Genomic DNA, 55,929 nt, shown 5'->3' with positions numbered 1-55,929 from the left:
CAGCCGCCGGCACACCTCCAGACCGTCGATGCCGGGCAGCATCAGGTCGAGGATGACGATGTCGGCGGGTCGTTCGCTCATCGCGCGCAGCGCCTGCTCGCCGTCCCCGGCCTCGACGACGTCGTGCGAGCCCGCGCGCAGGTAGGACGCCAGCACCTCGCGAACGGTGAGGTCGTCGTCGACCACGAGCACACGTGCCATGGGTCCTACTCCTCCTCGACGTTCGCCCGGGCGGGCTGTCGTGAGCGTAGTTCGCCGAGCGCGACGGCGACACCGGCGCACACGCACAGAGCCGCGAAGACCAGCAGCCCCTGGGTGTAGTCGCGGTCCAGCAGCGTCGGGTTGTCCGGCTTCGCGCCGAACCGGCCGAGGACCGGGATCGCCACCAGAACGGCCGGTCCGAGCAGCACCAGCACCGTCACCGCGCCGCGGGCGACGGCCCGCGGGAGCAGCCGGCCACCGACCCACCCGAGCCCGAGCACCACCGGCGCCAGGATCCCGTCGTGGATCACGACCGCCGCCGCCAGCCAGAGGACGACCTCGACGATCTGGCCGAGGTCCTGTGTGCTCACCAGCAGCCAGGCTCCGTACGCCATCCCGACCGCCCCGAGCAGGATCAGCCCTCCGCGCATGCCTCTCATCAGAGCACCTCGATCCGGGAGACCCACTTGGTCTGCATGACCCCGGGACGGTCGGGCGCGATCAGCCGGACCGGGTAGCCGTGGTCCATCGAGAGCGTCTCGCCGTCGAGCATGAGGGCCATCAGGGTCCGGTCGTCATCGGCGAAGTTCGGCGGAAGCACCGTGTCCGCCGACGCGCTGAACGTCTGGATCGACCGGACCCGGACCTCTCGTCCAGGCGGGGCGCCGACGAGGTCGAGCAGGTCGCGGAGACGTACGCCGCCCCACTCGCCCGAGGCGCTCCAGCCTTCGACGCAGGCGATCGGGAGAGTGTGGGTGCGCTGCTCCATGGCGACCAGGTCATCGCGGGTCAAGGACCGGGTCGTGGTGCCGTGGACGACCTCGAGCCGGTAGGCGGCGCTGCTCGCCTCGGCCACCACGCCGGCCGAGTGCGCGGTGCGGTTGATCGGGATGCCGTGCTCACGGGAACGTGGCGAGAGGGCGGCGATCCGACTGAGGCCGGGGACGGTGCCCGCCGCATAGAGCACGGCGGCGGCGACCGCGGACGTGCCGGCCAGGGCGAGCACGCCGCGTCGGCTGACCGGCCCGGGCCGGACCGCGTTCGGCCGGTCGTGGGAGGTGTCGTCGACGTCACCCTTCAGGGCGTCGCGTACGACCGGCAGCTTCACCGCGATGTGCACCAGCAGCGCACCGACGGCGACGAACGCGAGCGCGTAGTGGGTGCTGCGGAAACTGAAGCCCCAGGGGTACCACTGCGCGACGTTGAGCAGACCGGTGGTGAGCTGGACCAGCGAGGTGCTGACCAGGACGGCGATCGAGCCTCGCTCCAGTGCCGTCGGCAGTGCCTCCCGGACCTGACGCGGCATCGGCTGGAAGAGCTTGGGGAAGACGACCCACAGCTTGATCAGCAGGAGCGGGATCGCGGCGGTGCCGGCGACGACGTGCAGGCCCTGGGTGAGCTGGTAGAGCCGCGACGGGCTGGCCGGAAGCGGCACCGGTTGATGGTCGACCTGGGCGTAGTGGCTGATCAGGCCGGTCACGAGCGCGACCAGGAAGCAGACTCCGAGCCAGAGTCCGACTCGCGCGGCGACAGCGGCGCTGCGCAGGCGTGAGCTGAACGAGTCCTCCGAAGGGATTCTCATGCGGCGTCCTCGACGAGTACGGCGGCCCAGCGGTCGCCGGCGGGGGTGAACGGGGCCGGGACGGACCGGCGGGGCTGTGTCCGGCGATGCGGCAACGGCTCGAGCCGCCTCACCGCGAGACCGACCTCGGCGGCGATCGATCCGATCGCGTCGGCGCCGACGACCGCCCACGGGAACTGCGAGGAGCCGCCGCAGCCGCAGACCAGCTCCGCGAGCAGCCGGCCGCTCGGCGTCCCGGGCGGGTGCACCTCGGCCACCACTCGGCCGCCCGGCACGAGCAGCCGGCGTACGCGGGCGAGGAGGGCGAGCGGGTCCCCGCCGATCCCGACGTTGCCGTCGGCGAGAAGAGCGGTCGTCCACCAGCCCTCACCGGGCAACGGCTCGAAGAGGTCGCGACAGACCGCGCGGCCACCGCGGGCCTCGGTCTGGGCAACGGCCTCCGGGACGATGTCGACGCCGAGGGACGGCAGCCCGCGGGCGGCCAGCGCGGCGGTCATCCTCCCGGGGCCGCAGCCGAGATCGACCGTCGGTCCGGCGCAGTAGGAGAGCAGGGCGAGGTCCGCGGCGTCGGCGGTGCGGGTCCAGTCCTCGACCGGAAGTCGCGAGGCCATGCCATCGACGGTCACCACCCGGCACCGCTCGCTGGCGAAGGCGTGCGCGAACGCAGACTCGGCCGCCACCGCGGTCATCGGGCGACCCGCGCGATCTCGGCCGCGATCTTCGCGAACCGGGTGTGCGGGGCGGCTGCGGCGACCGGATCGACGTCGGCGAGGTGGTCGACGTCGCGCAGCCGCTCACCGGCGGCGACCCGGAGGCCGAGTCCTTCGAGCGCGGAGCGGGTGGCTGCGTACGTCTGAGGGGTGGACATGGGTACGTCGCGCAGCGCGGTGGCGGCCGACGGGTCGCGGAGCGCCAGGGCCCACCAGCCGCCGTCCTCGGCGGGAGCGAGCACGGCATCGGCCGCGTCCAGGCCGCCGGCCACGGCCAGCAGTTCGGCCGGGGTCACCTGCGGGGTGTCCATGCCGATCTGCACCACGGGACCGGAGACCTCGGCGTGGGCGTTCGCGAGCCGCTCCCCGAGTCCGCTCCCGCGTTGCGGGGCGATGGTCCACCCGGTGAGGGCGGCCCGGATCTCGTCGGCTCGGAGCGCGTCGGCGAGGTCGCCGGAGAGGGCGAGCCGGCGTCGGTCCGGCCCCACGGCCAGCGTGCACGCCTCGATCGTGTCGAGCAGAGCGGCCGCCGCGACGGCCGTGGCGGTCGCCTCCCCGACGCCGGCCGCGAGCCGGGTCTTCACCAGGCCGGGCACGGGCGCCTTGGCGACTAGAAGGAGCGTCGTCATGAGAGCACCCGCCAGAAGTCGTACGCCGCCCGCAGACTTCCCCGCACGGAGCCGGAGACCTTCGAGCGCCCGGCGGTCCGCGGGTGGTAGTCGACGTCGATCTCGTGGACCCGCCAGCCGGCGCGGGCCGCGCGATCGAGGAGCTCGACCGGGTAGCCCGAGCGCCGGTCCTCCACTCCGAGGCCGAGCAGCGCCTCCCGGCGGGCCGCCCGCAGCGGGGCGATGTCGCGCACCTGCAGACCGGTGCGACGCCGCAGCGCGGCCAGGACCAGCCGGTTGCCGACCCTGGCGTGCCACGGCTGTGCCCCCGGGGTCACCGGCCTGCGGCGGCCCAGCGCGAGGTCGGCCTCGTCACGCCTGATCGTCTCGACCAGGGGCAGCGCGGCAGCGGGATCGAAGGAGCCGTCGCCGTCCATCACCACGACATAGGGAGCGGTCGCGGCCATCAGCCCGGCGTGGACCGCCGCCCCATATCCCGGCCGCGACTCCGAGACCACCCGCGCCCCCTGCGCGCGGGCGACCTCGGCGGTGCCGTCTGTCGAGCCGTTGTCGACGACGATCACGGAGAGTCCCGCCGGCACGCGCGGCAGCAGCTCGCGCAGGGCGGCAGCTTCGTCGCGGCAGGGCAGCACAAGGTCTGTATCGGGGCTGGATTCGGCCATGCGAACGACTCTAGGAACGCGCCGCCGCCGATGGGGCCCGCAGATCTTACGGTCCGATGACGGGGCCCGTGCGTCGGCGACCATCGAGCTGTCGCGGACCTACGCTCGCAGTCGTGAACTCCTCAGCTCACCGCGCCGCCCTGATGGGGCTCGTCGTCACGGTCGCCCTCGTCGTGACGGCCGTCGTCGTGCCGCCCCTGCTCGACTGGCAGGTGTGGCCACGGGTGCACCTCGACGACGGCACGTTCCCTCCGCTCCACGGATACCCGCAGGTCAAGGCGGGAATCGGCACGCTCCCGGCGATCCTGCTCGCGCTCGCGTCGCTGCGCTGGGCGGACCCGATGGCACGGCGGCTGCCCTGGCGGCGCCTGCTCCTGGTCGCGTACGCCGCGGGCCTGGTGTGGCTGCTGGCGCTGGGGCTTGTGGACGGCCCCGACGGCATCTCGCGGGTGCTGGGTAACCCGACGGAGTACCTCGAGACGGCCAGGGCGGTCGACGACGTACCGGGGCTGCTGCGCGAGTACGTCTCCCGGATCCCCTACGACGCCCCGGAGGGGAACTGGCCGGTGCACATCGCCGGCCACCCGCCCGGGATGGTGCTCTTCTTCGCGCTCCTGGTGAAGGTCGGTCTCGGTGGAGATCTCGCCGCAGGCATGGTCGTCATCGCGCTCGCCGCGACCTTGCCGCCGGCGGTCATGACGACGGTCCGGGTCCTCGGCGCCGAGGACGCGGCACGGGCGGCGGCGCCTTACCTGGTGCTGTCTCCGAGCGCGGTGTTCCTGGCGGTATCGGCCGATGCGGTGATGGCGGTCGTGGTCGCCTGGGGGATGTGCTGCCTGGCGCTCGCCTGCCGGGCCGGGGCCGGTCGGGGTTGGCCGTGGGCGGTCGTCGCCGGCCTGCTCCTCGGCTACGTCGTGATGATGTCGTACGGCCTCCCGCTCACCGGCGTGCTCGCACTGGCGGTGCTCTGGCTCGGGAGAGGTTGGTGGGTGCTGCCGATCGCGGCGGCATCGGCGCTCGCGGTGGTGCTCACCTTCGCCGCTGGCGGTTTCGCCTGGTGGGAGGCGTATCCGGTGCTGGTCGAGCGCTACTGGGACGGGCTGGCCAGCCAGCGTCCGGGCGCGTACTGGACCTGGGGCAACCTGGCCGCGCTAGCGATCAGCGCCGGGCCGCTCGTCGGCGCCGGGCTCGGCGCCACCTGGGCCGCCCGCCGCGAACAGGCCGACCGGGTGATCGTCGTCCTGGTCGCGGCCGCGGTGATCATGGTCGCCCTCGCCGACGCCTCCCAGATGAGCCGGGCGGAGGTGGAACGGATCTGGCTGCCGTTCATGCCCTGGCTCACCCTCGGCTGCGCCCTCCTTCCCGAGCGCTGGCGACGACCCGGCCTGGCCCTGCAGCTCCTCACCGCGCTGCTCGTCCAGCACCTGCTCTACACGAGCTGGTGACTAGGTCCGCAGGGGCGCGGTGGCGAAGGCAGGCAGACCTACCTCCGGCAGCACCTCGGCACGGAAGCCGAGCTCCTTCTCCGCCAGCTCGGGAGAGGCGACGACATGGCGTACGTCCCCGATCCGGTAGCGCCCGGTGACCACCGGCGCCACGTCCATTCGGGTTCCGCGCGCGACCAGCGAGGCCACCTCGCTGATCGTGACCGGGTGCCCGGAGGCGACGTTGTAGGCCGCCAGCTCGCCGCGTGACCGCTCGGCGGTCGCCTCCAGTGCCGCCAGGTTGGCGCGGGCGACGTCGTCGACGTGGACGAAGTCGCGCTGCTGGCCGCCGTCCTCGAACACCTGCGGCGCCTCGCCCCGCTCCAGGGACGACCGGAAGATGGCGGCGACCCCGGAGTAGGGCGTGTCCGCGGGCATGTGCGGCCCGTAGACGTTGTGGTAGCGCAGCGCGATCGCCGTCGCGTCGGCCTGACGTGCCCAGGCGGAGGCGTAGTGCTCCTGGGCGACCTTGCTGGCTGCGTACGAGCTGCGCGGGTCTAGCCTGGCGGACTCGGCCACCGCGGCCCATGTCAGTGCGCCGCCGCAGAGGTCGCAGTGGTTCTCGAAGTCGCCGGAGTCGAGCGCGGCCCGCGAGCGCGGCGGCGGGACCCGGTCGCCGTGGGTCTCGCAGACGTAGCGGCCCTCGCCGTAGACGACCATCGAGGAGGCGAGCACCAGCCGGGAGACTCCGTGCGCGCTCATCGCGGCCAGGAGCGCGGCGGTGCCGAGGTCGTTGTGTGCGGCGTAGAGCGGGAGATCGGCCACGGTCACGCCGGCACCGACGACAGCCGCCTGGTGGCACACCGCGTCGATGCCGTCCAGCAGATCGCCCCAGCCCCCGGCGTCGCGTACGTCGAGGAGGTTCGTCCCGGTCGGCGCCTCGGCCGCCTCGCCGTGGGCCATCGGCAGCAGCACGTCGACGCGTACGACCTCGTGGCCGGCATCCTCCACCACCCGGCCGATCGCGGTGCCGATGAAGCCGGCGGACCCGGTCAGCAAGACCCTCATGGGATCTCGTAGGCGAGGTGCTTGCCCTCGGCCCAGGTCGAGCAGGAGCAGCCGGCCGGGTCGGGCAGGCCCTCGATCGTGTCGGCCAAGATGGTGCGCATCCGCTCCAGGTTGGCGGCGAAGAGCGCGTAGACGTCGTCCTCGTCGACGCCCTCGCCCTCGGCCGCACCCGCGTCCATGTCGGTGACCAGGCACAACGGCGCGTAACACATCCGCAGCTCGCGGGCGAGCGCCGCCTCCGGGGCGCCGGTCATCCCGACCAGCGTCCAGCCCTGGGCGGCATGGTGGAGCGACTCCGCGCGGGTCGAGAACCGCGGACCCTCGATCACGATGAGCGTGCCACCGACCTTCACGGACGGATCGGAGGCCGCGTACGCCTTGGCGATCCGCGCGCAGTAGGGATCGGCGAGCGGCACGTGCGTGGCGCCGCTCTCCACATAGCTCGGGATCCGGCGCCAGGTGCGGTCGACGAGCTGGTCGGGCGTGACCAGGTCACCAGTCGCGACGGCATCGGCGCGGAGACCGCCGACGGCGCTCGGGGAGAGCACCTGGGTCACGCCCAGCGACCTCAGCGCCCAGAGGTTGGCCCGGTAGGGGATGGCGTGCGGCGGGTACTCGTGCGAGCGGCCGTGGCGGGGCACGAAGGCCACCGACCGGCCCGCGACGGTGCCCACCGTGACCGGCGCGGACGGATCGCCGTAGGGGGTCTCGACCGCCACCTCCTCGGCATCGGTCAAGAACTCGTAGAGCCCGGTCCCGCCGATGACCCCGACCTCGGCGCGGGGTGCCTGTCCCATGTCCTGCCCAGTCATGCCTTCACTGTGCCAGCGCTGACCCCTCGGCGACAGGGTTCGGCACATCCGTCATCGTTCGGTAATACCTGCCGGGAGGCGGATCGATGTCGGTGGTCGCGGGCACAATGCGACGGCGTGGGGAGACGTACGTCGCTGGGAGTGCTGGTCGTCCTGCTGGCGGTCGCCGGCTGGGCGGTCTCGTTGTGGCTTCCCGAGGACGCGCCGGCGACACGGCGGACCCCGCCGGTGGCGACCGCGGAGCCTTCAGCGGGGCCGGTCGACGTGTCCGCGGCTCGCGGTGATCTCGCGGAGCTGGCGACGGTCGCGAGGCGACCCGACGGGCTGGTTGCCTACGCGCGCTCGTCGTTCGGCGGGGATTGGGTGGACCGCGACGGCAACGGGTGCAACCAGCGCGACGACGTGCTTCTGCGCGACGCCGTCGAGGTGCGGACCCGGCCGCAGGGGCGCTGCGACCACGACGTGCTCGCCGGGACGTGGGTCGACCCCTACACCGGCAGGCGCCTGGTCTTCACCGACCTGAAGCAGCCCCGACAGGCCCAGGCGATCCAGATCGACCACGTCGTGCCGCTCTCGGAGGCCTGGCGCTCCGGCGCGAGCGGCTGGTCCCCGGAGCGGCGCCGAGCCTTCGCCAACGACCTCGGCAACCTGCTCGCCGTCGACGGCCCGACCAACATGAGCAAGAGGGACGACGACCCGGCGGGCTGGCGTCCGCGGAAGGGGTTCCAGTGTGCGTACGCAGCCCGCTGGATCGAGACCAAGACCCGCTGGTCGCTCGCCGCCGACGGCAGCGAGCGGCGGGCGCTCGGGGAGATGCTCGCCTACTGCTGAGCAGCCTGAGGGTCAGACCGCCCGGCGATAGATTGCCATCGCGCGGTCGTAGGCCTCCCACGCCCGCCAGGACTCCAGCGCCCGTTCGCCCTGGGGCTTGAGGCCGTCGACCTTGTGATAGGACTCGCCGCTCTCGTACTGCGACTCCCGGCCCGTCACCAGCGAGAGCAGCATCGGCAGCACGCTCTCGTCGGTGACCGTGATCGTGCCGACCTGGAACGTCTGCCGTACCCATTCGACCCGCCGGTCCGAGCCCAGGACGAGCACGACGGGCAGCTGCGAGACCCGGGCGATCGTGTGGAGGATCGGCCCGAGGCCGTCCGGGACCCAGCGCTCACCGGGCGGCGGGGTGGGCGCTTTGGGGATGCTCATGGTCGAGTACGCCGGGACCTGGCCGGTCAGCGGGCCGGCGATCTTCTCGACGGTCGTCGCGGTCGCGTCCGGAGCGACGCCCGGAGCCACACTCGCGGCGATATCCGGGGTGATCTCGTCGGCCGGCTTCTCCGCTGCCCTCCGGCGCGGCCTGATCGCGGGGATCTTCGAGGTGAAGTTGAAGCTGCCGGTGCGGGTGGAGTCGATGTGCCGGCCGGCGGCCGGCTCGGGTGCCCGGCCGAGGGTCGAGGTCGGCGCGGGGGCCGTGGCGGTGGTGACCAGCTCGGCCGCGTGCTTGCCGTGCGTCCGGATCGAGCCGTCGGCCGCGAACTCGAAGAGCGCGACCCGGACCCTGTCGGCCCACTCGACCGCGTCCACGGTGTAACCCGCGCGGCTGAACAGCGCGACCGTCCGAGCGTCGTAGGCGTAGCCCGCGCCGCGTACGGCACAGACGCTGCGCGCCTCGGTCGGTGAGCGGGTGAGCACCACCTGCGCGACGACGACGTTGTCCGGTCGGCCGCCGATGATGTCGATGTCGGCGGCCGCGGTGCTGCCTGATGGGGCAGCGTCCGGCCAGCCGAGGGTATGCAGATGCTCCGCGGCGTACTTCTCGGCTTCTTCGCCCGTTCTGGGCTGCCTCGGGGGTGCCAACGTAGGGTCCTTCCTCGATCCTCCACTCGGGCCTCCCTGCCCGATCGAGATTGGGAGGGATGATAGGCCCGCTGCGTACGTCTTGTCCGACGGGGGCGCGAATCAGGTCGCGCTGTTCGCTCCTGGCGGATCCAGTCACGTTTGTCGGTGCTCGCCGCTAGCGTGATGTTCATGAGGCGCCCGCATGAGAACGTCGCTACGGTCCTGGTGGACCCGCGCGTTCTGGGCGACATCGAGATCGAGCTGATGTCGCTCGACATGCCGTTGTGGCGGGTGTGCGCGGCGCCGATCGTGAAGGACGGGCAGCGGCTCGCGTTCCAGGTCCGCCACCGGCTGCTGATGTCCAAACGCGGCGAGTGGGACTGCGCCAAGGACTGGGTCCCGGTCTGGATCGGCTTCGGCTCCAGCTGGGCGTTCCCCGGCGAGGCCATCCCGTGGCCGGCCCACAAGGCGCTCTGGACGCTCCTGGAGGGCTACTCCGACAACGTCCGCTACAACAAGCGACTCGGCGGCATCCCTAGGATTCCGCGGCTGCGGGAAGCCTGCTAGCCGCCGGATCGGGCCGCCGCTCGATCTGCTTCCAGGTCGGGTCGATCGCGGGGAACATCGTGACCACGAAGTACACAATCCCGAGAATGGCGAAGGCGCTGGTGAGGCCGATCGTGGAGATCAGGGTCCCGCCGAGCAGGCCGCCGAGCGGCATTAGGCCCCAGGCGCCCGCGGCGATGAGGGAGGTGACGCGTCCGACGAGGGGAGCCGGTATCCGCTCGAACTTGATCGCACCGATGATCGGGTTGAGGAACCCGCTGGACACACCTGCGATGGCGAAGACCGCGAAGATCGCCCACAGCGGTGCCCCGACGGCGATGACGGCGAACCGCGGCAGTCCGGTGATGAGAAAGGCGATGAGGTACGTCGGGTAGCGCCGTATCCGGTTGCCGATCATGGCTGCGATGGCCGAGCCGATGGCCGAGCAGCCACCCATGACGGCGAACAGCAGGCCGAGTGTCTGCGCACTGGCGTGGGTCTGTGCCCACAGTGGCATCAGGACGCTGCTCGCGGCAGCGTCGATGAGGTTCGTGAATGCGACCATGATGGCGATCCCGAGCAGCACGCGGTCACCGCGAAGGTACTTCCAGCCCTCGGCGAGCTGACCGAGATAGGGAGTCGGGTCCTTGACCTCGGCAGGGTTCGCAGGCCCGGCAGGGCGAGGGACACGTGCCGTTGTGGTGGCCAGCACCACCGCGCACAGGGCGAACGAGACGGCGTCGATAGCGATCGCGTTGGCTGCACCGACCACGCCGATGAGCACGCCGGCGGCGGCCGCTCCGAACATCGAGGCCGTGCGCTCGACCACCGAGTGCAGTCCGGTCACACGCTCGGTGGGTACGCCAGCGGAGGCGACCAGCTCTGGGATCATCGCGCTCTTCGCGTCGTCGCCCGGACCACGCAGGGCACCGGCGAGGGCCACGAGAACAAGTAGGGCGGCGAAGTGCAGCCACCCCGTGGCGTACAGAAGCGGGATGAGGCCGACCACGAGGGTGGAGGCCAGGTCGCAGGTGATCGACACGCGGCGCTTTCCGAGCCTGTCGATCAAGGGGCCGCCGAAGATCTTCATGGCCACGAGGGGTGCCAGCTCGAAGAGGGCGATCAATCCGGTCTTGGTGGGGCTGCCGGTGGTCTCGAGTACGAACCATGGCAGTGCCAGCATCGAGAGGCGGGTCCCGACGAAGGAGATGGCGTTGGAGGTCAACCAGCCGTAGAGGGGGAGTCGCATCGCTCAGTCCGCCTCCGGATCCCTGCCTAGATGGCCCGGCTGAGGGAAGGCGTTGAGCTGGAAGGTGAATGGCTCGCCGTCCGGATCGTCCTCGAGCTCGCTGAGCATGGCCATGATGCGATCTCGCACTTCGATCGCTCTTGCTGGCGTGAGACGTGGGATCCAGTCGCTGTAGGTCGTCGTCTCGCGCCACTCGTCGGGCAACATGACACGCTCTTCGATCGAACGCTGCAGCTTCTCCGCGTAGTTGGTCACCACGACCTGCAGGTAGGCGTCGAACGCCTCGCGTGCTTCCTCGTTGTCGGGGAGCAGGTCGCTATCGGTCTGGGTCATCCGGTGGGCCGCCTTCCACCAGCGCTCACGGCCGTTGCCGCGCTCCTGGTCGTCGACGATGAACCCGTGCTGGGCCAGATGTCTGAGGTGGTAGGAGGTTGCGCCGCTGTTGAGGCCGAGCCGGGCTGCCAACATCGTCGCCGTCGCAGGTCCGTCGACGCGCAGGATGCCGAGCATGCGCGTTCTGACGGGATGGGTGAGTGCCTTCAGCTGCTCCAGGCTCGGGACGATCGTCGGCTCTTTCATGCCTCCACGATAAACCGCAAAGGTTTGTTTGCAAATAGGTGTTTGCAATCTTCGGAATCCAAGTAACCTGCTGAACAAACCTCGAATAGCGCAGATAAGGTGTCGGGGTGACGACAGACGCCTTGCCGCCCGAACCGACCTCCACCCCGACGGTGGCGATCATCGGAGGAGGAGCCAGCGGCACGTTGACCGCGATCAACCTGCTCTTTCGCGGCGCGTCGGTGACGCTGTTCGAGTCGCGCGGAGAGGCGGGCTACGGGGTGGCCTACTCGACCACCGACGGCCGCCATCTCCTCAACGTCCGGGCCAACAACATGTCGGGCTTCCCCGACGACCGTGACGACCTGCTCGACTGGGCGGCCGAGGCCGGCATCGAGCTCGGCCCGATCGACTTCCTGCCCCGGCGCGACTACGCGCGCTACCTCCGCGACCGGCTCGCGCACGCGGCCCAGACCGGTCCCGGCACCCTGGAGACGGTCGGCGAGACGGTCATCGACGTGGAGCCGGCCGGTGCCGGTTTCCGGGTGCTGACCGGCGACGACGAAGGACATGTCGCGGACGCCGTCGTCCTCGCCTACGGCAATCCGCCGCCCCAGCCGCTGGCCGGGCTCCCCGAGGCGCCGTGGAACCTGTCTGACCCCTGGGACGTGGCCCGGATCAGCGCCCTGCCCGTCGATGCGACCGTACTCGTCGTCGGCACCGGCCTGACCGCCGTCGACACCACCGTCACGCTCCTCGACGACTCCCCGGAGCGCCGGGTGATCATGGTGAGCCGCCACGGCCTGGTCCCCAACCCCCACGTCGACGACCAGTTCACCTCCTGGGTGACCCCGGTTCCCGACGGCCCGCTGACCGCCGACGGCATCGCCGGCCTCGTACGCGACCAGATCGAGCACGCCGCCGGCCTCGGCGTCGACTGGCGTGCCGTCATCGACGGCCTCCGTGGCCCGACCCAGTCGATCTGGCGCCGCCTGCCCGAGCCGGAGCGCCGTCGCTTTCGCGAGGTCTACGCCCGCGAGTGGGAGGTACGCCGCCACCGCATGGCTCCGCGCATCGCCGCCCTCCTCGACGCCTACCGGGCCGCGGGACGCCTGGAGATCCTCGGTGGCGGAGTGCTCGGCTGCCGGGTCGATGCTGCCGACCAGCCGGTCGTCTCCCTGGCCGACGGTGACCGTGAGGTCACCGCGGTGATCAACTGCACCGGCCCCTCACCCGACATCACCCGCACCGACAATCCCCTCCTGCTCGCGCTCCAGAAGCGCGGCCTGATCGCCCCCGACCCCCTCCGCCTCGGCATCGACGTCACCGAGGACGGTCACGTCATCGGAGCAGACGGCAGCGTCGTACCCAATCTTCTGACCGTCGGCCCGCCCTGCAAGGGCGCGCTCTACGAGGCCACCGCCATCCCCGAGATCCGAGGCCAAGCAGCAGCCGTAGCCGCCCACCTGACGAGCTGACCGCCCGCTGGTCAGCCGAGGTGGAGCTGGCGGTCCGTACGCGCGAAGGTCTCGGCAGCGAGCTCGGGGTCGGCGCTCAGCTCGGGACCGGTGGCTGGGATCATCGTCTTGAGCTGAGGCTGCCAGCCGTCCCAGCGGTCGGGGAAGCAGCGGCGCAGGACGTTGAGCATGATCGCCGGGGCGGTCGAGGCACCGGGGGAGGCGCCGAGCAGGCCGGCGATGGTGCCGTCCTCGGCGGTGATGACCTCGGTGCCGAACTGGAGTACGCCGTCGGGGCGGATGACCTGCACCCGCTGGCCGGCGATGACCCGGTCCCAGTCCTTGCGGTCGGCGGCGGGGAAGAAGTCGAGGAGGTCGTCGAACTTCTTGCGCGGCGAGCGCAGCAGCTCCTTGACCAGGTAGACGGTGAGATCCATGTTGGTCAGCCCGGCCCGCAGCATCGGCAGCAGGTTGTGGGGCCGCACCGAGAGGAACAGGTCGGTGAGCGAGCCGGTCTTGAGGAAGCGCGGGCTCCACCCGGCGTACGGACCGAACATCAGGTGGGTCTTGCCCTCGACGTAGCGGGTGTCGAGGTGGGGAACCGACATCGGCGGAGCGCCGACCGCGGCCTTGCCGTAGGCCTTGGCGCGGTGCTCGGCGACGAGCTCCGGCTTGGACGTACGCAGGAACTCACCCGAGACGGGGAAGCCGCCGAAGCCGCGGATCTCCCGGATCGCGGCCTTCTGCAGCAGCGGCAGCGCGTAGCCGCCGGCGCCGACGAAGACGAAGCGGGAACGTAGGTGGTACTTCCCCGTCTCGTTGCGGCCGTAGATGTGCCAGAAGCCGTCCATGGTCTGGTGCAGGTCGGTGATCTCGGAGCCGGTCTCGAGGTCAGCGCCCTTGTCCACCAGGGTGCGGGTCAGGATCGAGGTGAGCGAGCCGAAGTCGACGTCGGTTCCGGCGTTGGTCCAGGTGGCCGCGATCGGTTCGTCGGCGAGCGACTTGGCCGAGCGGCCCTCGAGCAGCAGCGGCGCCCAGCCCTTGATGACCTCGGGGTCCTCGCTGAACTCCATCCCGCTGAAGAGCGGGTGGACCGAGAGCGCCTCGTAGCGCTTGCGCAGGTAGTCGACGTTCTCGGCGCCCCACACGAAGGACATGTGCGGCACGGTGTGGATGAACTTGTCCGGGTCAGGGATGCGGCCGTTCTCGACCAGGAAGGACCACAGCTGACGGGAGAGCTGGAACTGCTCGTTGACGTTGACGGCCTTGGAGATGTCGACCGAGCCGTCGGCGTTCTGCGGGCTGTAGTTGAGCTCGCACAGCGCGGAGTGACCGGTGCCGGCGTTGTTCCACGGGCCGGAGGACTCGGCGGCGGGTGAGTCGAGCCGCTCGATCAGCTTGATGGACCAGCTGGGCTCCAGCTCCTGGAGGAGCACGCCCAGGGTGGCGCTCATGATGCCGCCGCCGATCAGCACTACGTCAAGAGGTTCGTCCACAGGTCTTTTGTCTCGCTTTTGGGGCCGCAATGGTTAATCGGGGTCCTTAGATCGGTCTAACTTGTGGGCAACTTCACTGCCCGGACCCGATCGTGTTTCCGTCTGTCATTGTGGCTCACCGCACATGCCGGGGACAGATCAGGGTGGAGTTACGCTCGGCCGGTGCCCCGCCTCTCTGACTCCCATCGCGCCTGGATCGACGAAGCCGTACGCCGCGTCGAGGCCGACGCGCAGCGCTCGGCCGACACCCATCTGCACGCGGTGCCCCTGCCTGCTGCCGCCGGGATCGATCTCTACCTCAAGGACGAGTCAAGCCATCCCACCGGCTCGCTGAAGCACCGCCTGGCCCGGTCGCTGTTCCTCTACGCGGTCTGCAACGGCTGGCTCCACGAAGGCTCGACGGTCGTCGAGGCCTCCTCCGGATCCACTGCGGTCTCGGAGGCCTACTTCGCCGGCCTCCTCGGGCTGCCGTTCGTCGCGGTGATGCCGCGCTCGACCTCGGAGGAGAAGGTGCGCCTGATCGAGTGGCACGGCGGCCGCTGCCACTTCGTCGATCGTGCACCCGACATGTACGCAGAGGCCGAGCGCCTCGCCCGCGAGTGCGACGGGCACTACATGGACCAGTTCACCTACGCCGAGCGGGCCACCGACTGGCGAGGCAACAACAACATCGCCGAGTCGATCTTCGACCAGATGTCGCAGGAGCGACACCCGGTGCCGACCTGGATCGTCGTCTCGGCCGGCACCGGCGGCACATCGGCGACGATCGGCCGCTACCTCCACTACCGCCGCCACCCCACCAGGCTGATGGTCGCCGACCCGGAGAACTCCGCCTTCTACGGCGGCTGGGAGGCGGACACCTCCGACTACGCCACCGGCATGCCGTCGCGCATCGAGGGGATCGGCCGGCCGCGGGTCGAGCCGTCCTTCGTCGGCGGGGTCGTCGACGACATGGTCCAGGTCCCCGACGCGGCGTCGATCGCGACGATGCGCTGGCTCTCGGCACGGATGGGCCGCTCGGTCGGCCCCTCGACGGGCACCAACGTGTGGGCATCGCTGGGCGTCGTACGCGAGATGTCCGAGGCCGGCACCGAGGGCAGCGTCGTCTCGCTGCTGTGCGACTCCGGGGAGCGCTACCGCTCGTCCTACTACGACGACGGCTGGGTGAGCGAGAAGGGCATCGACCTGGCGCCGTACGCCTCGGCTCTCGCTGACTACGAGCGCACCGGCGTCCTCGTCGACCCGTCCTGACGGGCCCAGATCCGCAGTCCCAGCGTGATCAGCGCCCACACGCCCGCGACGATCAGGATCTCGTTGAGGACGTAGACCGGCCACGGCCCGAGCAGGTCGAGCATCGAGCCCGACTCCGGCTTGTAGCGCAGGTAGCCGTAGTTGGCGTCGAGGACGAGGTTGAGGACGTACGCCGCGGCGGCCCATGCCGCCGTGGTCGCGACCGTCCAGCCGTAGTCGCGCCACCGGGGTAGCAGTTTGAGCCCGAAGACCAGGTAGACCGCGGCGGTCACGATCATCAGATGCTGGCCCCAGAAGGTGAAGTAGCTGACGTCCGGGAAGTCCATCACGTCCGGGGTGAAGACGCCCTGCGTGGTCAGCGTGAGGCCCCAGAAGCAGGTCAGCGCGGTCGGGTAGGGATGGTGGGTCCACAGCGCCAACGCCGCCGCGACCCACGCCAGGTCGCACAGGTGGATCGGCAGATCGATGAAGAGATCGAAGTCGGTGACCCACTCGTGGGCCTGCAGCGGGATCGTCGTCAACGGGATCGCGAGCGCGAATCCTCGCGAGAATCTCGACGGCTTCGCGTCGGCCCGCTGCCGCCTACCCAGCCAGACGACCGCCACGATCCCCGCTGTGAGCAGGGACAACGGCACCAGGTGGGCCAGACCGTAAGCCTGCATGACGGAAGTCTGACGGGATTCTCGAAAAAATTCTTCCCAACCCGCGTCATGGGTCCGCGGGTGGCCCGTTTCATCGGCGTGAAGGTCGCCCACCGGTGGGGGGTGGACGAACTTCCAGGTGGCGGTCCCTCTGAATGCACACTGCGGGGGTGGTGTGCAATCAGAGGGACGCCTCGCTTTTGGGTGCAGGAATTCCCGGTTAACCGGGCCTCTACAAATTTCTCAGGCTGCAGCGATCCCGGTCACCGCGGTCGCGTAGAGGTCCTCGTCGTGATGGAGCTCCGCGACGAGCCCCTGCTCCCGCATCAGGCTCGCGGTGACGGGCGCCTGCTCCTGGCCGGCCTCGATGATGAGTACGCCGCCGGGGGCCAGATGCTTCGGAGCCTGCTCGATCACGCGGCGCTGGACGTCGAGCCCGTCCGCGCCGCCGTCGAGAGCCACGTGGTGTTCGTGGTCGCGCGCCTCGGGCGGCATGTTCCGGATCTGGTCGCTCGGCACATAGGGAGCGTTGGCCACGATCACGTTGAGCTCGAGGTCGTGGGGGAGCGGGTCGTAGAGATCGCCGAGGAGCACCCGGTTCGGCGGCAGATTCTCCCGAGCGCACTCGACCGCCTCAGGGTCGATGTCGGTGGCCCAGACCTCCGCGTCCGGGAGACGTGCCGCGATGGCGGCGCCCAGCGCTCCGGTCCCGCAGCCGAGATCGAGCACCTTCAGGGCCGCGCCCCGCCCGGCCGTCCGGAAGGCGAGCTCGACCATCAGCGCCGAGCGCTGCCGGGGCACGAACACCCCCGGTGCGACCCGGATCCGGAGCCCGCAGAACTCGGCCCAGCCCAGGATGAGCTCCAGCGGCTCGCCGGCCACGCGGCGTACGACCATCTCCTCCCGCTCCAGGGCGGAGACCGGGGCGGACTCGAGCAGTGCCGCCTCGTCCTCGGCGAAGACGCAGCCGGCGGCGCGGAGACGAGCGACGAGCCCCGGATCGGGAGAGGTGGAGGTCATTGGAGAAGATTGGCACGTGGACGCCGTGACCCTGATCGGATTTATCGTGGCCGGGTATGCCGCGTTCGTGACGATCGCGGCCGTGCTCGGCGTGGTGCTGAAGGCGCCCCGGCCGAAGTGGCTGGACCAGGTCGCGTGGATGCTGGAGATCCTGGCCGTCGTGCTCGCGATCGGTGCGCTGGCGGCCTGGTCGGGCGGACGCAAGCCGGAGTCACTGTCGACCTTCCTGGGCTACCTCGGCGCGCTGGTGTGCCTGATGCCGCTCGCTCTGCAGACGATGCGTGGGGACCGCTCGACCTGGTCCTCGGGCGTGATCGCGGCGGCTGCCCTGGCGACGGGTGTCGTGGCCGTACGCGTCATGATGGTCCGGTGACCGCGACCTCCCCTGCCAAGACTCGTTCCGGTCCGCACCTGGTGCTGCTGACCGTCTACGCGATCTTCGTGCTCGCCGCGGGAGCCCGGTCGCTGGTGCAGGTCTTCACCGATTTCGACGAGGCCCCGATCGCCTACTCGCTCTCGGTCGTCGCCGCGGCGACGTACGTCGCGGGCTGGTTCGCGATCCGCCGGGCCGCCGCCGGGTCGGCGGGCTTCGCGAAGATCATGCTGTGGATCGAGTTGGCCGGCGTCATCGTGGTCGGTGTCCTGTCCCTGGCCGTCCCGTCCTGGTTCCCGGATGACTCGGTATGGTCGAAGTTCGGGAGCGGATACGGTTTCGTTCCTGCCCTGTTGCCGATCCTGGGTCTGCTCTGGCTCTGGAAGGTCAACCCGAAGGAGACGGATGAGTCAGTCGACAGCCACCGCGATCTCGCCTGACTCGGGGGAGCACTGGTCCGCTCCGGGAGCGTGGACGGTCGCCGACGGCGTGCACCGGATCCCGCTGCCGCTGCCGATGGACGGGCTCAAGGCGGTCAACATCTACGTCCTCGAGGGCGACGACGGGCTCTCGCTGGTCGATGGTGGCTGGGCGATCACCGAGGGACGTACGGCGCTCGAGTCCGGGCTGAAGAAGCTCGGCTTCGAGTTCGGCGACATCAGGCGGTTCCTGGTCACCCACGTGCATCGCGACCACTACACGCTCGCCTCGGTGCTCGGTCAGGAGTTCGGCGCGGACGTGCTGCTCGGCGCCGGCGACCGGCCCACGCTCGAGCTCACCAACGGCGACCTCGACGGCTGGGTCTCGACCGACCGACTGCTCGCCCACGCCGGTGCGCACGAGTTGGCCGCGAAGTGGGCCGCCAACCCGCCGCCCGCGCCCGATCTCTCCCACTGGCGGATGCCCGACCGGTGGCTCGAGGGGGATGTACGCCTCGACGTGGCCGGCCGCGACCTCGATGCCGTGCACACCCCCGGGCACACCCAGGGCCACTACGTCTATGCGGACGTGGCCGGCTCGGTCCTGTTCGCCGGCGACCACGTGCTGCCCACGATCACGCCGTCCATCGGCTTCGAGCCGGTGCCCGTCATCGACCCGCTGGGCGACTTCATGGCCTCGCTGACCAAGGTCCGTACCCTGCCCGACCTGCGCCTTCTCCCCGCCCACGGCCCGGTCGCATCGTCGTCGCACGCCCGCGTCGACGAGCTCCTGGCCCATCACGAGTCGCGGTTGGCCCAGTCGCTGGCGTCGCTGAAGGCCGGTCGGCGCTCCGCGCTCGAGGTCGCCAACGACCTCGGTTGGACCCGCCACGAGCGCGCCTTCGCCGAGCTCGACTACTTCAACGCCGGCCTCGCGGTCATGGAGACCAAGGCCCACCTCGAGCTGTTGGCCGCCCGCGGTCAGGCCACCCGCGAGGAGACCGAGACCAGCGTCCTGTTCGCCCCAGTCAGCGCTTGAGCCGCATCGGGGTGTGCGGGATGCCGTCCTCGAGGAACTCCTCGCCGTCCTTCACGAACCCGAACTTGGCGTACCAGCCGGCAAGCGGCGACTGAGCGTCGAGGACGACGTCGCGGTCGGTGAGTGCTTCGACGGCGGCCTTCATGATCACGTCGGCCAAGCCCTTGCCGCGGTGGGTGGGGGCGAGGACGACGCGGCCGATCCGCCACACGTCGCCGTCGTCGAGGATGCGGGCGGTGCCGGCGAGCCGGTCGCCGTCGGTCAGCACCACGTGACGCGTCCCGGGCTCGAGGTCGCGACCGTCCAGATCGAGGTACGGGCAGTCCTGCTCGACGATGAAGACGTCCTGGCGCAGCCGCCACAGGGCGTACGCGGTCTTCGGGGAGAGGTCGTCGAAGGACGAGAGGGCGACGTCGGTCATGGGTTGATTCTGGCAAGCAGTAGTGTTGGCGGGAACAGACAGGGGAGGCCGGAAGGCCTGAGAGTGCGGCGAACAGCGCCGCAGACCCTCCGAACCTGCTCCGGTTGATACCGGCGAAGGGAGTCAGGAATGCGCATGCGTACGCCTGCCATCGCTGCCACTGCTATCTCGGCGCTGCTGCTGTCCGCGTGCGGGGGCAGCCCCGCCGAGCCTGACGCCGACCCGTCGAGCGGCGCCGACGACAAGTCGGTCGTGCTGCTGACCCACGACAGCTTCACGCTGCCGAAGGAGGTGCTGGCCGAGTTCACCGAGAAGACCGGCTACACCGCCGAGATCCGGCACGCGGGCGACGGGGGCGAGCTGACCACCAAGATCGCCATGGACACCGGCAACCCCGACGGTGACGCGGTCTTCGGCGTCGACAACACCTTCGCCAGCCGCGCGATCGACCAGGGGGCGCTGGAGGCCTACACGCCGGAGACCGTCCCGGCCGGGGTCGACGAGTTCAACCTCCCGGGGGACGAGAAGCACTTCCTCACCCCGGTCGACAACGGGAGCGTGTGCGTCAACATCGACACCGAGTGGTTCGCGGCGAAGAAGCTGACGCCGCCGGAGTCGCTCGACGACCTGGCCGAGCCTGCGTACAAGGATCTCTTCGTGACCCCCGGCGCGGCGACGTCGACGCCGGGGATGGCGTTCCTGCTGGCGACCGTCGCCGAGTACGGCGAGGACGGCTGGGCCGACTACTGGGGCAAGCTGATGGACAACGGCACCAAGGTCGTCGACGGCTGGGACCAGGCCTACTACTCCGACTTCACCCAGGGCGGCGGGAAGGGGACGCGGCCGATCGTCCTCTCCTACGACTCCTCGCCGGCCTTCACCGTCAAGGACGGCAAGACGACGACCAAGGCGCTGCTGGACACCTGCTTCCGGCAGGTCGAGTACGCCGGCGTGCTCGAGGGCGCCGACCACCCCGCGGGCGCCAAGGCGCTGATCGACTTCATGCTCTCCGACAGCGTGCAGGGGGCGCTGCCGGAGAGCATGTACGTGTTCCCCGTCTCCTCCGGCGTCGAACTGCCTGCCGACTGGGCGAAGTTCGCGCAGCAGCCGACCTCGCCGCTCTCGGTGGAGCCTGAGGAGATCGACGAGAACCGGGAAGCGTGGCTGGCGACCTGGAGTGACACGATCGCGCAGTGAGCTCCACCCGTCGTGCTGTGACCCGGCGAATCGGGACCCTGGTCGCGCTCGCCGCTCTCCCGGTGGCCGTGCTGGCGGTCTTCTTCGTCCTGCCGGTCATCGGGATGGTGCAGCGCGGCCTGTTCTTCGAGGGATCCTTCGATCCGTCGGTCGTGACCAGGATCCTGGGGCGCCCGGAGATCCAGCGGGCGCTCTGGTTCACGCTGTGGTCCTCGGGGCTGGCGACGGTGCTGAGCGTCGCGCTCGGGCTGCCGGCCGCGTTCGCGCTCTATCGGCTGAGCTTTCCGATGCAGCGGATCATCCGGGCGGGGCTGCTGGTGCCGTTCGTGCTCCCCACGGTCGTCGTCGGGGTCGCCTTCCGCGAGCTCATCGGCGAGGCCGGGCTGTTGGCCGGGTTGGGGCTCGACGGGACGCCGACCGCGATCATCCTCGGGCTGGTCTTCTTCAACGCCTCGGTGGTGATCCGCGCGGTCGGGGCGGCCTGGGAGTCGCTCGACCCGCGTCCCGGGGAGGCTGCTGCAGCGCTGGGCGCCTCGCCGGCGCGAGTCCTCCTGACGATCACGCTGCCGGCGCTGCGCCCCGCGATCGTCTCCGCGGCGTCGGTGGTCTTCCTCTTCTGCGCGACCGCTTTCGGGATCGTGCTCACCCTCGGCGGGGTGCGCTACAACAGCATCGAGACCGAGATCTACAAGCTGACCTTCACCCTGTTCGACCTCCCCGGTGCCGCGGTGCTGTCGGTGCTCCAGCTGGTGGTCGTCATCGGGCTGCTGGTCGTGGCCGGCCGGCTGCGCTCGGTGCCGGACCCGGCGCAGTCCCGGGTCGTCGTACGCCGCCGGCGGGTCTCGCTGCGGGACATCCCGGCCCTGTTGTCGACGTCGGTCCTGGTCCTGCTGGTCGCCGGGCCGCTGCTCGCCCTGCTGCTCGGGTCGCTGCGAGACGATGACCGGTGGAGTCTCGGGAACTACACGGCCCTGCAGACTCCCGGGTTCGACCCTCCGTTGCCGGTGCCGGCCACGACCGCGCTGATGACCTCGCTGGCGGTTGCGGTGCAGGCCACGTTGGTCGCGCTGACCCTCGGTCTGCTCGTCGCGTTCGCGGTGACGCGTCGGTCCCGTTCGGTGGCCGAGCGGCGGGTACGTTCCGTCCTGGACGGGCTGTTCATGGTGCCGCTCGGGGTCAGCGCCGTCACGCTGGGGCTAGGGCTCTACCTGACCCTCGGCTCGGCCCCGCTCGACTTCCGCGACGAGCCGTGGCTGGTGCCGCTCGCGCAGGCTCTGGTGGCGTTGCCCCTGGTGGTGAGGACGTTGGTGCCGGTCCTCGGCTCGGTCGACGACCGTCTCCGCCAGGCCGCTGCCGGGCTCGGGGCCGGGCCGTTGCGCGCGGTCATGACCGTGGACGTACCTGCCATCTGGAAGCCGCTGCTCGCCTCCTCCGGGTTCGCCTTCGCGGCGTCGCTGGGGGAGTTCGGCGCGACGTCCTTTCTCGTCCGCGAGGAGCGCCCCACCCTCCCCGTCGTCATCCTGCGGTTGCTGTCCCGCCCGGGGTCCGACAACTACGGCATGGCCCTCGCCGCCGCCTGCGTCCTCGCCGCCACCACCGCCGTCGTGATGCTCCTCGTCGAGCGTCTCCGCGTACCTTCGATCGGAGCACTGTGAACCAGGATCGAGGTTGCGATGCTGTCGCTGCGTGAGGTGTCGGTGGCGTACGACGGGAAGGCGGCCGTCTCGGACGTCAGCCTGGAGCTTGCGGACGGGGAGGTGCTGGCGCTGCTCGGGCCGTCGGGGTCGGGGAAGTCGACGCTGCTTCGGGCCGTGGCCGGGCTGGAGCCGGCAACGGGCGAGATCAGCTGGGACGGGCGCCCGCTGCGCGGGGTGCCGACGCACAAGCGCGGCTTCGCGCTGATGTTCCAGGACGGGCAGCTGTTCTCGCACCTCAGCGTCGCGAACAACGTCGCCTACGCGATGCGGTTGCGCCGGATCCCGGCGGCCGACCGTACGAGGAAGGTCGCCGACCTGCTGGAGCTCGTCGGCCTGGGCGGCTACCAGGACCGCCTCCCGGGCACGCTGAGCGGTGGCGAGCGGCAGCGGGTCGCGCTCGCGCGGGCTCTCGCCGTCGAACCGCGGCTGCTGCTCCTCGATGAGCCGCTCTCCGCGCTCGACGCCGGGCTGCGGGAACGGCTCGCGGGCGACCTGCGACGGATCCTGCACGAGGCGGGCACCACCGCGCTGATGGTCACCCACGACCAAGAGGAGGCCTTCGCGGTCGCCGACCGGATCGCGCTCCTGCGCGACGGTCACCTGGTGCAGGCGGGGACGCTGAGGGAGGTGTGGGCGAAGCCGACGGACACCTGGGCTGCCCTGTTCCTGGGCTACGCCCGCGTGCTCGAGGGGCCGGCGGCGTACACGGTCCTGAAGGCCGCCGGGATGGCACCGGCCGGCGCGGTCGCGCTCCGCCGCTCGGCCTTCGTCGCCGACCCGGCCGGCCCGCTCACCGGCACCGTGGTCTCGGCCAGGGCCACGCCGGAGCAGCACCGGCTCGTCGTACGTCTCGATGACGTCGGTGAGGTCGACGCCGTCGCCGACTCGGCGCCGGCGCCGGGGGAGTCGGTCACGCTGAGGGTCGAGCCGAATCGGCTGGCGATCCCCGCATCGGCCGATGGATCAGGCACCCAGGAATCGGCAGAGCAACCACCGGCCACTTAGAATTAGCGGCTATGTATCGCCGCGCTCAGATCTTCCTCGTCAGCAGCGCGCTGATCTTCGGCCTGATCGCAGTCGTGACCGCGCAGATCGTCGACAAGCGCATGCTCGACCCGGAGGGCTTCCTCGGACCGTCCTGGCTCCGCCTTCCCCTCCTCGTCGGAGCTGCGCTCCTCGTCGACCTCGTGCCACGAACGCTGTGGATGGCGAAGTTCAAGTGGAAGGACATGGGCCCGATCTTCAAGGAGCGGCTCCGCACCCACTGGACCCGTGAGCGGCTGACGCTCGTGGCGTTGGGCATCGTCTGCTTCTACCTGGTCTACGTCTGCTACCGGAACCTCAAGTCGTTCCTGCCGTTCGTGGTCCCGGAGACCTACGAGTTCGACCACGAGCTGCACCTGATCGACAAGGCGGTGCTCTTCGGCGCCGACCCGGCGATCGTGCTCCACGACCTCCTCGGCACCGGCTGGGCGGCCTGGTTCCTCTCCTACATCTACATGTGGTTCCTGCCGCTGGTGCCGTTCGCCGTCGCCGGCTGGCTGGTGTGGTCGCGCAACCTCGCCTACGGCTACTGGTTCGTGAGCTCGCAGTGCATCGCCTGGATCCTCGGCACGGTCTCGTACTACTGCCTGCCGACGGTCGGACCGGGCCTGCAGTACCCCTATCTCTACGCCGACCTGCCCGAGACGCCGGCGAGCACACTGATGGAATCGCTGGTCTTCACCCGGCAACATGTCCTCTTCGACGTCGACGCCAACGTGGTGCAGTCGGTCGGTGGCTTCGCCTCGCTGCACACCGGCATCACCCTGCTGGTGGCGCTGATGATCCAGGCCACGATCAACAACAAGATCGCCCGCTGGGCCGGCTGGATCAACTTCGGGATCACCGTCGTCGCGACCGTCTACTTCGGCTGGCACTACCTCGCCGACGACGTCGCGGGCGCGATGATCGCGCTCGTCGCCTACTACTTCGGCGGGCTCGCGGCCGGCCAGAAGTTCCAGCGCAAGGGCGTGCGGCGACTCGTCGCGGAGTCCGACGAGATCGCCGACCGCGAGTCGAAGGTCGCCCACGAGCTGACCTGATCCGGGCTTGATCGAGGCTTAAGGTGGCGGTGTGACCGCCATCGATGCAGCCTCATTGACCGCACTTCTCGACGGGCGATACGCGGGAGTCCGGGAGGACGTACGCAAGTCCCTGATCGAGCGCGCCGACTTCCTCGACGAGGTCGAGGAACTGGCCCGGCCGGAGTATCGCGAGCGCGTACGGGAGGTGCTCCTCGATGTCTCCGCGACCGGTCTGACCGGGCTCGGGTTCCCGAAGGAGTACGGCGGGGGCGGTGACGTCGGCGCCTCCATCGCCGCCTTCGAGGAGATGGCCGGCGGCGACCTGTCGCTGCTGGTGAAGTCGGGCGTGCAGTTCGGGCTCTTCGGCGGCGCGATCCTGCAGCTCGGCACGGCGCGTCACCACGATCGGTATCTCGCCGACATCGTCTCCGGGCGCCTGCTCGGCTGCTTCGCGATGACCGAGCACGGCCACGGGTCCAACGTGGCCGCGGTGGGGACCGTGGCCACCTACGACCCGGCTGCGCAGGAGTTCGTCATCGAGACGACCCGCGAGGATGCGTACAAGGACTACATCGGCAACGCCGCGGCACACGGTGAGCTCGCGGTCGTCTTCGCCCAGCTCGTGGTCGGAGGCGAGGAGCGTGGCGTCCATGCTCTGGTGGTGCCGATCCGGGTTGCCGGCGCGCCTGCTCCCGGGGTCCGGATCGAGGACGACGGACCCAAGATGGGGCTCAACGGCGTCGACAACGGACGACTGTGGTTCACGGGCGTGCGGGTGCCGCGTACGTCCCTCCTGAACCGCTTCGCGGACGTCACCGAGGCCGGCGAGTACGTCTCCGAGATCGAGTCGGCCGGACGGCGCTTCTTCACCATGCTCGGCACGCTCGTGCAGGGACGCGTCTCGGTCGGCGGGGCCGCGATCCGGGCATCGGAGGTCGCGCTGACGATCGCGGTCCGCTACGCGCTGCGGCGCCGGCAGTTCGAGGCGTCGTCGGACGCCGAGGAGTCGCTGCTCCTCGACTACGGCCAGCACCAGCGGCGGCTGCTGCCACTGGTCGCGCGGACCTATGCGCTGCGCTTCGCGCAGGAGGTCGTACGCGACGACCTGCACGACGTCTTCTCCGGCGTCGCGACCTCGGAACACGCCCGGCGCGAGCTCGAGTCGCGAGCGGCCGGCACCAAGGCCCTGGCGACCTGGCACGCGACCCGGACCATCCAGGAGTGCCGGGAGGCGTGCGGCGGGGCGGGCTACCTGGCCGCCAACCGGTTCGCGGCCCTGAAGGCCGACACCGACGTCTTCACGACCTTCGAGGGCGACAACACGGTGCTGTTGCAGCTGGTCGCCAAGGGGCTGCTCACCGGCTACTCCAGCGAGTTCGAGGAGATGGACCAGCTGGATCTCGTACGCTTCGTGGCCGGTCTCGCCGTCGAGACGGTCCTGGAGCGGACCGCCGTGCACAAGCTGCTCGAGCGGGTCCGCGACGTGGTCCCCGTGGCCGGGGAGCGGGAGCCGGACATCCTCGACTCCGACTACCACCTGGCGATGCTGCGCTTCCGCGAAGAGCACATGCTCGCCGGCGTCGCCCGCCGCCTGCAGTCGGGCGTCAAGGCCGGACGCGAGCCGGGCGCGGTCTTCTCGACCGTGCAGGACCACGTCATCGGGGTCGCTCATGCGCACGTCGAGCGGCTGATCCACGAGGCGTTCCGGGAGAAGGTCCGCGTGCTCCCCGAAGGTCCCGTACGCGACCTGATGGACATCCTCTGCGACCTCAACGCGCTCTCGGTCATCGAGGCCGACCGCGCCTGGTTCATGGAGCACGGCCGCCTCTCCTCCGAGCGCTCCAAGGCCATCACCGCCGAGGTCAACCGCCTCTGCCGCGAGCTGCGCCCCGACGCACGGCTGCTCGTCGATGGCTTCGGCGTGCCGGAAGAGCTGCTGCGGTCGGAGGACCTGATCGGCTGAGGTCGGGGTGAGCCCTTTTCCCGCCATGGCGGGAAAATGCGGGGTCGCTTGGGCTTGTTGCGCGGCAGGATCCCGCCATGGCGGGAAAGTGCCGCCTGGTGAGCCAGCCGCTCGGAGCGAGTTATCCACAGGGGGTGTGGATAACTTCTGCGAATGTTCTGCGGATTGCGCACGATTCCCGTATGACTGCCGTACGCATCAAGCCCAAGACCACGCCCACGATCCCAATCGATCCGACCCGACCGTTCCGGCGCATGCACGCTCTGGCGAGCGGATTCGATCCGCGCCGGAAGCGTAGGGACTTCCGCCGGCTCTTCCACGGGATCTACGTGTCGAGTGCCGTCGAGGTGACTCCGCTGCTGATCGCGGAGGCGGTCGTGCTGAGCGTGGACCCGCTCGGGGCGTGGGCCAGTCACGCGACAGCGGCCCGGGTGTGGGAACTCCCGATCCCGCCGCTGCCAGGCGAGCACGTCACGGTCCTTCGGCGCGACCAGCGCCGGGGACGTCCCCAGATCAGGTGCCACTCGGCGCCTGACGGATTGATCACGAAGTTCGATCACGTGGACGTCTCGGCGCCCGCACAGGTCTTCGTCGATCTGGCGGCGCTGATCCCGCTCGTCGACCTGGTGGTCGTCGGTGACCACATGGTGCGCAAGGGACTGGTCACGCAAGCATCTCTCGTGGAACACAGCGCATCGGCGAAGAGCCCTGGTGCGGCCCTCGCGCGCCGGGCCGCCTCACTCGTCCGCGCGGGGGTGGACTCGCCGATGGAGACCCGGCTACGTCTGCTGATCGTGCTCGCCGGGCTGCCCGAGCCTGCGGTCAACGCCCTGGTCGGCGATGAGCTGGACAAGCGGAAGTACGACCTGAGCTACTCGCAGTCGCGCACGATCATCGAGTACGACGGAAAGCATCACGTCGAGCGCGAGGAACAGTGGGAGGCCGACCTTCTTCGCCGTGAGGCGATCGACGCTGATGGATGGCGGATCCTCGTCTTCATCGCCAAGGACATCTACACCTCCCCAGGCACGACCTTGGAGAGGATCCATCGGGTACTCCTCCAGCGCGGCGAGCCGGACGTACCCAGAAAGCTGAGCGACAACTGGAAGCAGCACTTCCCGGATCGCTCCTGATCGAGCCAGGCGCCAGATTCCCGCCATGGCGGGAAAATGCTGCCACGATCGATCACTCGCCCCCGCAGAATCCCGCCATGGCGGGAATTTGCCCCGGCACGCCGATACGCTCGCCGCGTGAATCGCCTGATCTTGCTCAACGGTTTGCCCGGAGTGGGGAAGTCGACGATCGCCCGTCGGTATGCCACGGAACACCCGGGCACGCTGCTGTGTGACGTCGATGTGCTGCGTACGTTCATCGGTGGCTGGCGCGACGACTTCGAGAAGGCCGGTGCACGGATCCGGCCGGCGGCGCTCGGCATGATCGCCGGCTATCTCCGGGAGTCCGGAGACGTGGTGCTGCCGCAGCTGCTCGCCAGGGTGAGTGAGCTGGAGAAGTTCGAGCGCGCGGCGCTCGACGCGGGCGCCGAGTTCATCGAGATCATGCTGGAGGCAGAGACCGACGATGCCGTACGCCGCTTCCACCGCCGCGACGACGGCACGGACCCGTGGCACCCGATCGTGCGGAGCCTGGTCGCCGAAGCAGGTGGCGACGACGTCCTACGTGATTACGCCGTGAGGCTGCGCGGGCTCGTTGCCCGACGTCCCAGGACGAGGACGGTCATGAGCGTCGCGGATGCGACGGACGCGGCCTACCGCGACGTTCTCGAGGCCATCGACGCGGCCGCGTCCACTGACTGACGAACAGAATCCCGCCATGGCGGGAAAGTGGCATTGACCGCCTCAGTGAGCGGTGTTCTTGAACCGATCGATGGACGCGGCGATCTCCGACTCCGCAGCAGCCTTGCCGACCCAGTCGGAGCCCTTGACGGTCTTGCCGGGCTCGAGGTCCTTGTAGTGCTCGAAGAAGTGCTTGATCTCGTTGAGCGTCCACTCGTCGACATCCGCGAGGTCCTGGATGTGGTCGAACCGGGGGTCGCAGGGGACGCAGAGGACCTTCTCGTCCTGGCCCTTCTCGTCCTCCATGACGTACATCGCGACCGGGCGGGCCTCGACCAGCACACCGGGGAAGAGCGGGTAGGGGGTGAGCACCAGCGCGTCGAGCGGGTCACCATCCCCACCGAGGGTGTCTTCGATGTAGCCGTAGTCTGCGGGGTACATCATGGAGGTGAACAGCACGCGGTCGAGTCGAAGCCGGTTCGACTCGTGGTCCACCTCGTACTTGTTGCGGGATCCCTTGGGGACCTCGATCAGTACGTCGAACTCCTGCGTCACTTCTCTGCCTCCAGACAAACCCAAAAACGGAATGCCGGACAGTCTGACACCGATCGGCGTCAGATCCGGCATCGAGGAGGATATCCGTGGAGCCCCAAAGCGCGCCGAAGTGGCCTTCCGAGGAGCCGGAGGAGGGCCGCGGAAAGCTCGTGGTCGTGCTGCCGCTGGTGCTCGCGCTGCTGGTGGGAGTCGCGGCCGCTGCGTACGCCTTGGGGTGGGTCCGCTATGCGCGCGGCAACGTCGCGCCGACCCCTCCGCCGGCCCCGCTGAGCATCGCCGCCGTCAGCCCCGCGGCGGTCGCGGGCGAGCAGACCAGAGCTCCGGGAAAGCCTGATCAGGCCGCGCTGGAGCAGGTGATGCGGGAGGTGGTCGGCGACAAGCGGCTCGGCAAGCACCTCAAGGCGGCGATCGCGCCGCTCGAGGGCGCGCCGCTGGTGAGCCACGGCACCGGGGCCGCGACCCCCGCGAGCGTCACGAAGGTGCTGACCAGCGTGGCGGTACTGGAGGCGTACGGCCCGGAGCGCCGGTTCGAGACCAGCACCACGCTCCAGGGGAGCACCGTCACCCTCGTCGGCGGAGGTGATGCATCTCTCAGCTCCAGCGACCTCGACGACCTCGCCGCGGAGACGGCGCGGGAGCTCGGCACCACCAAGTCGGTGACCCTCGCCTTCGACGACACCCTTTTCGGTGGTCCGACCCTGAGTCCTACCTGGCGACGCACTTATCTCGGTGAGGAGGTCGGCGGGATCACCGCGCTGCTGGTCGACCACGGCGGCTCCCAGTCGTCGGGCTACAGCCGGGATCCGTCCATGCAGGCCGCCGAGCAGTTCAAGAAGGCCCTGGTCAAGCACGGGATCAAGGTCAACGGGAAGCCCGCGCGGGGGACGAAGGCAGGCACCCAGCTCGCCGTACGCCAGGGGGACACCCTGCGCGAGATCGTCGAATACACGCTGCAGTACAGCGACAACCAGCTCGCCGAGGTGCTCGCCCGCCAGGTCGGGCTCGCGGCGGGCGCCCCGACGTTCGACGGGTCCACCGCGGCGATCACGGCCACGCTGAAGGAGCTCGGCATCGACACCACCGGCCTGGTCCTACGCGACGGCTCCGGCCTCTCCCGGCAGAACCTGATCCCGCCGACGCTGCTGGTGAGCACGCTCCAGACCGCCGCCAGCCGCAATCGTCCCGAGCTCGCGCCGGCGATGACGGGCCTCCCGGTCGCCGGCTGGGTCGGCTCCCTCTCGTGGCGGTTCAACTTCGACGCCGAGCCGGGTCGCGGCCGTGTCCGGGCGAAGACCGGCACCCTCACCGGCGTCTCCGGGCTCTCCGGCATCGCGGTCGACGCCCGCGGCACGCCGTTCGTCGTCGTACTCATGGCCGACGGGTTCAAGCCGGCACAGACCTTGGACGTACGCGACGCCCTCGATGACGCGATGACGGCGGTCGCGACGTGTCGATGCTCGGCATAGGTCCGGTCGGCTACGGTCGTACGCATGACCCATCGTGCTGAGGACCCCGCCCCGTCCGGAGCGACCATGGTCGACTGGGACCTGGCCGTACGCCTCGGTGCGACGGTCGGTGGAGATGGCCCGATCGTCTCGCGCAGCGAGGCTCAGCACGCCGTCGAGGAGCTGCGCGCGGACGCCGCCAAGGCGACCGAGTTCGTACGCGCCTTCACTGGTCTGGACGCGCCCCGCGACACGGCGCCGGTCCTGGTGGTGGACAGAAGGGGCTGGATCCAGGCCAACGCCGACACCTTCGCCCACGTGATCTCGCCGGTGGTCGACCGGATCACCGCGAAGCGCGCCCCGGGAGCCCTCACCCAGGCAGTCGGCTCCAAGATCAGCGCTGCCGAGGTCGGCGGCCTGCTCGGGTTCATGTCCTCGAAGATCCTCGGCCAGTTCGACCCGTTCTACGGACCGTCGGGGCGGCTGCTGCTGGTCGCGCCCAACGCTGTCCACGTCGAGCGCGAGCTCGGCCTCGACCCGACCGACTTCCGGCTGTGGGTCTGCCTTCACGAGGAGACCCACCGGGTCCAGTTCACCGCCAGCCCGTGGATGCGCGACCACCTCTTCGCCCAGATCGAGGGCCTCTCCGAAGCCATGGACCCGGCCTCGATCTTCGACGGCGGGCTGCAGCGGGTCACCGAGGCTCTCAAGGGCAACGGCAGCATCGTGGACGCGTTCGCCAAGCCCGAGCAGAAGGAGATCATCGACCGGGTCACCGGGATGATGTCGCTGCTCGAGGGCCACGCCGACGTGGTCATGGACGATGTCGGCCCCGGCGTGATCCCGAGCGTCACCACGATCCGCAAGGCCTTCAACAAGCGCCGCCAGGGCATCGGCGTACTCGACCGCCTGCTGCGCCGCCTGCTCGGGCTGGAAGCCAAGATGGCCCAGTACCGCGACGGCGCGAAGTTCGTACGCAACGTGGTCGACCGGGTCGGTATGGAGGAGTTCAACGCCGTCTTCGCCGGCCCCGAGAACCTCCCGACCAAGGCCGAGATCGTCGAGCCGGACGCCTGGGTCACGCGCGTCCTGTGAGTCTGCACCCTTCGGTTGCTGCGGTACGCCGCCCTGTCCGCGCCACACTGGAGCGGCTCGAGCCGGGCGAGAAGGTGATCGTCGCCTGCTCCGGGGGAGCGGACTCGCTGGCGCTCGCCTCGGCCGCGGTCTTCGAGGGCCACAAGCTCGGGCTGCACATCATCGGCGCGACCGTCGACCACGGGCTGCAGGACGGCAGCCAGGCACAGGCCGCGAAGGTCATCGGACAACTCGCCGAGATGGGCGTCGACGAGACCGTGACCGCGACGGTGGAGGTCAAGGCCGACGGGGAGGGTCCCGAGGCCGCGGCGCGCCAGGCCCGTTACGCGGTCCTCGACCAGCTCGCCGAGCGCCTCGGCGCGAGCGTGATCCTGCTCGGCCACACCCGCGACGACCAGGCCGAGACCGTGCTGCTGGGCCTGGCCAGGGGCTCGGGCGCGCGCAGCCTCTCCGGGATGCGAGCCGGCTTCGACCGCTACCGCCGACCCCTCCTGGCGACGACCAGGATCGACACCGAGACCGCCTGCCAGGTCGAGGGCCTCGACGTCTGGCAGGACCCGCACAACCGCGACTTCGCCTACACCCGCGCGCGCATCCGCCACCGCGTCCTGCCCACGCTCGAAGAGGACCTCGGCCCAGGGGTCGCCGACGCGCTGGCTCGCACCGCCGAGCAGCTCCGTGATGACGCCGACTTCATCGACGACATCGCCGAGGCGATGCACCGCGAGCTCGGCGGATCCCTCCCGGTCGAGACCCTCGCCGGGTATCCCTCCGCCGTCCGCACCAGAGTCCTCCGGATCGCGGCGATCGAAGCCGGCAGCCCGCCCGCGGAGCTCACCCGTGAGCACGTCTTGGCGATCGACCGGTTGGTCACTGACTGGCGCGGCCAGCGCTGGATCGACCTTCCCGGACACCGTCAGGCCGTACGCCGCGACGGCTCGATCCACATCCGGCCCGCGTCGAGCGGGTCGTGAGGCGGACTTCTCAGGGTATTCCTGCACTTCTCTGGCATTGCAACGCCTGAGAAGTGCAGGGATACCCGGTGAACCGGGTATTCCGCCGCATGCGTCACCACCATCTAGAGTGACGGACATGGACACCGAGTACGTCGGCGACGACCTCGTGAAGACCCTGTTCACCCACGACGAGATCCAGGCGAAGGTCGAAGAGCTGGCCCGCCGGATCGAGAAGGACTACGAGGGTCAGGAGCTGCTGATCGTCGGCGTCCTACGTGGTGCGGTGATGATCATGGCCGACCTCGCGCGCGCCCTGAACCGCCACGTCGAGATGGACTGGATGGCCGTCTCCTCCTACGGCTCCGGCACCAAGTCGTCCGGTGTGGTGAGGATCCTGAAGGACCTCGACACCGACGTCACCGGCAAGCACGTGCTCGTCGTGGACGAGATCATCGACTCCGGCCTGACCCTGACCTGGCTGACCTCCAACCTCACCAGCCGCGGCCCGGCGAGCATCGAGATCGCCACCCTGCTCCGCAAGCCCGAGGCGGTCAGCATGCCGGTCGACGTGAAGTACGTCGGCTGGGACATCCCCGACGAGTTCGTGGTCGGCTACGGCCTCGACTTCAACGAGAAGTACCGCAACCTGCGCGACATCTCGACTCTCGCGCCGCACATCTACAGCTGAGGCTGGAACTGAGCCGGCGAGCGCCTGCTGTTACGCCAACAGCGGAACCGCGCAGATGGGGTGGGCACGATTTGGCGTGTACCGTCGTTCTAAATGACGAGCACGCTGCCCTGCGTGCATGTCTGACCCCGTAACGGTTGAAAGAAGCCTGTGAAGCGCATATTCAAAGGTCCCTGGCTGTGGATCATCGTGGCAGTGCTCGGTGTGATCCTGGCGCTGCAGTACCTCGCCCCTCGCAACGGGGGCGACGAGATCACCACGAGTCAGCTGACGTCGTACATCCAGGACGACAAGGTCAAGGAGATCACGTTCGTCGACGGCGACCAGGAGATCAAGGCGACCCTGGTCAAGGGCACCCGTGAGGGCGGCGCCGAGGTCACGACCTATTGGGTCGACGGTGACCAGGAAGCGCTCATCGAGATGGTGCGCAAGACCCAGGCCGAGGGCGACAACCTCGAGAAGTTCAGCTCCGAGGTCGCCAAGCCCTCCGTGCTCGGCTCGATCCTGAGCTTCGTTCTGCCGTTCGCACTGATCATCATCCTGTTCCTGTTCCTGATGAACTCGATGCAGGGCGGTGGCGGCCGCGGGGTCATGCAGTTCGCCAAGTCCAAGGCGAAGCTCATCACCAAGGACATGCCGAAGACGACCTTCTCCGACGTAGCCGGTGCTGACGAGGCGGTCGAGGAGCTCCAGGAGATCAAGGAGTTCCTGCAGGAGCCCGCGAAGTTCCAGGCCGTCGGCGCCAAGATCCCCAAGGGCGTGCTGCTCTACGGCCAGCCAGGCACCGGTAAGACCCTGCTCGCGCGTGCCGTCGCGGGCGAGGCCGGTGTGCCGTTCTACTCGATCTCCGGTTCGGACTTCGTCGAGATGTTCGTCGGTGTCGGTGCGAGCCGCGTCCGCGACCTGTTCGAGCAGGCCAAGGAGAACGCTCCCGCCATCGTCTTCATCGACGAGATCGACGCCGTCGGCCGTCACCGCGGTGCCGGCATGGGCGGTGGCCACGACGAGCGCGAGCAGACGCTCAACCAGCTCCTCGTGGAGATGGACGGCTTCGACGTACGCGGCGGGGTCATCCTGATCGCGGCGACCAACCGTCCCGACGTGCTCGACCCGGCGCTGCTGCGCCCGGGCCGCTTCGACCGCCAGATCCAGGTGGACGCTCCCGACCTCGCCGGTCGCGAGAAGATCCTGCAGGTCCACGCCCGCGGCAAGCCGCTGGCCGGCGACATCGACCTCGACTCGGTCGCCCGCCGGACCCCCGGGTTCTCCGGTGCCGACCTGGCCAACGTGCTCAACGAGGCCGCGCTGCTGACCGCTCGCAGCGACCAGAAGCTGATCACCAACAAGGCGCTCGACGAGGCCATCGACCGGGTCATCGCCGGCCCGCAGAAGCGCACGCGTCTGATGAGCGAGCAGGAGAAGCTCATCACCGCCTACCACGAAGGTGGCCACGCGCTGGTCGCCGCGGCCCTGCCAGGCCCGGACGTGGTCCAGAAGATCACGATCCTGCCGCGCGGCAAGGCGCTGGGCTACAACCTGGTGATGCCCGACGACGACCAGTACAGCCAGACGCGCTCGGCGATGCTCAACAAGCTCTCCTACATGCTCGGCGGCCGCGCCGCGGAGGAGCTCATCTTCCACGACCCGACCACGGGCGCCGGCAACGACATCGAGAAGGCGACCAACCTCGCCCGCGCGATGGTCACCCAGTTCGGTATGACCGAGCGCCTTGGTGCGATCAAGCTCGGCGAGTCCAACGGGGAGCCGTTCCTGGGCCGCGACATCGGTCACCAGCGCAACTACTCCGAGGAGGTCGCCGCCGTCGTCGACGACGAGACCAAGAAGCTCCTCGCCACCGCGCACCAGGAGGCCTTCGACATCCTCGAGGAGAACCGGGACGTCCTCGACACCCTGGTCCTGGAGCTCCTCGAGAAGGAGACGCTCTCCAAGCACGAGGTCGCCGAGATCTTCGAGCCGCTGCGTCGCCGCGACCCGCGTCCGGCCTGGACCGGCTCCGACACCCGCCGCCCCTCCGACCGCCCGGCGGTCGAGATCCCGCGGTGGATCGTCGAGCGTGACAAGGAGAACCTCGCCAAGGCGATCCGCGCCGCCGGTCAGCAGTCCGGCGTCCAGTCAGCCAACGGAGTCGACCCCACCAAGCCGACCGAGGCCGGCTCGGCTGAGGCCACCCCGCCCGCCTGATACTGAACACATGTCCGACAACTTCGATGACGTAGCGCCCGTCCATGTCCCCGAGCGGGACGTGGCGGACGTACCGGTGTTCGACCAGAAGCGGGCCGAGGCGGCCGTGCGCGAGCTGCTCTACGCGATCGGGGAGGATCCCGATCGCGAAGGGCTGCTCGAGACTCCGGCGAGGGTCGCCCGCGCCTACCAGGAGGTGACCCGCGGGCTGCACCAGACGCCCGAGGAAGTGCTCACCACGACCTTCGATCTCGGCCACGACGAGATGGTCCTGGTCCGTGACATCGAGCTGTGGTCGATGTGCGAGCACCACCTGGTGCCGTTCACGGGTGTCGCCCATGTCGGCTACATCCCGGCGTCCTCCGGCAAGATCACCGGCCTGTCCAAGCTCGCCCGGCTGGTCGACGTCTACGCCAAGCGACCGCAGGTGCAGGAGCGGCTCACGACTCAGGTGGCCGACGCGCTCATGGCGCTCCTCGAGGCGCGTGGCGTCATCGTGGTGGTCGAGGCCGAGCACCTGTGCATGACGATGCGCGGCGTCAAGAAGGCCGGCGCCCGCACGATCACCAGCGCCGTACGCGGCACGATGCGCTCCAACGCCACCACCCGGGCCGAGGCCATGGCCCTGATCCGGGGCGGAACCCGCTAGTGCGCCACTAGCCCGCGGAGCGACGCAGCCGGCGGCGAACCCGTCGCACGAAGCCGCGCAGGCCCGCTCGTTCCTGGTGGCGAGCGAGGTCTGCGCGCAGCTCGTCGATCAGGGCTCGCTGGCGGTCCAGGCGGCCGGCCTGCCGTTCGATCCGGGTCTGCTGCTTGCTCGTGGTCGTCTCGAGGGCTGCGATCCGCTTGGCCTGGCTCTTCGCCGACGCCATCAGCTTCTTCTCGAGCTCCCGCTCGCGACGCTTGGCGGCGGTTTCGGCGTGCTCGGAGGCGATCTTGAGCGCGTGGATCCGGTCCTCGATGCGCCGGATGGCGTCATCGCCCGATCCGCGGAGCGTGGCGACAGGTGCCGCCGGCTCAGTCGCGGCGAGCTCGGCGTCGTACGCCGCACTCGTCTGGCCGGGCTGCGCGACGTTCGCCAGGCCGGCGTCGTCCAGGAACGCGGTCAGCCGCTTCCAGCCGTCGGCGAGGCGGTTGTGGAAGCTGGTGAAATCGGCTGCCTGGTACAGCTCGTCGACCGTGGTCTCGGCCCTGAATGAGTCGAGCATCGTGTAGGGCAGGCCGTGGTAGTCGCACAGCTCCAGCACGCGTGAGTCGTGAGCGACGACCATGGCCGGGGTCCCGGCGAGGACCGCGGCGACGTTGCCATGGATACGCGTGCCGAAGGCGAACCGCTGGGTTGCCAGGAACCGCATCCAGGAGCCGGCGTCGAGGAACATCCGGGTCCGGTCCTCGGCATAGAGCCGGTGGTCGCGGTCGATACCCATCTCGGGCTGACGGTGCCGTCCCCACTGGAGCATCGCGAAGTCGTGGTGGGTCTGGCCGACGTACGTCATGCGCGGGTGCCGGTCGGCGAAAGCGTCGACGTACGTCTCGAACCAGGGCGCGGTCAGCGGGCTCATCGAGACGGCGACCGGGTCCTCGTCGGCGATCGGGGTGGAGCGCTCGTCGCGGACAGTGAGGTCGGGGCCGTTGAGGTAGATCGACGGACAGCCGATGATCTCGACGTGCTCGTCGCCGTAGCCGAGCCGCCGCAGGTAGGCGGCGGTGATCTCGCCGCGTACGCCGACCTTCGAGGACCGTTCGAGGACGCTGTTCATGAATCGGCGGTGGAGGGCGGCCAGCTCGTCGCCGGGAGCGGTGTCGAGGTCGTCGAGCGAGAGCTGCGCGCCGATGCCGACGATCGTGGTCGGGATCGAGAGCTGCTCGATGAAGGCGGTCAGCCGGGTCAACGGGCGGGTGAACTCCGGCCGGAGGGCGTTGGCCAGCGGCACCACGAAGTGGTCGTACTCGTCGTTGGTCGCCGCGACCTCGTCGGCGGTGAACGCGCGCCGCTCATGGACGAAGTGGTTCGCGACGATCTCGGTTCCGGGCACGCTGAGGAGCCGGTGTGTCGAGTCGGCGAAGAGGAGGTTGCCGACGTTCGTGCCGTAGAACCCGATGCCCCATGCACGCGGGTCGCCCGCCTCGATCACCTCGAACGGGTCCCTTGCTGAGCGGAGCAGGATCTTGGCCACGATGCCTCCCTGGGTAAATGAGATGCCGGGCAGCCTGGCTGAGCGGGCCCGCCTGGTCAAGTCTGCCCTTCCGGCGTCGCCGGATAGGGTCGTGGCGTGCAGGTCATGGGAATCGTCAACGTCACGCCCGACTCGTTCAGCGACGGCGGACGTTTCTTGGCGACCGATGACGCGGTGGCTCACGGTCACGCGCTCCTGGAGCAGGGAGCCGACCTGCTCGACATCGGTGGCGAGTCGACCCGTCCGGGCGCGACCAGGCCGCTGGTGGCCGACGAGCTGGCCCGGGTGGTGCCGGTCATCGAGACGCTGGCCGAGGAGGGCGCGACCCTCTCGGTCGACACGATGCGTCCCGAGGTCGCCGATGCGGCCCTGAAGGCTGGGGCGAAGATCATCAACGACGTCTCGGGCGGCCTGGCCGACCCGGGGATCCTGAAGGTCGCGGCCGACCACGGTGCGACGTACGTCGTGATGCACTGGCGCGCGCACGGCGCGGAGATGCAGCACCAGGACCATCTCGTCTACGCCGACGGCGTGGTCGCCACAGTGAAGGCGGAGCTGGAGCAGAGGATCGAGGCGGCGCGAGCCGCGGGGATCCAGGACGACAACATCGTGGTCGACCCGGGGCTCGGCTTCTCCAAGACGGCCGACGACAACTGGCGGTTGCTGGCGGGCGTGGAGGAGTTCCACAAGCTCGGCTTCCCGGTCCTCATCGGCGCCAGCCGTAAGACCTTCCTCGGCCGCCTGCTGGCCGCCCCCGACGGCACCCTGCGTCCGGTGACCGAGCGTGAGAATGCCCACGATGCGATCACCGTCTTTCTCGCGCAACGCGGTGTGTGGGCCACGCGTGTTCATGACGTACGTGCCGCCAGGGACACCCTCGCGGCGGCAGCGAAGTTGGAGACAATTGGATGAACCACTCGATGAACATTGAGGAACCCGCGGACGAAATCCAGATCCTCGGTCTGGAGTGCTACGGCCATCACGGAGTGTTCGACTTCGAGCGCCGTGAGGGGCAGAAGTTCATCATCGACCTGGTCATCGGCACCGACTCCCGCAAGGCCGCGGAAACGGACGACTTGCATGACACCGTCGATTACGGAAGTCTCGCAATGGCGGTCAAAACCAATGTTGAGCGCGACCCGGTGGACCTCATCGAAACGCTTGCCCAGCGGATCGCGGACATTTGCCTTGCAGACATCCGCGCACTTTGGGTACGTGTTACGGTTCACAAACCGGGGGCGCCTATCGAAGCGACGTTCAAAGACGTCACCCTGACGATCACCCGGAGGCAGAGCACGTGACAGAGGTACCCAACCCGTACATCATCGACGCCGACACGCTCACCGGGGAGATGCGGCCGATCCGGCGGGCGGTGCTGTCATTGGGCTCCAATCTCGGGGACCGGTTGGCAAATCTGCAGGACGCGTTGAACACTCTCGCCGAGACCCCGGATGTCTGGGTGACCACGATCTCGCCGGTCTACGAGACCGAGCCGGTCGACTCGCCCGAGGACTCCGAGCTCTATCTCAACGCGATCATCCTTGCCGACACCACGCTCACCCCGACGCGACTGCTCGAGCGTGCGCTCACCATCGAGGACGCCTACGGCCGTTCGCGAAGTGGCATCTTCAACGAGCCGCGCACGCTCGACATCGACGTCATCTCGGTCGGCGACAAGATCCTCGAGGAGGAGTCGCTGACCCTGCCGCACCCGCGTGCGCACCAGCGGGCCTTCGTGCTCAAGCCGTGGCTCGACCTGGAGCCGAGCGCCGATCTTCCCGGCGTAGGTCCGATCGCCGAGCTGCTGGAGCAGTCTGACCAGTCCGGCATCACTCGCCGCGACGACCTCACCCTCGAGCTCTGAGCCGGATCTGAGCACAGCACCTGAGGACCCCGACCAGGGTCCTGAGAAAGATCCCGCCGACGACGAGCGCCGGCTCCACCCGATGTCGGGTGGAGCCATCACGGCGTGGGCCGTCATCGGGATCGTGGGTGGCTGGCTGGCTCACCCCGTGCTGGAGTCCTGGCGCGGGGTGGCCCCGGTCGTCACATGGGCGCAGCCGGTGGTGCTGCTGCTGATCGCGGCGGCCCTTGGCGTGACCGCCTGGATCACCCACCGCCAGCTGCAGGTACGCGGCGAGCGCATCGAGGCTCATCAGGCGGTCAACCGGCTGGTGCTCGCCCGCGCCTGCACCCTGGTCGGCGCGCTCCTCGCCGGCGGCTATCTGGGCTACGCGGTGAGCTGGCTGGGCTACGACGCCAACACCGCGGCAGGGGAGCGGCTGGTCCGATCGGCCTTCGCGGCCGTGGCCGGAACCGCCATCCTCATCGCCGCTCGACTCCTCGAACACGCGTGCCGGGTCCGCAAACGCGATGAAAACTAGCCGTACCGTGGAAGCATGCCTTCCCCATCCGCAACTCCAGTCACACGCAGGCGTCAGCGCAGCACACGCCTGACGGTTGCTGTAGGCCTGCTGGCGCTGGCCGCCATCACGATCTCCGCCGCGGTGGCCTCCGGGTCCTGGCTGGTTGTCGTGCTCGCAGCCGTTCTCGGGCTCGCCTGTGGCGCTGCCGCAACCAAGATCACTCACTCCGAGCTTCTCCAGACCCGCCGCGACTGGGCGCGTGACCGGGCCGAGCAGGCCCAGGCCTACCGCGTCGAGTCCGAGAAGCGGGCCGAGGAGAACGCCGAGTTCCGCGAGCACATGGATGCCAAGCTCGCCGAACGCGTCCAGGCCGTCGAGGAGCTCGAGTCCGCTCTGGCCGCCGCTCACCAGCGTGCCGCCGAGGCAGTCCGTCGCCGTGGCGAGGAGGCCCGCCGGGCCGCCCAGGCCGAGATGCGCGGCGAGCAGCTCGAGGCGAGGCTCCAGGCCGTCGAGGCCGACGCCGCCGAGGCGGCCATCCGCGTTGCCGAGTTGGAGTCCGAGCTCGACGCCGTACGTGCCGAGCTGGAGGCTGAGCGCACCAGCTGGACCGGGGCCCAGTCCGCCTGACCAGCGAACGACGCGCAGATGTATGGATGGTGACGAGGCGCCAACAGCGCCATGGCACTTTGCGTCGGCACGCGTGAAAACGCGCCGCGACGCTCAAATCGATACTCGGGTGGGTAACTGTCGGAGGTCTGGCTCGTTATGATTTTTCCGAAAGGGTAACGCGCCTGCCGCGTCCCTGCGATCTGTGACGACGCTGCGACAAGGGTCGTTGGAAAGGGGAAGCCGGTGACGTTGATCGCCGAACGGGCAGTCACGATCACTGAAGGCTTCGCCTACCTACGCGACCTGATGACCACGTACGCCAGACGGGCGCCGGTGAGGTCGGTCGCGGTGCTCGGGAATGCACCGTTGGGGCCCAGCGACGACCGAGCGCAGGCCATCGACGACTCGGATCTGGTGATCCGGGTCAACAGCTTCGTGCTGGATGTCCCGGGTGAACCGCGGGCCCAGGGGTCACGGGCCGACGTGGTGATCTGGAACCGGATCACCCGCCCGACGCGGTTCACCTTCGACCGCTACCGCGAGCGCCTCTACCTTCTCGCCGAACCGATGCGCTTCCACGGCCGCCTCGAGGTGTGGCCGATGTCCTGGCCCCCCGATCTGGGCTTCGTCCCCATCCCGAACGGGGAGCTGCTCACCGGCACCGGGGCCGACCTCGACATCCCCTGGCGGACCGCGAAGCTGGCGCCGACGACGGGCTTCACTGCCGCGTGGCTGGCGGTCAACCTGTTCCCGGAGTCCGACATCCTGCTGTCCGGGTTCTCGTTCGTCGACAACCCCGGGCAGACGGAGTGGACCTATCAGGCAGGCGGCTCCTCGCCCGTGGCGCCGGAGCATCGGATCGAGGCGGAGGCACGCGTCATGACTGGCTGGCTCGAGGAGGAGCGCGTTTCCCTATGGCGATGAACCGACTGCGCGGCAAGGTCATCAGAAAGACCGGATCCGCAGCCGACCTGGACGAGGCTCGTGCCACCATCGAGGAGCTGCGTGCCATCACGGACCGGCAGCGCGTCCGTATCGGTGACCTCGAGCGCGAGCTCGCCCGGGTCAGCCCGCAGGTCGCGGCCCTCGAGGCACGTCTGGAGACCCTGCGCGACACCGTCGAGCGCGGCAACCTCGCGGCCCGAGCGCCCTCGGACGGCCACGTCGACGCCTCCTCGATCTGGGCCGAGATCCAGCGTCAGCAGGAGCAGGTGCGCGCCCGGATCACCGCGGCCACGCGTTTCGAGGAGCGGTTGCGAAGGCTCGAGGACGGAGCGACTTAAGGTGAGAATGTGCCGCATCCCGCTCTGAGCATCGTCATCCCGTTCCACAACGTGGAGCCCTTCCTGCAGACGTGCCTGGAGTCGCTTCGCGCCCAGACGTTCTCGGATTTCGAGGTGGTCATGGTCGACGACGCGTCCACCGACGGGTCCGCAACAGTTGCCGATCGGTTCGCGTCGAGCGACTCGCGATTCCGGGTGGTCTCCTCGGAGAAGGTCGGTGTCGGGGTGGCCCGAAACATCGGGATCGAAGCGAGCAGGGGTGACCTGCTCGCGTTCGTCGACGCTGACGACTACGTCCCGGAGTACGCCTACCAGCTCATGACGGACACGTTGGCGCGCTCGGGCTCCGACTTCGTGGCCGGCAACGCCCGCCGTTTCGACTCGGTGTCGGTCTGGCAGTCGTGGTCCCACCGGCGCCCGTTCGTCACCACCCGCATCGCCACGCACTGCAGCCGGACCCACATCCTGGGCATCGATCGCTACATCTGGAACAAGGTCTACCGGCGCGACTTCTGGGACTCCGCCGGCCTCGGCTACCCGGACATGCTCTACGAGGACTACCCGGTCGCCCTTGCCGCGCACATCCGCGCCCGCCAGGTCGACATTCTCGCCGAGCCGATCTACTACTGGCGGCACCGCGACGGTGGCGAAGCCTCGATCACGCAGAGCCACTGGAATCTCGACAACCTCGGTGACCGCGTACGTTCGGCCGAGATGCTCTTCGACATGGTCGAGGAGCAGGCTCCCTACCTGTCCGACCTGGTCAAGTCGCATCTCGCGGCGACGGACGTCCAGGTGCTCGCCCGCTCGATCGAGGACCATCCGGCCGACGAGTCCGGACGCATCTTCGACCTGGCGGAGCGCTACCTGGCGCGCGTCGACGACGCGATCCTCAACCGTCAGGGACCGTTCGAGCGACTCGTGTTCGATCTGCTGAAGCGCCGGCAGCGTGACGCGCTCACGACGCTGACCCGTTATCGGGCCGAATACGGGACCCAGGCGCCGCTGGCCCGCCGAAGGGACGGCTGGTACGCCAAGCTCCCCTCCTTCGAGGACGCCGCGGTCGGCGTCCCCGACTCGGTGTTCCGCCTGGCCCCGGCGTACATGAAGGCCAAGGCCGTGGCGACCGAGGCCTGGTGGGACGGATCCCGGGTCGCGGTCCGGGTCAACATCGGCATCAACACCCTCGCACTCCGGCCACGAACGCGCTTCACGGTGTGGCTGGAGAGCCCCGCCGGCGGCAGGGTGCCGGTGGATCATGTCGCTCGGCCGCGGGCGATCCCGTTCGACCAGGTGGACAGGTCCACGCTCGAGCTGAGCATCGACCCGTCGCGACTGGCGGGCGATCGCCAATGGCGCCTCATGATCGGCATCCGCAACCGCGATGTGCGTGACGTGATCCAGGTGACGACGTCGGGAGACGGACGCGAGCGGTGGCAGGGCTGGCGCCGCATCGGCAACCGCTGGTGCCGCCCAGGACGCCTCCCCGGGGGCTTCGGGGTCACCGTTCGCGATCTTCCGGACGCCTGGGTGGATCACACCACCGACCTCGGCGACGAGATCGAGATCCGGGGCGCGTTCCGGGGCGCTCCTCCTGAGCATGCGGAGCTGACCCTCACCGACCGCAGCGGTTCGGTGGTGACTCACCCGTTGACGATCGGCGAGCGGGGCGAGCGAGGCATCACCCCGTGGCGGTTGACGGTGCCCGTCGAGGCTGTCCTCGAGAAGTCCGGCCTGGACATGCCCATGGAGGAGATCGTGCCGACCCGGGTGAAGCTGTCCCGGAAGGGACGTACGTCTCCGCTACCGGTGCACCCGGACTTTCTCGGGTCCCGATCTCTGATGAAGGGGCGCGCGGTGAACGCCACCCGCGACCCGAACGGTTCCTTCGTCATCACCGCGACGCCCGACCGTCCCGTCGTTCACGACGCATGGTGGCAGGGTGAGGACCTGATCCTGCGTGGTCCGGACGGTCCCCGGCTGGAGTCCACGGGAGCGGTGCTCCGGACCTGGCCGACCCCGGAGAGGCCCCTCGACGTCTCCCTGGACGTGGCCGACCGTGACGGGGTCTTCCTGGTCACCGTGCCTGTGGGTGCGTTGCGGAAGGCCGCGGTCGAGCACGATGCCTGTGAGACAACGCAGTGGTCGTTGCTGGATGGCCGCGATCACAAGCCGATCGTCGTGGCCCGTGAGCTCTCTGAACGGGTGCCTCAGCCGACCGCTGCCGAGGCAGCGAAGCTCGAGTTCGGCTGGTCGGACGAGATCCACCTGCGGCTCGCGCCGGCCCCGCCCATCGAAGCGTGACCGGCTGAGGCCCTAACGCTTGGCCACGCGTCGGAGCGCGCGGAGAACCCTTCTGAGCAGGCGGGCCGCGCGCCGGGCCCCGGGTACGCGTCCGAAGCCGGAACGCGCCCGCCCGGGGACGGACGATGCGCGCTTGGCGACTCGGTTGACGGTGGGGGCCTGCCGAGCGCTCAGCTGGTCCTCCAGCTCCTTGATGCGATCGTTCAGTGCCGCGACGTCGCGTCGGGCCGCCGTGCGTACCTCGTGGGTCATCGTCTGACGCTGACGCATCTGCTGCTTGAACCAGGTCACCTGGCCGCGCAGCGCCTCGTTCTCGTCCGTCAGCTTCCGGAGCTCGCTCGGGTCGGCCTCCTGCGGCGCATGCCGTCCTGCGACCACGGGTGTCATGCCGGTCGAGGAGAGCGCGGACTCTCGCCGTCGGCGTACCTGGTAGACGTCGGCCGGAGTCACCGCGACATCGATGGTCGCCGCGAGCAGGACGGTGAGCTCGTCCCTGCCGCGACCGGCGGGCCAGGGGTGGCGCCACCCCGCCACGCAGAGGTACGCGGCGAGCTCGTCCAGCAGCCCCAGGAGGATCTCGTCGGCGGACTCGCCGAGCTTCACCGTCGACTCGTGGACCGGGACGACGTGGCCGGCGTCGAGGCCGATCTCGTCGACCTGAAGACCGCACCAGCGCTCGGGTGCGTCGGCGACCGCGTCGCGCAGCCGGCGTACGTGGTGACGAAGGCCCGAAGCGTCGCGCCGAGCCGAGTCGTGCATGGCCTCGATCAGCCAGGACCGCTCGGCAGCGGTCCAGGACGTCTCGTCACCGGTCCGATCGACACCGACGACCGACGAGATCGGGTCGATCCCGCGGGTGACCAGCCAACCGCCGGCGGCTCCCGCGGCTCCCACCGTGTCCAGCGCCTGGCCCAGTGCAGGCTGGACCTCGCGCAGCGTGGGGGTGTCGGCGGGGCGGCCGTGAGCGACCGCGAGCGCGACCGAACAGGCTTCGGGAGCTGCGGCCAGGGTCGGAGACCCGACGTCGGGCCACAGCGTGTAGCCGCGACCGCCGAACCGTGCGCTCGCGTCCGCGAGGCTTCGCGGGTTCGCACGATCATGGACGGGGAACGACCAGTCAGCGTTGTCGTTGGATGCCTCTGGGTTGACGGCCCTGAGCTGTGCGAGCGGGGATCCTGGGTTGGGAACGACCAGCGCCAGCCGAGAGTCGCCGCTCGTGTGGCCGGCGAGGTGCTCGGCGATCGCGTGCCAGTCCGCCGGGCCTGCGTCGATCGATGCGACCCGTCCGAACCCGTCCAGGGCGAGCACGGCGTCGGCCGGCCGATCGGGAGCCCAGGCACGCAGGTCACCGCAGACGACGTCGACAGCCCTGTGGGCGTACCGCTCTGAGACGAGCTCCGCGTCGGAGTGGGTGCGGAGGACGACGGTCGTCGTCGCGGCGCGGTCGACGACCGCGTCGAGCAGGTCGAGGTCGTGCGGGCCGACGACGAGCAGGTGGGAGGCGCCGGTTGCCGTCGCCACGGCGAACCGGGTCAGGACCGGTCCGCGAGGGAGCGCCCGGACGCCGGCCATGTCGGACCAGTCGTACATGTCTCCCGAGACGACGCTGTAGGCGACCTTCGAAGCCGTGTCGATGTCGTTCATGCTGTGATCTCCCATCCGAAGAGCGCGCGCAGCTCAGCAGGCGACGCCATGGCATCCAGCCCGAGCTCGCGCACGGTCGTGGCGCGTACTTCCTCTGCGTCGGTCTCCACCCCGTGGAACTCGGGGAACAACCGTTTGGCCTGCTCGTTCCCGTCCCTCACGCTGGCGTCCCTGACGTCGGCGAAGGTCATCGGGTCGCCGTAGACCGCGACCTCGGAGCCGACCGAGGCGCCGTAGAAGATCGCCGTGGTCAGGCGGTTCGAGGCAACCCGACGGTGGCGGATCTGCTCCGCGTACTGCTTGTGGAGGAAGCGGATGTCGGTGCCCTGACGCAACGTGCCTCGCTTGCCGTGACAGATGACCCGGAAGCCGGCGTCCTCATAGCGGCGACGGATCTCCGGCATGTCGTACTCGATCCAGTAGAGACAGACGGTCACCGGGCCGTCCTCGGTGTCCCGGATCTCCGCGATCAGCCGGTCGTGATCGCCGCTGATCTCACCGTGGTCCCAGGTGTGGAACGGGTAGAAGATCGTTCCCTCGCGCTCTTCAGCCGGGGGTACGGGCTCGACGTCCTTCTTGAGCTTGAGCAGGTAGTTCCACGGAGCGCCGATCACGGCGTAGTCGCGCCAGCCGACCGCCTGGCCGCGGCGCAGGTTCGCGTGGGACCAGACGAACTTGGGGAAGCCGTACGGCGGCTCGTGGCCCGGGCCGAAGCCGTGAAGAAGGTTCCAGCCGTGCTGGAGCACACCCCAGATCGGGCGCGGCTGCTCGAACGGGAGTCCGCAGTACTCCGAGAGGATGTGGGCGTGTCCGTACCAGTGATTGCTCGTGTCCAAGTCTCAGTCTCCACGGTCTGGTGAACGGCGACCGTCCCGCCATTGAAGTGTATGCATTTTCAGCTGGTCTTGACCGCGGCGACCAGCACCGAGGACCCGAACGGCAGATCGAGTCGGGTCAGCAGCCGCTCGTCGATGCGGGTGGCGCCGAGCAGGACCTTCTCGATCCCGGGCGAGACCTCGGGGAGCGGTGCGACGCCGCCCTCGGGAAGCTGCCGGGCACTGGCCGTGCCGCGCTCCTTGACCCGGGTGACCAGGCGTTGAGCCGCGAACATCGGAAACGTGCCGGTGAAGCCGTACGTCGCTCGCACGGGCGAGAGCCCGGCCGCCTTGATCGCCTCCACCGCCCGCCGCAGGGTGTAGCGCCGGTAGTGGTGGTTGTGGTCGTCGTGGCGGGTCCAGGCCCAGTTGTACGCCGGAACCGACATCAGGAAGCGGCCGCCGGGGGCGAGGACGCGCTCGATCTCGGCGAGGGCAGCGGCCTCGGGCTCGCAGTGCTCGATGACGTCGAAGGCCGCGACCACGTCGAAGGAGCCGTCGGCGAACGGAAGCCGGGTCGCGGAGCCGCACACGCCGCCGTCGGCGAGGCCGCGCGGGTCGACGTCCAGCGAGACGTGGTGCTCGGCGGTGCCCTCGAGCCAGGTGACGCTGGGCCCGTCGGCACTGCCGACGTCGAGGAGGCGGCGTGGCGTCCCGACGTACGGCTTCATGACGGTCTCGAGGATCCGGGTGCGCGCTCGGTACCACCAGTAGTCGCTCTGGGCGATCGATGGAGAGCCGCCCGTCGTGGTGCCCAGCAGCATGCGCGTTTCGGTCATCGGATGGAGATCTCGCTCACGTGCGTCGGAAGTGCGGAGGTACCAGCAGCGTAGGCCAGTGCGATCTCATCGGCGATGCGACGCACGCCAACGGAGAAAGGCGTTTGTGTCCGTTTGTCGAGCTCCGGCCAGACGACGCTGCGGACCCGCAGGTCGCGTGCCTGGCCGGGCGTGCCGGCCCCCGGGATGCGCAGCCTTGACCGCCGCCTGAAGACCCGGTTGGTCTCTCCGATGACAGCGGCGAGGGTCGCTCCGGTGCCGGTGGCGAGGATCTTGACGACGGCGTTGGATCCGGCACCGCGGACGTGCTCGTGGATCCCGTCGAGGGCGTCGACGACCATCTCGGCGCAGTCGCCGACGTAGAGGTAGTCCCGGATGGTGTCGAAGGAGACCCAGACCGGCAGCGGCGTGCCGCGCAGCTGGGCCAGACACAGCTGAGAGACGAGGCCCTGGGGCTTGGAGAGCTTCTGGCCGGGCCCGTAGAGGTTGGTGATCCGGCCGATGAGCGCCACCGATCCGGTCTCGGCGCAGAATGCGGTCAGTGCCTCTTCCATGGCCAGCTTGGCCCTGCCGTACGCCACCAGCGGACGAGGCTCGGAGAGCTCGGTGAACGGGGGATCGGCCGAACCGGCGTAGACGCCACCGACGGAGGATGCGAAGAAGAACGCGAGTCGGGTGGTCGGCCGCAGTGCTGCACGCAGGTCATCGAGTACGTCGCGGAAGAGCGACACCTCGGTCTCGAGGTCGTCCGCCGGGGTGGACACCACGCCCGCGCCGGCGCACCAGGCGATGTTGACGCGGCCGTCCGGCGACGAGTCGACGAAGGCGGCGAGCTCGGACCTCAGGACGGCGCGGGCGGCGACCGGGTCGTCCCAGGGCACGCTCGTCGTCCGCGCGGGCGCCCCGGAGCGCTCGAGCGCGCTGCGTACGTGGCGGCCGAGCAGACCGCCGCCACCGACGACGAGCGTGGGCGGTCGGGATGGGCGCTGAGCGCCGGTCACTCGGGACGACCCGGCAGGGGTGACTCGCGAAGCGGGCCGTTCGCGGGGTCGCTGACGATGACGTAGAGCGGCTTGCCCATCGCCATGTTGACGGAGACGCCGAGGTATTCGGCGATCACCCCGAGGGTGAGCATGATGGCGCCGGAGCAGACCAGCACGGCCGCCATCAACGAGGTCCAGCCCTGGACCGGGACTCCGCCGGCAAGGCGAGCGACGACCAGCATGACCGCGAGGACGATGCCGGAGGCGGCGAGCAGGGCTCCGCAGATGCTGACCGCCCGCAGCAGACGGGTGCCGCCGGTGAGCACCATCCGCCAGAAGTGCGACATCAAGGAGCGGTAGTTGTAACCGGAGGGCCGCTCACCCTCCTCGCGCAGCTCCACCGGGCACGTCGCCACATCGGAGATCACCCAGCTCAGCGCGACGTCGAGGTAGACCCCGTTGGCGGCGTAGGCGGACACGCTCCGGCCGTACTCGCCCAGGATCAGACGGAAGCTGTTGAACTGCCGGGCGCTGCCACCGGGCATGAGGCGGTCGATGACGACCTTCGAACCGCGCGAGGTCAGGTTGCGCAGCGGACCGTGGGGCGCCGCGTTGGTGGGGCGGGCGTAGACGAGCGCGGCCCGCTCCCTGAGCGCGGTGTCGAGCATCGGCCCGATGTACGCCGGGTCGTGCTGGCCGTCCTCGTCCATCGTGACGATCCAGTCCGACCCCGACGACGCCAGTCCGGCGAGGGTCGCGGCGTGCTGGCCGAAGTTGCGGCTCAGCCAGATCGGGCGAACGATGTCGTACTTCGCGGCGAGCTGTCGGATGGCGAGATCGGACGTGTCCGGGCCATGGTCGTGGACCAGCAGGATCTCGGTGATGCGTCCCTGGTGCCCGTTCGGGGTGACGAAGGGTTCGGCGAGGTCTACGACCTCGCTCACCACTTCCGGAAGCGTCTCGGCACCGCGGTAGACCGGGATGACGACGGAGACGGTGTGGGTGAGGGACATCGCTAGGAAAATAGCGCATCCGGAGGGGCTTCGGTGTACTCCATGTAGGTAATTTGTTGGCATGATCGCCCGGGTGACTGCAGACCCGGCAACCGTAGGCGCCGCACCTGACGCGAAGCCCTCCTCGGACCGGCCGCTCTCGGACCGCGTCTTCCCGGGAAGGTCCTGGTCCGGGCTGCTCCCGGGCGTGCTGGTCGTGGGCGCGACGCTCGTTCTCGCAGTACGCGTCGCCGGAGTCGACCTCGGCGACGCGCTGCTCTTCACCGGGTACGTCCTGGCGTTCCTCACCTTCCCGGGCACGGTGGTGTGGCGAGCGGTCGCCAAGCCGGGACCGAGCCTCGGCAACGACCTGGTCCTCGGCACCATCCTCGGGCTCGTCCTCGAGGCTCCGCTCTACGTGCTGCTGCGGCTCTTCGATCTCACCGAGCTGATCTACGGCTATCCGGTCGCGGTGCTCTTCGGCGCGATGGTCGTCGTCTGGCGCCGCCGGCGGGTCGGTCCGGTGGTGATCGGACGGGCGAGCCTGTGGTCGTGGGCCGGCGCGGCGGTGGCGGGCGTACAGGTCCTTCTGGTCACGAACCAGGTGTGGACCCAGAGACCGGTCGACGCGTTGCGGGCCCCGTATGTCGACGAGCCCTTCCACCTCGCGATCGCCGGCGATCTGCTGCACCACTTTCCCGCCCAGATGCCGTGGGTGGACGGCACCCCGCTCTTCTACCACTGGCTGGTCTACGTCCACCTGGCGTCGGCGGCGACGGTCACGCACATCGAGCTCATCGTGCTCATGCGGAGCATGTCGATCGCACTGCTCGTCCTGCTCGCGGTCGGTGGAGCGTACGCAGCGGCCACCCGTCTCACCGGACGGAAGTGGACCGGGTTCGTCGCTGCCCTCGTCCTCGCCATGGGCGCCACTCCGGACTTCTTCGGCTGGACGAGCCTGGTCAGCCCCGCGCAGCTGGCCTTCGACTCCGTCACCCGCGCGTTCGACAGCCCGACGCACGCACTGGTGATGCCGCTGCAGATGGTCCTGATGGTGCTGGTCGTGGAGATGATCCGGCGCGAGCAGTGGCGATGGGGGCCGTGGTTGCTCACGGTGGTCGTCATGGTCGCCGTGGCCGGTGCGAAGTCGTCGGCCCTGCCGACGATCGTCGCCGGGCTGTTCCTGGCTCTGGTGATCGCGGCTGTGCTGCGTCGCACGCGGATGGTCCGCACCCTCGGCGTCCAGCTCGGGTCGGCTGTCGCTGTCTTCCTGGTCGCACAACAGCTGTTCTACGGCGGCGGCACCCGGGCGACCGGGATCGATCTCAACGGGAGCACCGTGCAGCGGCTCGGCATCTTGATGCTGCCGGAGGGTGAGACCCTGCCTGGTTCCGCGCCGTTGTCGATCTGGATCAGCTTCACGGTCGGGTTCCTCCTCGTCGCGGTGCCGGTGATCGCGGCCCTGGTGCGTGGGGGCTGGCGACGGCCCGACTTCGTGTTCCTGGCCGGCACCTGGGCCGCTGGTGCCGGCGCGTTCATGGTCCTGAGCCATCCTGCGCTGAGCCAGGCGTACTTCCTCCTGGGCGCCGGCGGATTCCTCGCCGTGCTCATCGCCGTCTCGCTCTCGGACATCTTCCCCGTCGACCTGTCGTTGCGCGACGGCCTCCGGATCGCCGGCTGCGCCGCTCTCGGCTGCCTCGCCATCGTGATCGCGAGGCTGGTGGTGGGCGACGACATGCCGGCAGACGGCTCCGCCTTCACGCCGACGTTGCTGACCCAGCTCGTCGTGGGGCTCCTGGTGCTCGCCGTCGCACTCGTCGTCGTGCTCGTGTACGCCAGGCGATCGACGATCGCGGTGCTCCCGGCCGTCGTGGCGCTGATGCTGGGAGTCGTGCTCGCCGGCGCACCGCAGACCGTCGCGCTCGCGGTCGCCGGGCCCGCCGTTCCGCGGGCTCCCGACACCGACATCATCGGTCCGGATGGAGTCGCCGCCGCCCGGTTCGTCCGCGAGCACTCACAGACCGATGACCTGATCGCGACCAACGCCCATTGCATCGGGCTGCCCGTGCCCGACTGCGATCGCCGGAACTTCTGGATCGCGGCGTACGCCGAGCGTCGGGTCCTGGTCGAAGGATGGGCCTACATCGACCCGCTCGTGGTCGGTCTCCCGTCCACCGATCTCAACAACTCCGCCTATCTGCCCTTCTGGGACCCGGAGCTGCTCGAGGCCAACGATGCGGCGATCATTCAGCCGTCTCCGGCGACGATCGCCACGCTGCGCGACGAGCACGGTGTCGATTGGCTCGTCGTCGATCGTCGCTATCGCGCCGACCTCCGCGGCCTGCGCCGCGAGCTCGGCCAGCCGCGCTTCAAGCAGGGGCTGTACTCCGTGTTCGACCTGCGCTGACCCCGCGGACCGATCACGCTCCGGTCAACGGCGCAGGAGGCGACGGAGCCGGCCCCGCTGGGAGGCCTCCGCTTCCCTTCGACGGGCGCGGGCGTCCTCGACCTCTTGCTGGATCTCCTCCGGAATCGTGTGCAGGCCCTGCATGACCAGCTTCACGACCGCCATCACCTCGTCGCCGGGGATCGTGGCGTAGTCGCCGATGTTGTAGTCGGGGAAGCTGCTCTGCTCGATCATGTCGGTGAAGGAGAAGCCGCCGAGCTTGCCGATGAGGAGGTTGTCGTCGCGATAGTCGTCGAGCAGCTCCTGCCGGAACTCGGAGGTCATGTAGACCGCGCTGGAGTCGTTCCAGCCGAGCTGGGTGGCCTTGGTGACGAACTCGCCACGGAGGATCTGGATCCACTTCAGACGAGTGGCCTTCCAGGAGTCGACGCCTCGGAGTCGGCCACGCATCGGTGCGGCGGCCACGATCGGAGCCAGGTGTCGCGCGGTCTCGACGGTCCGCCAGCCGGATCCGACGTTGCTCGACCCCGCCCCCTCGCCCTGGATCGGGAGCTCGCACGTGCTCAGGAAGTCCGCGACGGCGTTCCCGTGGCGCAGCTCCTTGCGGATGAAGGGGCGCAGCCGCAGGTCGACGTCGGGGATGGCCGTGGTGATGGTGTCCGCGAACTCCCCGTAGCGCAGGAAGCTCATGTCGAGCGGTGACCACTCGCGGAACTCCTCGAAGGGCAGATCGACCAGCTCGGCGTGCTCGGGTCGCATCACCATCAGCCGCTCGACGTAGAAGGCGTTGTAGAACGTGGCCTGATCGCGGACGTAATGGACCCAACGGACCTTCGCGCCTGCCTGGCGCGCGTAGTCGCCGATCGCACTGATGTGCTCGGGCTTGAGCAGCGAGAACGACTCGCACGAGATCACCGTGGTCTCGGCGCTGCCGGAGGCGATCGACTCGACGAGCTGCTCCCAGGTGCCGAGGGCGGGGGTGAAGAGCACCTCGCCGAGGAGCTGGGAGTAGAGGTTCTGGTGCTGGACGCTGTGCGTGCCTCGGCCGATCGTCGGGTAGGCGACCTCGGGAGGGAGATTTCCCTCGCGGCTCGCGCGGGCAAGGAAGGTCTGGATCGCCGTGCTTCCGGTCTTGAACGTGCCGGAATGGACGATCAGAGTCTTCTGCATGCACCGCTCCAAGTGTCGCTGCTGGGATGGGGTGCGGCGCGACGTCCCGCGTGCACGAATCTTACCCGCCGGGGCTTATTGGCCGAGCTTCTTCTGCTCGATCTGAGCGTTGATCTCGACCAGCTCGGGGTGGGTCTCCAGGAGGGAGACGAGGCCGCTGGTGTCGAGACGATGGGCGTCGTGGTCCTCGATGAGGATCTGCAGGAGCCGCAGGTCCTCGGGGGTGTCGAGAGTGATCCGGTACGCCGAGGCGTCCCGCTCCCACGGCAGGTTGAGCTTGGGCCGGGTGTCGTCGGCGTAGAGCCACGGGGTGACGTGCTCGCGGTGGGGCGTCTCGGTCGCGAGCCGCTCGGCCTCCAGCAGCGCCGCCGCGGAGAAGACCTCGAAGTCGAGCCCTCGCGGATAGGTGCGCTCCAGGGCGTTGCTGGCATAGAGCGCGGGATCGTCGGCGGCGGCCCAGGCGTCGATGCCGCGGCGTACGACCTCGCCGTCGATCAGGGGGCAGTCGCTGGTCACCCGGACGACGACCTCGGGCTCGAACTCCCGCACCGCCAGCGCGAAGCGCGACAGCACGTCGGGCTCACTGCCACGGACCACCCCGGCGCCGAGCTTGTCGGCCAGGACGGCGACCGGGTCGTCGTCGATGTTGGTGGTCGTCGCGACGATCACCGGGAGGCTGGCCGCGGTGAGCCGGGTGAGGTGGTGCTCGAGCATGGTGATGCCGGCTGCTTCCCGGAGCACCTTGCCGGGGAGGCGGGTGCTGGTCATGCGTGCCTGGGTGATGACCGCGGTCTTCACAGGGTTCCGATCAGGGTCTCGACGACCTGGTCGACCTGGTCGTCGGTCAGGTCGGGGTACAGCGGCAGGGAGAGCTCCTCGGCGTAGAACGCCTCCGCGTTCGGGCACATCCCGCGCTGGTAGCCCAGGTCCGCGTAGACCGGGTGCCAGTAGACCGGGATGTAGTTGACCTGTACGCCGATGCCGGCCGCCCGCATCTTCTCGAAGACCTCGCGCCGACGGTCCTCGAGGATGCGCACCGGATAGAGGTGCCACGCCGGGTCCACGCCCTCGCGTTGGACCGGCAGCCGCAGCCCGTCGACGTCGGCGAGCGCGGCGTTGTAGCGGGCGGTGATCTCCGCGCGTCGCTGCTTGAACCCGGCCAGCCGGGCGAGCTGGGAGAGCCCGAAGGCGCACTGCAGGTCGGTGAGCCGGTAGTTGAGCCCGAACTCGTGGACCTCCTGGTGCCACGGCCCCTCGTCCTTGATCCGGAACCGGTCGGCGTCACGCATCAGCCCCACGAAGTGGAACTCGTGGGCACGCTGCGCGATGGCGGCGTCCTTGGCGACGACAGCACCACCCTCGGCGGTGGTGAGGTTCTTGGTCGGGAAGAACGAGAGCGTGGTCAGGTCGGCCAGGTCTCCGACCGGGCGTCCGCCGGAGAAGCCACCGATCGAATGGGCGGCGTCCCCGAGGGTCAGCGCGCCGACCCGGTCGGCGATCGGCTGCAGCGCGGCGTAGTCGGCCGGATGGCCCGCGTAGTCGACGGCGGCGACCACCTTGGTGCGGTCGGTGACGAGGGCGTCGACGGCGGCCGGGTCGAGGAGGGCGGTGTCCTCCTCCACGTCGGCGAAGACGACCTTGGCGCCCAGCAGCGAGGCCCCCGACGCGGTCGCCACGAACGTCATCGGCGTGGTGACGACCTCGTCACCGGCACCCACGCCGGCGGCGGCGTAGGCGATGTGGAGGGCAGCGGTGCCGGAGGTGCACGAGACGGCCCGGTGCCCACCGACCAGGTCGGAGAGCGCCTGCTCGAACGCGTCGACCGTCGGCCCGGTGGTGAGCCAGTCGCCACGCAGGATCGCCGTGACTGCCTCGATGTCCTCCTCGGAGACCGACTGGCGTCCGTACGGCAGCATTAGTGTCCCGCACCTCCATTCCGCACCGTAAGTCGCACGCTGCGCACGCACCTCGCCGCGTTGGCATCGCTCGGAAGACGCCCGGTATGCCGTCGCGACGCCGCCTTGCGATGCACGCACGCATCGCACGACTTACGGCACGGACTCTCGGATTGGGACACTAGATCCCCGACTCCAGAACCTTGCGGAGGTCCTCGGCGTCGTACCAGATGTCGTTCTTGTCCGAGGCGCAGTGGAAGCCGTCGGGAACCGGCACGGCGTCCATGATCGGCTTGTAGCCCCACTGCGGGTTCTCGGGCTCGATCACGTAGTACTTCCCGTCGCGGATGCTGACCGCGCGGCGGCCCTCCTCCGGGCTGATCATCTCCTCGTGGAGCTTCTCGCCGGGGCGGAGCCCGATGTCGACGAGCTTCGCCCCCGGTGCGACCGCCTCAGCCAGATCGACGACCTTGTGGGAGGGGATGTGCGGGACGAGCAGCTCACCGCCCTGCATGATCTCGAAGGTGTCGAGCACCATCTGCACCGCCTGCGGCAGCGTGATCAGGAACCGGGTGCAGCGCATGTCGGTGATTCCGAGCGCCTCGCCGCGCTCGGCCATCGCCTTCCACTTCGGGATGATCGAACCGCGCGAGCCGGTCACATTGCCGTAGCGCACCACGGAGAACCGGGTCTCGTAGGAGGAGGCGTAGTTGTTGCCGAGGATGAAGATCTTGTCGGCCGTCAGCTTGGTCGCGCCGTAGAGGTTGATCGGCGAGGAGGCCTTGTCCGTCGAGAGGGCGACGACCTTCTTGACCCCGGCGTCGATGGAGGCCTCGACGACGTTCTGCGAACCCAGGACGTTGGTCTTGATGAACTCGAAGGGGTTGTACTCCCCGGTGTCGACCTGCTTGAGAGCAGCGGCGTGGACGACGTAGTCGACGCCGTGGAGCGCCCGGTGCAGGCGGTCGCGGTCGCGGATGTCGCCGATGAACCAGCGGAGCCTCGGGTCGTTGCCGAACAGCTGGCGGCACTCGTACTGCTTCAGCTCATCGCGCGAGAAGACGATCACGCGTCGCGGGTTGAGGTTGTCCAGGAGGTGGCGGATGAACGCCTTCCCGAACGATCCCGTCCCACCAGTGACCAAGATGCTGGCGCCATCGAGAGGATGGTCGTTCGGGGTGGACTCTCGGACTTCCGAATTGGGCACGGTCACAGGGATGCTCTCTACTCTGGGCCTCACTGGTGCGCCAACGATACGGCGCGCAAAAGGTGACACATGCCGTGCCGTCCGCCGAAACGGACGAATCCGAGAGGTTGCGCATACATGTCCGTGGGATCGGTCGAGGCCGAAGGTCTTTGCGTGGCCATGGTGTGCGATGCCGGTCCCGAGGTCG

57 protein-coding genes and 1 riboswitch (2 of these 58 cut by a window edge) are annotated in these 55,929 nt (G+C 69.5%); of the genes, 31 read left to right on the top strand and 26 right to left on the bottom strand.

Going from position 1 to position 55,929, the window contains the following annotated elements; genetic code table 11:
* The 6 genes in view from OG801_RS13600 to OG801_RS13575 are tightly spaced (at most 5 nt apart) and all read right to left on the bottom strand, a layout consistent with a single transcriptional unit that may run on beyond the window.
* Positions 1-201: the 5' end (the start) of a response regulator transcription factor gene (locus tag OG801_RS13600; protein WP_355017425.1), read on the bottom strand. The gene continues 486 nt to the left of window position 1, outside the view; only the first 201 of its 687 coding nucleotides appear in the window; its start codon is at positions 199-201; its stop codon lies off the left edge, out of view.
* A gap of 5 nt (positions 202-206) precedes the next feature.
* Positions 207-641, bottom strand: coding sequence for a hypothetical protein (locus OG801_RS13595; protein ID WP_406036101.1), 435 nt, complete (start codon positions 639-641; stop codon positions 207-209).
* Entirely contained in the window at positions 641-1,783 is a 1,143-nt protein-coding gene (locus OG801_RS13590) for a molybdopterin-dependent oxidoreductase (RefSeq protein WP_406036100.1), read from the bottom strand. Before OG801_RS13590 ends, OG801_RS13595 begins: the two co-directional genes overlap by 1 nt.
* Positions 1,780-2,472 (bottom strand): methyltransferase domain-containing protein, encoded by a 693-nt coding sequence (locus tag OG801_RS13585; protein WP_406036099.1) that lies wholly within the window; start codon positions 2,470-2,472, stop codon positions 1,780-1,782. The genes OG801_RS13590 and OG801_RS13585 overlap by 4 nt, the downstream gene beginning before the upstream one ends.
* The gene (locus tag OG801_RS13580; RefSeq protein WP_406036098.1) at positions 2,469-3,122 is read right to left on the bottom strand and encodes a DUF2064 domain-containing protein; all 654 of its coding nucleotides are present in this window, start codon (positions 3,120-3,122) and stop codon (positions 2,469-2,471) included. Before OG801_RS13580 ends, OG801_RS13585 begins: the two co-directional genes overlap by 4 nt.
* Positions 3,119-3,784, bottom strand: a complete 666-nt coding sequence (locus OG801_RS13575) for a glycosyltransferase family 2 protein (protein WP_406036097.1) — start codon at positions 3,782-3,784, stop codon at positions 3,119-3,121. Before OG801_RS13575 ends, OG801_RS13580 begins: the two co-directional genes overlap by 4 nt.
* Before the next feature lie 113 nt (positions 3,785-3,897).
* Between OG801_RS13575 and OG801_RS13570 the strand changes: the two genes are divergently transcribed.
* Complete coding sequence (locus OG801_RS13570; protein ID WP_406036096.1) at positions 3,898-5,229, top strand: hypothetical protein; 1,332 nt, start codon at positions 3,898-3,900, stop codon at positions 5,227-5,229.
* On the opposite strand, the gene OG801_RS13565 is transcribed toward OG801_RS13570, so the two are convergent.
* Together OG801_RS13565 and OG801_RS13560 are read right to left on the bottom strand one after the other, a co-directional pair.
* Positions 5,230-6,276, bottom strand: coding sequence for an NAD-dependent epimerase/dehydratase family protein (locus OG801_RS13565; protein ID WP_406036095.1), 1,047 nt, complete (start codon positions 6,274-6,276; stop codon positions 5,230-5,232).
* Positions 6,273-7,088, bottom strand: coding sequence for an S-methyl-5'-thioadenosine phosphorylase (locus tag OG801_RS13560; protein WP_406036094.1), 816 nt, complete (start codon positions 7,086-7,088; stop codon positions 6,273-6,275). The genes OG801_RS13565 and OG801_RS13560 overlap by 4 nt, the downstream gene beginning before the upstream one ends.
* A gap of 117 nt (positions 7,089-7,205) precedes the next feature.
* Between OG801_RS13560 and OG801_RS13555 the strand changes: the two genes are divergently transcribed.
* Entirely contained in the window at positions 7,206-7,919 is a 714-nt protein-coding gene (locus OG801_RS13555; RefSeq protein ID WP_406036093.1) for an HNH endonuclease family protein, read from the top strand.
* Between the two features lie 12 nt (positions 7,920-7,931).
* On the opposite strand, the gene OG801_RS13550 is transcribed toward OG801_RS13555, so the two are convergent.
* The gene (locus OG801_RS13550; protein ID WP_406036092.1) at positions 7,932-8,942 is read right to left on the bottom strand and encodes a hypothetical protein; all 1,011 of its coding nucleotides are present in this window, start codon (positions 8,940-8,942) and stop codon (positions 7,932-7,934) included.
* A gap of 171 nt (positions 8,943-9,113) precedes the next feature.
* Between OG801_RS13550 and OG801_RS13545 the strand changes: the two genes are divergently transcribed.
* Positions 9,114-9,491, top strand: coding sequence for a hypothetical protein (locus tag OG801_RS13545; protein WP_355017436.1), 378 nt, complete (start codon positions 9,114-9,116; stop codon positions 9,489-9,491).
* Here OG801_RS13545 and OG801_RS13540 read toward each other — a convergent pair.
* Together OG801_RS13540 and OG801_RS13535 are read right to left on the bottom strand one after the other, a co-directional pair.
* The gene (locus OG801_RS13540) at positions 9,460-10,719 is read right to left on the bottom strand and encodes an MFS transporter (RefSeq protein ID WP_406036091.1); all 1,260 of its coding nucleotides are present in this window, start codon (positions 10,717-10,719) and stop codon (positions 9,460-9,462) included. The genes OG801_RS13545 and OG801_RS13540 overlap by 32 nt on opposite strands.
* A gap of 3 nt (positions 10,720-10,722) precedes the next feature.
* Positions 10,723-11,298 carry an ArsR/SmtB family transcription factor gene (locus OG801_RS13535; protein WP_406036090.1) on the bottom strand — a complete coding sequence of 192 codons (576 nt, stop codon included), beginning with the start codon at positions 11,296-11,298 and terminating at the stop codon, positions 10,723-10,725.
* Between the two features lie 107 nt (positions 11,299-11,405).
* On the opposite strand from OG801_RS13535, the gene OG801_RS13530 reads away from it, so the two are divergent.
* Positions 11,406-12,755, top strand: a complete 1,350-nt coding sequence (locus OG801_RS13530) for an FAD/NAD(P)-binding protein (RefSeq protein WP_406036089.1) — start codon at positions 11,406-11,408, stop codon at positions 12,753-12,755.
* Positions 12,756-12,766: 11 nt separating this feature from the next.
* Here OG801_RS13530 and mqo read toward each other — a convergent pair whose 3' ends face one another.
* A complete protein-coding gene (gene mqo, locus OG801_RS13525) occupies positions 12,767-14,230 on the bottom strand; it encodes a malate dehydrogenase (quinone) (RefSeq protein WP_406036088.1) in 1,464 nt (487 codons plus the stop codon).
* Positions 14,231-14,392: 162 nt separating this feature from the next.
* On the opposite strand from mqo, the gene OG801_RS13520 reads away from it, so the two are divergent.
* Positions 14,393-15,481: a PLP-dependent cysteine synthase family protein gene (locus OG801_RS13520; RefSeq protein ID WP_406036087.1), complete on the top strand. Its 1,089-nt coding sequence runs from the start codon at positions 14,393-14,395 to the stop codon at positions 15,479-15,481.
* Here OG801_RS13520 and OG801_RS13515 read toward each other — a convergent pair.
* The gene (locus tag OG801_RS13515) at positions 15,445-16,143 is read right to left on the bottom strand and encodes a TIGR02206 family membrane protein (RefSeq protein WP_406036086.1); all 699 of its coding nucleotides are present in this window, start codon (positions 16,141-16,143) and stop codon (positions 15,445-15,447) included. The genes OG801_RS13520 and OG801_RS13515 overlap by 37 nt on opposite strands.
* 222 nt (positions 16,144-16,365) lie before the next feature.
* Positions 16,366-17,142 carry a putative protein N(5)-glutamine methyltransferase gene (locus OG801_RS13510; RefSeq protein ID WP_406036085.1) on the bottom strand — a complete coding sequence of 259 codons (777 nt, stop codon included), beginning with the start codon at positions 17,140-17,142 and terminating at the stop codon, positions 16,366-16,368.
* Between the two features lie 16 nt (positions 17,143-17,158).
* Between OG801_RS13510 and OG801_RS13505 the strand changes: the two genes are divergently transcribed.
* Genes OG801_RS13505 through OG801_RS13495 form a run of 3 tightly spaced genes read left to right on the top strand, consistent with a single transcriptional unit; the run spans position 17,159 to position 18,973 of the window.
* Positions 17,159-17,515 carry a hypothetical protein gene (locus OG801_RS13505; protein ID WP_355017444.1) on the top strand — a complete coding sequence of 119 codons (357 nt, stop codon included), beginning with the start codon at positions 17,159-17,161 and terminating at the stop codon, positions 17,513-17,515.
* Positions 17,512-17,955 carry a hypothetical protein gene (locus OG801_RS13500; RefSeq protein WP_355017445.1) on the top strand — a complete coding sequence of 148 codons (444 nt, stop codon included), beginning with the start codon at positions 17,512-17,514 and terminating at the stop codon, positions 17,953-17,955. Before OG801_RS13505 ends, OG801_RS13500 begins: the two co-directional genes overlap by 4 nt.
* The gene (locus OG801_RS13495) at positions 17,921-18,973 is read left to right on the top strand and encodes an MBL fold metallo-hydrolase (RefSeq protein ID WP_406036084.1); all 1,053 of its coding nucleotides are present in this window, start codon (positions 17,921-17,923) and stop codon (positions 18,971-18,973) included. The genes OG801_RS13500 and OG801_RS13495 overlap by 35 nt, the downstream gene beginning before the upstream one ends.
* Here the strand turns inward: OG801_RS13495 and OG801_RS13490 are convergent.
* A complete protein-coding gene (locus OG801_RS13490) occupies positions 18,963-19,394 on the bottom strand; it encodes a GNAT family N-acetyltransferase (protein WP_406036083.1) in 432 nt (143 codons plus the stop codon). The genes OG801_RS13495 and OG801_RS13490 overlap by 11 nt on opposite strands.
* 30 nt (positions 19,395-19,424) lie before the next feature.
* A riboswitch (TPP riboswitch) is annotated at positions 19,425-19,533 on the top strand.
* Here OG801_RS13490 and OG801_RS13485 point away from each other — a divergent pair.
* The 7 genes from OG801_RS13485 to OG801_RS13455 all read left to right on the top strand — a co-directional run bounded on the left by OG801_RS13485 (position 19,530) and on the right by OG801_RS13455 (position 28,131).
* Complete coding sequence (locus OG801_RS13485) at positions 19,530-20,591, top strand: thiamine ABC transporter substrate binding subunit (protein WP_406036082.1); 1,062 nt, start codon at positions 19,530-19,532, stop codon at positions 20,589-20,591. (Overlaps the previous riboswitch by 4 nt.)
* Complete coding sequence (locus OG801_RS13480; protein WP_406036081.1) at positions 20,588-22,246, top strand: ABC transporter permease; 1,659 nt, start codon at positions 20,588-20,590, stop codon at positions 22,244-22,246. Before OG801_RS13485 ends, OG801_RS13480 begins: the two co-directional genes overlap by 4 nt.
* Positions 22,247-22,264: 18 nt before the next feature.
* Complete coding sequence (locus OG801_RS13475; protein ID WP_406036080.1) at positions 22,265-23,293, top strand: ABC transporter ATP-binding protein; 1,029 nt, start codon at positions 22,265-22,267, stop codon at positions 23,291-23,293.
* 11 nt (positions 23,294-23,304) lie between these two features.
* A complete protein-coding gene (locus OG801_RS13470) occupies positions 23,305-24,372 on the top strand; it encodes a phosphatase PAP2 family protein (protein WP_355017451.1) in 1,068 nt (355 codons plus the stop codon).
* Positions 24,373-24,403: 31 nt separating this feature from the next.
* Positions 24,404-26,317 (top strand): acyl-CoA dehydrogenase, encoded by a 1,914-nt coding sequence (locus OG801_RS13465; protein ID WP_406036079.1) that lies wholly within the window; start codon positions 24,404-24,406, stop codon positions 26,315-26,317.
* A 182-nt stretch (positions 26,318-26,499) separates the two neighbouring features.
* Positions 26,500-27,450 (top strand): DUF559 domain-containing protein, encoded by a 951-nt coding sequence (locus OG801_RS13460; protein WP_406036078.1) that lies wholly within the window; start codon positions 26,500-26,502, stop codon positions 27,448-27,450.
* A 117-nt stretch (positions 27,451-27,567) separates the two neighbouring features.
* Positions 27,568-28,131: an AAA family ATPase gene (locus tag OG801_RS13455; RefSeq protein ID WP_406036077.1), complete on the top strand. Its 564-nt coding sequence runs from the start codon at positions 27,568-27,570 to the stop codon at positions 28,129-28,131.
* A gap of 42 nt (positions 28,132-28,173) precedes the next feature.
* Here the strand turns inward: OG801_RS13455 and OG801_RS13450 are convergent, their stop codons facing one another.
* The gene (locus tag OG801_RS13450) at positions 28,174-28,665 is read right to left on the bottom strand and encodes an inorganic diphosphatase (RefSeq protein WP_045549276.1); all 492 of its coding nucleotides are present in this window, start codon (positions 28,663-28,665) and stop codon (positions 28,174-28,176) included.
* 86 nt (positions 28,666-28,751) lie between these two features.
* On the opposite strand from OG801_RS13450, the gene dacB reads away from it, so the two are divergent.
* From dacB to folE, 6 genes are all read left to right on the top strand, one after another.
* On the top strand, positions 28,752-30,131 hold the full coding sequence (gene dacB, locus OG801_RS13445; protein ID WP_406036076.1) for a D-alanyl-D-alanine carboxypeptidase/D-alanyl-D-alanine-endopeptidase: 1,380 nt from the start codon (positions 28,752-28,754) through the stop codon (positions 30,129-30,131).
* Between the two features lie 24 nt (positions 30,132-30,155).
* Positions 30,156-31,205, top strand: a complete 1,050-nt coding sequence (locus tag OG801_RS13440) for a zinc-dependent metalloprotease (RefSeq protein WP_355017456.1) — start codon at positions 30,156-30,158, stop codon at positions 31,203-31,205.
* On the top strand, positions 31,202-32,179 hold the full coding sequence (gene tilS, locus OG801_RS13435; RefSeq protein ID WP_406036075.1) for a tRNA lysidine(34) synthetase TilS: 978 nt from the start codon (positions 31,202-31,204) through the stop codon (positions 32,177-32,179). The genes OG801_RS13440 and tilS overlap by 4 nt, the downstream gene beginning before the upstream one ends.
* A 118-nt stretch (positions 32,180-32,297) precedes the next feature.
* On the top strand, positions 32,298-32,849 hold the full coding sequence (hpt, locus tag OG801_RS13430) for a hypoxanthine phosphoribosyltransferase (RefSeq protein ID WP_141801736.1): 552 nt from the start codon (positions 32,298-32,300) through the stop codon (positions 32,847-32,849).
* 150 nt (positions 32,850-32,999) lie between these two features.
* Positions 33,000-35,051 carry an ATP-dependent zinc metalloprotease FtsH gene (gene ftsH / locus OG801_RS13425; RefSeq protein WP_355017458.1) on the top strand — a complete coding sequence of 684 codons (2,052 nt, stop codon included), beginning with the start codon at positions 33,000-33,002 and terminating at the stop codon, positions 35,049-35,051.
* Between the two features lie 10 nt (positions 35,052-35,061).
* Positions 35,062-35,700: a GTP cyclohydrolase I FolE gene (gene folE / locus OG801_RS13420; protein ID WP_378817749.1), complete on the top strand. Its 639-nt coding sequence runs from the start codon at positions 35,062-35,064 to the stop codon at positions 35,698-35,700.
* 7 nt (positions 35,701-35,707) lie between these two features.
* Here folE and OG801_RS13415 read toward each other — a convergent pair whose 3' ends face one another.
* Entirely contained in the window at positions 35,708-37,228 is a 1,521-nt protein-coding gene (locus OG801_RS13415) for a polysaccharide pyruvyl transferase family protein (protein WP_406036074.1), read from the bottom strand.
* 105 nt (positions 37,229-37,333) lie between these two features.
* Between OG801_RS13415 and folP the strand changes: the two genes are divergently transcribed.
* The 8 genes from folP to OG801_RS13375 all read left to right on the top strand — a co-directional run bounded on the left by folP (position 37,334) and on the right by OG801_RS13375 (position 43,790).
* Positions 37,334-38,140: a dihydropteroate synthase gene (gene folP / locus OG801_RS13410; protein WP_406036273.1), complete on the top strand. Its 807-nt coding sequence runs from the start codon at positions 37,334-37,336 to the stop codon at positions 38,138-38,140.
* Entirely contained in the window at positions 38,137-38,529 is a 393-nt protein-coding gene (folB, locus tag OG801_RS13405; RefSeq protein ID WP_355017460.1) for a dihydroneopterin aldolase, read from the top strand. The genes folP and folB overlap by 4 nt, the downstream gene beginning before the upstream one ends.
* Complete coding sequence (gene folK, locus OG801_RS13400; RefSeq protein ID WP_355017461.1) at positions 38,526-39,092, top strand: 2-amino-4-hydroxy-6-hydroxymethyldihydropteridine diphosphokinase; 567 nt, start codon at positions 38,526-38,528, stop codon at positions 39,090-39,092. Before folB ends, folK begins: the two co-directional genes overlap by 4 nt.
* A gap of 82 nt (positions 39,093-39,174) precedes the next feature.
* On the top strand, positions 39,175-39,612 hold the full coding sequence (locus tag OG801_RS13395) for a DUF3180 domain-containing protein (protein ID WP_355017462.1): 438 nt from the start codon (positions 39,175-39,177) through the stop codon (positions 39,610-39,612).
* Between the two features lie 15 nt (positions 39,613-39,627).
* Entirely contained in the window at positions 39,628-40,221 is a 594-nt protein-coding gene (locus OG801_RS13390) for a hypothetical protein (RefSeq protein ID WP_355017463.1), read from the top strand.
* Between the two features lie 225 nt (positions 40,222-40,446).
* Positions 40,447-41,127 carry a hypothetical protein gene (locus OG801_RS13385; protein WP_406036073.1) on the top strand — a complete coding sequence of 227 codons (681 nt, stop codon included), beginning with the start codon at positions 40,447-40,449 and terminating at the stop codon, positions 41,125-41,127.
* The gene (locus OG801_RS13380) at positions 41,118-41,486 is read left to right on the top strand and encodes a hypothetical protein (RefSeq protein WP_406036072.1); all 369 of its coding nucleotides are present in this window, start codon (positions 41,118-41,120) and stop codon (positions 41,484-41,486) included. The genes OG801_RS13385 and OG801_RS13380 overlap by 10 nt, the downstream gene beginning before the upstream one ends.
* Positions 41,487-41,495: 9 nt before the next feature.
* Positions 41,496-43,790, top strand: coding sequence for a glycosyltransferase (locus tag OG801_RS13375; RefSeq protein ID WP_406036071.1), 2,295 nt, complete (start codon positions 41,496-41,498; stop codon positions 43,788-43,790).
* Between the two features lie 12 nt (positions 43,791-43,802).
* Here the strand turns inward: OG801_RS13375 and OG801_RS13370 are convergent, their stop codons facing one another.
* The 5 genes from OG801_RS13370 to OG801_RS13350 are packed head-to-tail and all read right to left on the bottom strand — an operon-like array spanning position 43,803 to position 49,084.
* Complete coding sequence (locus OG801_RS13370) at positions 43,803-45,434, bottom strand: hypothetical protein (protein WP_406036070.1); 1,632 nt, start codon at positions 45,432-45,434, stop codon at positions 43,803-43,805.
* On the bottom strand, positions 45,431-46,270 hold the full coding sequence (locus tag OG801_RS13365; protein ID WP_406036069.1) for a hypothetical protein: 840 nt from the start codon (positions 46,268-46,270) through the stop codon (positions 45,431-45,433). The genes OG801_RS13370 and OG801_RS13365 overlap by 4 nt, the downstream gene beginning before the upstream one ends.
* A gap of 59 nt (positions 46,271-46,329) precedes the next feature.
* Positions 46,330-47,088, bottom strand: coding sequence for a class I SAM-dependent methyltransferase (locus OG801_RS13360; protein WP_406036068.1), 759 nt, complete (start codon positions 47,086-47,088; stop codon positions 46,330-46,332).
* Entirely contained in the window at positions 47,085-48,089 is a 1,005-nt protein-coding gene (locus OG801_RS13355) for an NAD-dependent epimerase/dehydratase family protein (RefSeq protein ID WP_406036067.1), read from the bottom strand. Before OG801_RS13355 ends, OG801_RS13360 begins: the two co-directional genes overlap by 4 nt.
* Complete coding sequence (locus OG801_RS13350) at positions 48,086-49,084, bottom strand: glycosyltransferase (RefSeq protein ID WP_406036066.1); 999 nt, start codon at positions 49,082-49,084, stop codon at positions 48,086-48,088. The genes OG801_RS13355 and OG801_RS13350 overlap by 4 nt, the downstream gene beginning before the upstream one ends.
* A gap of 61 nt (positions 49,085-49,145) precedes the next feature.
* Here OG801_RS13350 and OG801_RS13345 point away from each other — a divergent pair, with 61 nt between their 5' ends.
* Complete coding sequence (locus OG801_RS13345) at positions 49,146-51,470, top strand: hypothetical protein (protein WP_406036065.1); 2,325 nt, start codon at positions 49,146-49,148, stop codon at positions 51,468-51,470.
* Between the two features lie 24 nt (positions 51,471-51,494).
* On the opposite strand, the gene OG801_RS13340 is transcribed toward OG801_RS13345, so the two are convergent.
* The 4 genes from OG801_RS13340 to pseB form a co-directional block, all read right to left on the bottom strand.
* Positions 51,495-52,640, bottom strand: coding sequence for a hypothetical protein (locus OG801_RS13340; RefSeq protein WP_355017473.1), 1,146 nt, complete (start codon positions 52,638-52,640; stop codon positions 51,495-51,497).
* A gap of 75 nt (positions 52,641-52,715) precedes the next feature.
* Positions 52,716-53,408: a cytidylyltransferase domain-containing protein gene (locus tag OG801_RS13335; RefSeq protein WP_406036064.1), complete on the bottom strand. Its 693-nt coding sequence runs from the start codon at positions 53,406-53,408 to the stop codon at positions 52,716-52,718.
* Positions 53,409-53,434: 26 nt separating this feature from the next.
* Positions 53,435-54,556, bottom strand: coding sequence for a DegT/DnrJ/EryC1/StrS family aminotransferase (locus tag OG801_RS13330; protein ID WP_406036063.1), 1,122 nt, complete (start codon positions 54,554-54,556; stop codon positions 53,435-53,437).
* Positions 54,557-54,716: 160 nt separating this feature from the next.
* On the bottom strand, positions 54,717-55,679 hold the full coding sequence (gene pseB / locus OG801_RS13325) for a UDP-N-acetylglucosamine 4,6-dehydratase (inverting) (RefSeq protein ID WP_406036062.1): 963 nt from the start codon (positions 55,677-55,679) through the stop codon (positions 54,717-54,719).
* A gap of 180 nt (positions 55,680-55,859) precedes the next feature.
* Between pseB and OG801_RS13320 the strand changes: the two genes are divergently transcribed.
* On the top strand, positions 55,860-55,929 hold the 5' portion of the coding sequence (locus tag OG801_RS13320) for a PseG/SpsG family protein (RefSeq protein WP_406036061.1). The gene runs 995 nt beyond the window's last position; 70 of the gene's 1,065 nt are visible here — the first part of the coding sequence; it begins with the start codon at positions 55,860-55,862; its stop codon lies off the right edge, out of view.

This window comes from Nocardioides sp. NBC_00163 (assembly GCF_045206295.1).
Taxonomy (GTDB): Bacteria; Actinomycetota; Actinomycetes; order Propionibacteriales; family Nocardioidaceae; genus Nocardioides.
This window is presented reverse-complemented; position numbering and strand designations above follow the sequence as displayed.

What these genes read in the sequence shown, in the direction of transcription:
- OG801_RS13515 (WP_406036086.1), bottom strand. Translation starts at nt 16,143, where the DNA reads ATGCAGGCTTACGGTCTGGCCCACCTGGTGCCGTTGTCCCTGCTCACA.
- OG801_RS13395 (WP_355017462.1), top strand. Translation starts at nt 39,175, where the DNA reads ATGTCGGGTGGAGCCATCACGGCGTGGGCCGTCATCGGGATCGTGGGT.
- OG801_RS13565 (WP_406036095.1), bottom strand. Translation starts at nt 6,276, where the DNA reads ATGAGGGTCTTGCTGACCGGGTCCGCCGGCTTCATCGGCACCGCGATC.
- OG801_RS13590 (WP_406036100.1), bottom strand. Translation starts at nt 1,783, where the DNA reads ATGAGAATCCCTTCGGAGGACTCGTTCAGCTCACGCCTGCGCAGCGCC.
- OG801_RS13595 (WP_406036101.1), bottom strand. Translation starts at nt 641, where the DNA reads ATGAGAGGCATGCGCGGAGGGCTGATCCTGCTCGGGGCGGTCGGGATG.
- OG801_RS13540 (WP_406036091.1), bottom strand. Translation starts at nt 10,719, where the DNA reads ATGCGACTCCCCCTCTACGGCTGGTTGACCTCCAACGCCATCTCCTTC.
- OG801_RS13560 (WP_406036094.1), bottom strand. Translation starts at nt 7,088, where the DNA reads ATGACTGGGCAGGACATGGGACAGGCACCCCGCGCCGAGGTCGGGGTC.
- OG801_RS13335 (WP_406036064.1), bottom strand. Translation starts at nt 53,408, where the DNA reads ATGACCAGCACCCGCCTCCCCGGCAAGGTGCTCCGGGAAGCAGCCGGC.
- OG801_RS13460 (WP_406036078.1), top strand. Translation starts at nt 26,500, where the DNA reads ATGACTGCCGTACGCATCAAGCCCAAGACCACGCCCACGATCCCAATC.
- OG801_RS13330 (WP_406036063.1), bottom strand. Translation starts at nt 54,556, where the DNA reads ATGCTGCCGTACGGACGCCAGTCGGTCTCCGAGGAGGACATCGAGGCA.
- OG801_RS13345 (WP_406036065.1), top strand. Translation starts at nt 49,146, where the DNA reads ATGATCGCCCGGGTGACTGCAGACCCGGCAACCGTAGGCGCCGCACCT.
- OG801_RS13490 (WP_406036083.1), bottom strand. Translation starts at nt 19,394, where the DNA reads ATGACCGACGTCGCCCTCTCGTCCTTCGACGACCTCTCCCCGAAGACC.
- OG801_RS13535 (WP_406036090.1), bottom strand. Translation starts at nt 11,298, where the DNA reads ATGAAAGAGCCGACGATCGTCCCGAGCCTGGAGCAGCTGAAGGCACTC.
- hpt (WP_141801736.1), top strand. Translation starts at nt 32,298, where the DNA reads ATGGACACCGAGTACGTCGGCGACGACCTCGTGAAGACCCTGTTCACC.
- OG801_RS13510 (WP_406036085.1), bottom strand. Translation starts at nt 17,142, where the DNA reads ATGACCTCCACCTCTCCCGATCCGGGGCTCGTCGCTCGTCTCCGCGCC.
- OG801_RS13370 (WP_406036070.1), bottom strand. Translation starts at nt 45,434, where the DNA reads ATGAACGACATCGACACGGCTTCGAAGGTCGCCTACAGCGTCGTCTCG.
- folP (WP_406036273.1), top strand. Translation starts at nt 37,334, where the DNA reads ATGGGAATCGTCAACGTCACGCCCGACTCGTTCAGCGACGGCGGACGT.
- OG801_RS13580 (WP_406036098.1), bottom strand. Translation starts at nt 3,122, where the DNA reads ATGACGACGCTCCTTCTAGTCGCCAAGGCGCCCGTGCCCGGCCTGGTG.
- OG801_RS13350 (WP_406036066.1), bottom strand. Translation starts at nt 49,084, where the DNA reads ATGTCCCTCACCCACACCGTCTCCGTCGTCATCCCGGTCTACCGCGGT.
- OG801_RS13575 (WP_406036097.1), bottom strand. Translation starts at nt 3,784, where the DNA reads ATGGCCGAATCCAGCCCCGATACAGACCTTGTGCTGCCCTGCCGCGAC.
- OG801_RS13545 (WP_355017436.1), top strand. Translation starts at nt 9,114, where the DNA reads ATGAGGCGCCCGCATGAGAACGTCGCTACGGTCCTGGTGGACCCGCGC.
- folE (WP_378817749.1), top strand. Translation starts at nt 35,062, where the DNA reads ATGTCCGACAACTTCGATGACGTAGCGCCCGTCCATGTCCCCGAGCGG.
- OG801_RS13475 (WP_406036080.1), top strand. Translation starts at nt 22,265, where the DNA reads ATGCTGTCGCTGCGTGAGGTGTCGGTGGCGTACGACGGGAAGGCGGCC.
- OG801_RS13485 (WP_406036082.1), top strand. Translation starts at nt 19,530, where the DNA reads ATGCGTACGCCTGCCATCGCTGCCACTGCTATCTCGGCGCTGCTGCTG.
- OG801_RS13585 (WP_406036099.1), bottom strand. Translation starts at nt 2,472, where the DNA reads ATGACCGCGGTGGCGGCCGAGTCTGCGTTCGCGCACGCCTTCGCCAGC.
- OG801_RS13340 (WP_355017473.1), bottom strand. Translation starts at nt 52,640, where the DNA reads ATGCAGAAGACTCTGATCGTCCATTCCGGCACGTTCAAGACCGGAAGC.
- OG801_RS13380 (WP_406036072.1), top strand. Translation starts at nt 41,118, where the DNA reads ATGGCGATGAACCGACTGCGCGGCAAGGTCATCAGAAAGACCGGATCC.
- OG801_RS13495 (WP_406036084.1), top strand. Translation starts at nt 17,921, where the DNA reads ATGAGTCAGTCGACAGCCACCGCGATCTCGCCTGACTCGGGGGAGCAC.
- OG801_RS13390 (WP_355017463.1), top strand. Translation starts at nt 39,628, where the DNA reads ATGCCTTCCCCATCCGCAACTCCAGTCACACGCAGGCGTCAGCGCAGC.
- folB (WP_355017460.1), top strand. Translation starts at nt 38,137, where the DNA reads ATGAACCACTCGATGAACATTGAGGAACCCGCGGACGAAATCCAGATC.
- OG801_RS13360 (WP_406036068.1), bottom strand. Translation starts at nt 47,088, where the DNA reads ATGACCGAAACGCGCATGCTGCTGGGCACCACGACGGGCGGCTCTCCA.
- OG801_RS13440 (WP_355017456.1), top strand. Translation starts at nt 30,156, where the DNA reads ATGACCCATCGTGCTGAGGACCCCGCCCCGTCCGGAGCGACCATGGTC.
- OG801_RS13470 (WP_355017451.1), top strand. Translation starts at nt 23,305, where the DNA reads ATGTATCGCCGCGCTCAGATCTTCCTCGTCAGCAGCGCGCTGATCTTC.